Origin of the sequence: Brachybacterium nesterenkovii, from assembly GCF_900163655.1 — a bacterium.
GTDB lineage: Bacteria > Actinomycetota > Actinomycetes > Actinomycetales > Dermabacteraceae > Brachybacterium > Brachybacterium nesterenkovii.
In genome coordinates this window covers 1-55,602 of the sequence record NZ_FWFG01000093.1, presented here as the reverse complement: position 1 = coordinate 55,602, position 55,602 = coordinate 1, and the positions used below count along the sequence as shown (strand labels likewise).

56 protein-coding genes and 2 pseudogenes (1 of these 58 only partly in view) are annotated in these 55,602 nt (G+C 72.2%); 13 read left to right on the top strand and 45 right to left on the bottom strand.

Going from position 1 to position 55,602, the window contains the following annotated elements; genetic code table 11:
• From clpB to FM110_RS10795, 6 genes are all read right to left on the bottom strand, one after another.
• Positions 1-1,529, bottom strand: the 5' portion of a protein-coding gene (gene clpB / locus FM110_RS10820; RefSeq protein WP_087104769.1) for an ATP-dependent chaperone ClpB. 1,099 nt of this gene lie to the left of the window's left edge; 1,529 of the gene's 2,628 nt are visible here — the first part of the coding sequence; it begins with the start codon at positions 1,527-1,529; its stop codon lies off the left edge, out of view.
• A complete protein-coding gene (locus FM110_RS10815) occupies positions 1,520-1,831 on the bottom strand; it encodes a chaperone modulator CbpM (RefSeq protein ID WP_087104768.1) in 312 nt (103 codons plus the stop codon). The genes clpB and FM110_RS10815 overlap by 10 nt, the downstream gene beginning before the upstream one ends.
• Positions 1,828-2,700: a DnaJ C-terminal domain-containing protein gene (locus tag FM110_RS10810; protein WP_087104767.1), complete on the bottom strand. Its 873-nt coding sequence runs from the start codon at positions 2,698-2,700 to the stop codon at positions 1,828-1,830. Before FM110_RS10810 ends, FM110_RS10815 begins: the two co-directional genes overlap by 4 nt.
• A gap of 3 nt (positions 2,701-2,703) precedes the next feature.
• Entirely contained in the window at positions 2,704-3,243 is a 540-nt protein-coding gene (locus FM110_RS10805) for a nucleotide exchange factor GrpE (protein ID WP_087104766.1), read from the bottom strand.
• Between the two features lie 18 nt (positions 3,244-3,261).
• Positions 3,262-5,127: a molecular chaperone DnaK gene (dnaK, locus tag FM110_RS10800; RefSeq protein WP_087104765.1), complete on the bottom strand. Its 1,866-nt coding sequence runs from the start codon at positions 5,125-5,127 to the stop codon at positions 3,262-3,264.
• Positions 5,128-5,196: 69 nt separating this feature from the next.
• The gene (locus FM110_RS10795) at positions 5,197-5,655 is read right to left on the bottom strand and encodes an Hsp20/alpha crystallin family protein (RefSeq protein WP_087104764.1); all 459 of its coding nucleotides are present in this window, start codon (positions 5,653-5,655) and stop codon (positions 5,197-5,199) included.
• A 260-nt stretch (positions 5,656-5,915) separates the two neighbouring features.
• Here FM110_RS10795 and FM110_RS14960 point away from each other — a divergent pair, with 260 nt between their 5' ends.
• From FM110_RS14960 to FM110_RS10780, 4 genes and pseudogenes are all read left to right on the top strand, one after another.
• A complete protein-coding gene (locus FM110_RS14960) occupies positions 5,916-6,158 on the top strand; it encodes a helix-turn-helix domain-containing protein (protein ID WP_087104763.1) in 243 nt (80 codons plus the stop codon).
• Between the two features lie 58 nt (positions 6,159-6,216).
• Positions 6,217-6,330 carry an IS3 family transposase gene (locus FM110_RS14955; protein ID WP_143276374.1) on the top strand — a complete coding sequence of 38 codons (114 nt, stop codon included), beginning with the start codon at positions 6,217-6,219 and terminating at the stop codon, positions 6,328-6,330.
• 83 nt (positions 6,331-6,413) lie between these two features.
• Positions 6,414-6,719: pseudogene (locus FM110_RS14950) on the top strand (transposase); the annotation flags it as partial.
• A gap of 126 nt (positions 6,720-6,845) precedes the next feature.
• Positions 6,846-7,243: pseudogene (locus FM110_RS10780) on the top strand (transposase); the annotation flags it as partial.
• A 101-nt stretch (positions 7,244-7,344) separates the two neighbouring features.
• Here FM110_RS10780 and FM110_RS13895 read toward each other — a convergent pair.
• Complete coding sequence (locus FM110_RS13895; RefSeq protein WP_143276373.1) at positions 7,345-7,518, bottom strand: helix-turn-helix domain-containing protein; 174 nt, start codon at positions 7,516-7,518, stop codon at positions 7,345-7,347.
• 333 nt (positions 7,519-7,851) lie between these two features.
• Between FM110_RS13895 and FM110_RS10775 the strand changes: the two genes are divergently transcribed.
• Positions 7,852-8,232 (top strand): DUF6320 domain-containing protein, encoded by a 381-nt coding sequence (locus FM110_RS10775; protein WP_268802200.1) that lies wholly within the window; start codon positions 7,852-7,854, stop codon positions 8,230-8,232.
• A gap of 1 nt (position 8,233) precedes the next feature.
• Here FM110_RS10775 and FM110_RS10770 read toward each other — a convergent pair whose 3' ends face one another.
• The gene (locus FM110_RS10770) at positions 8,234-9,118 is read right to left on the bottom strand and encodes a LysR family transcriptional regulator (RefSeq protein WP_159458056.1); all 885 of its coding nucleotides are present in this window, start codon (positions 9,116-9,118) and stop codon (positions 8,234-8,236) included.
• Between the two features lie 73 nt (positions 9,119-9,191).
• Between FM110_RS10770 and FM110_RS10765 the strand changes: the two genes are divergently transcribed.
• The gene (locus FM110_RS10765) at positions 9,192-10,301 is read left to right on the top strand and encodes a YeiH family protein (protein WP_234992292.1); all 1,110 of its coding nucleotides are present in this window, start codon (positions 9,192-9,194) and stop codon (positions 10,299-10,301) included.
• An 88-nt stretch (positions 10,302-10,389) separates the two neighbouring features.
• Here the strand turns inward: FM110_RS10765 and FM110_RS10760 are convergent, their stop codons facing one another.
• Positions 10,390-10,749 (bottom strand): hypothetical protein, encoded by a 360-nt coding sequence (locus FM110_RS10760; protein WP_087104758.1) that lies wholly within the window; start codon positions 10,747-10,749, stop codon positions 10,390-10,392.
• Between the two features lie 307 nt (positions 10,750-11,056).
• Between FM110_RS10760 and FM110_RS10755 the strand changes: the two genes are divergently transcribed.
• Both FM110_RS10755 and FM110_RS10750 read left to right on the top strand, forming a co-directional pair.
• Positions 11,057-12,241 (top strand): helix-turn-helix domain-containing protein, encoded by a 1,185-nt coding sequence (locus FM110_RS10755; RefSeq protein ID WP_143276371.1) that lies wholly within the window; start codon positions 11,057-11,059, stop codon positions 12,239-12,241.
• Entirely contained in the window at positions 12,238-12,819 is a 582-nt protein-coding gene (locus FM110_RS10750) for a hypothetical protein (RefSeq protein WP_087104756.1), read from the top strand. Before FM110_RS10755 ends, FM110_RS10750 begins: the two co-directional genes overlap by 4 nt.
• Positions 12,820-12,969: 150 nt before the next feature.
• Here the strand turns inward: FM110_RS10750 and FM110_RS14145 are convergent, their stop codons facing one another.
• The 14 genes from FM110_RS14145 to FM110_RS10685 all read right to left on the bottom strand — a co-directional run bounded on the left by FM110_RS14145 (position 12,970) and on the right by FM110_RS10685 (position 24,131).
• A complete protein-coding gene (locus tag FM110_RS14145) occupies positions 12,970-13,110 on the bottom strand; it encodes a hypothetical protein (RefSeq protein ID WP_159458055.1) in 141 nt (46 codons plus the stop codon).
• Positions 13,111-13,224: 114 nt separating this feature from the next.
• Positions 13,225-14,391 (bottom strand): hypothetical protein, encoded by a 1,167-nt coding sequence (locus FM110_RS10745; protein WP_087104755.1) that lies wholly within the window; start codon positions 14,389-14,391, stop codon positions 13,225-13,227.
• Entirely contained in the window at positions 14,388-15,494 is a 1,107-nt protein-coding gene (gene mnmA / locus FM110_RS10740) for a tRNA 2-thiouridine(34) synthase MnmA (RefSeq protein ID WP_087104754.1), read from the bottom strand. Before mnmA ends, FM110_RS10745 begins: the two co-directional genes overlap by 4 nt.
• 113 nt (positions 15,495-15,607) lie before the next feature.
• Positions 15,608-15,820, bottom strand: coding sequence for a response regulator transcription factor (locus FM110_RS10735; RefSeq protein WP_159458054.1), 213 nt, complete (start codon positions 15,818-15,820; stop codon positions 15,608-15,610).
• Complete coding sequence (locus FM110_RS10730; RefSeq protein ID WP_087104752.1) at positions 15,817-16,233, bottom strand: response regulator; 417 nt, start codon at positions 16,231-16,233, stop codon at positions 15,817-15,819. Before FM110_RS10730 ends, FM110_RS10735 begins: the two co-directional genes overlap by 4 nt.
• A 136-nt stretch (positions 16,234-16,369) precedes the next feature.
• Entirely contained in the window at positions 16,370-16,789 is a 420-nt protein-coding gene (locus tag FM110_RS10725) for an ABC transporter permease (protein WP_234992290.1), read from the bottom strand.
• Positions 16,783-17,253 carry an ATP-binding cassette domain-containing protein gene (locus tag FM110_RS10720; RefSeq protein ID WP_087104750.1) on the bottom strand — a complete coding sequence of 157 codons (471 nt, stop codon included), beginning with the start codon at positions 17,251-17,253 and terminating at the stop codon, positions 16,783-16,785. Before FM110_RS10720 ends, FM110_RS10725 begins: the two co-directional genes overlap by 7 nt.
• A gap of 78 nt (positions 17,254-17,331) precedes the next feature.
• Positions 17,332-18,525 (bottom strand): cysteine desulfurase family protein, encoded by a 1,194-nt coding sequence (locus FM110_RS10715; RefSeq protein WP_087104749.1) that lies wholly within the window; start codon positions 18,523-18,525, stop codon positions 17,332-17,334.
• 57 nt (positions 18,526-18,582) lie between these two features.
• Entirely contained in the window at positions 18,583-19,524 is a 942-nt protein-coding gene (locus FM110_RS10710) for a hypothetical protein (RefSeq protein ID WP_159458052.1), read from the bottom strand.
• Positions 19,521-20,546, bottom strand: coding sequence for a vWA domain-containing protein (locus tag FM110_RS10705; RefSeq protein WP_087104748.1), 1,026 nt, complete (start codon positions 20,544-20,546; stop codon positions 19,521-19,523). Before FM110_RS10705 ends, FM110_RS10710 begins: the two co-directional genes overlap by 4 nt.
• Positions 20,546-21,568 (bottom strand): vWA domain-containing protein, encoded by a 1,023-nt coding sequence (locus FM110_RS10700; RefSeq protein WP_087104747.1) that lies wholly within the window; start codon positions 21,566-21,568, stop codon positions 20,546-20,548. Before FM110_RS10700 ends, FM110_RS10705 begins: the two co-directional genes overlap by 1 nt.
• Positions 21,559-22,032 (bottom strand): hypothetical protein, encoded by a 474-nt coding sequence (locus FM110_RS10695; RefSeq protein WP_087104746.1) that lies wholly within the window; start codon positions 22,030-22,032, stop codon positions 21,559-21,561. Before FM110_RS10695 ends, FM110_RS10700 begins: the two co-directional genes overlap by 10 nt.
• The gene (locus FM110_RS10690; RefSeq protein ID WP_087104745.1) at positions 22,019-22,915 is read right to left on the bottom strand and encodes a DUF58 domain-containing protein; all 897 of its coding nucleotides are present in this window, start codon (positions 22,913-22,915) and stop codon (positions 22,019-22,021) included. The genes FM110_RS10695 and FM110_RS10690 overlap by 14 nt, the downstream gene beginning before the upstream one ends.
• 7 nt (positions 22,916-22,922) lie before the next feature.
• Positions 22,923-24,131, bottom strand: a complete 1,209-nt coding sequence (locus FM110_RS10685) for an AAA family ATPase (RefSeq protein ID WP_234992288.1) — start codon at positions 24,129-24,131, stop codon at positions 22,923-22,925.
• Between the two features lie 43 nt (positions 24,132-24,174).
• Here FM110_RS10685 and glgX point away from each other — a divergent pair, with 43 nt between their 5' ends.
• From glgX to glgB, 3 genes are read left to right on the top strand one after another with little or no spacing between them, the layout of a single operon-like run.
• Entirely contained in the window at positions 24,175-26,436 is a 2,262-nt protein-coding gene (glgX, locus tag FM110_RS10680) for a glycogen debranching protein GlgX (protein ID WP_087104744.1), read from the top strand.
• 57 nt (positions 26,437-26,493) lie between these two features.
• Positions 26,494-28,635 (top strand): alpha-1,4-glucan--maltose-1-phosphate maltosyltransferase, encoded by a 2,142-nt coding sequence (locus FM110_RS10675; protein ID WP_087104743.1) that lies wholly within the window; start codon positions 26,494-26,496, stop codon positions 28,633-28,635.
• Positions 28,628-30,973 (top strand): 1,4-alpha-glucan branching protein GlgB, encoded by a 2,346-nt coding sequence (glgB, locus tag FM110_RS10670; RefSeq protein WP_234992285.1) that lies wholly within the window; start codon positions 28,628-28,630, stop codon positions 30,971-30,973. Before FM110_RS10675 ends, glgB begins: the two co-directional genes overlap by 8 nt.
• A 373-nt stretch (positions 30,974-31,346) precedes the next feature.
• On the opposite strand, the gene FM110_RS10665 is transcribed toward glgB, so the two are convergent.
• From FM110_RS10665 to FM110_RS10655, 3 genes are all read right to left on the bottom strand, one after another.
• Entirely contained in the window at positions 31,347-32,246 is a 900-nt protein-coding gene (locus FM110_RS10665; RefSeq protein WP_087104742.1) for a tetratricopeptide repeat protein, read from the bottom strand.
• 79 nt (positions 32,247-32,325) lie between these two features.
• Positions 32,326-33,432, bottom strand: coding sequence for a hypothetical protein (locus FM110_RS10660; protein WP_087104741.1), 1,107 nt, complete (start codon positions 33,430-33,432; stop codon positions 32,326-32,328).
• Positions 33,432-34,091 (bottom strand): hypothetical protein, encoded by a 660-nt coding sequence (locus FM110_RS10655; RefSeq protein ID WP_087104740.1) that lies wholly within the window; start codon positions 34,089-34,091, stop codon positions 33,432-33,434. The genes FM110_RS10660 and FM110_RS10655 overlap by 1 nt, the downstream gene beginning before the upstream one ends.
• Before the next feature lie 235 nt (positions 34,092-34,326).
• Between FM110_RS10655 and nucS the strand changes: the two genes are divergently transcribed.
• Positions 34,327-35,148 (top strand): endonuclease NucS, encoded by an 822-nt coding sequence (gene nucS, locus FM110_RS10650; RefSeq protein WP_087104739.1) that lies wholly within the window; start codon positions 34,327-34,329, stop codon positions 35,146-35,148.
• 69 nt (positions 35,149-35,217) lie between these two features.
• Positions 35,218-36,459, top strand: coding sequence for an N-acetylglucosamine-6-phosphate deacetylase (locus FM110_RS10645; protein WP_087104738.1), 1,242 nt, complete (start codon positions 35,218-35,220; stop codon positions 36,457-36,459).
• A gap of 84 nt (positions 36,460-36,543) precedes the next feature.
• Here FM110_RS10645 and FM110_RS10640 read toward each other — a convergent pair whose 3' ends face one another.
• From FM110_RS10640 to FM110_RS10550, 19 genes are all read right to left on the bottom strand, one after another.
• On the bottom strand, positions 36,544-36,984 hold the full coding sequence (locus FM110_RS10640) for a DUF2550 family protein (RefSeq protein ID WP_087104737.1): 441 nt from the start codon (positions 36,982-36,984) through the stop codon (positions 36,544-36,546).
• Between the two features lie 14 nt (positions 36,985-36,998).
• Complete coding sequence (locus FM110_RS10635; protein ID WP_087104736.1) at positions 36,999-37,277, bottom strand: F0F1 ATP synthase subunit epsilon; 279 nt, start codon at positions 37,275-37,277, stop codon at positions 36,999-37,001.
• Entirely contained in the window at positions 37,274-38,743 is a 1,470-nt protein-coding gene (gene atpD / locus FM110_RS10630) for a F0F1 ATP synthase subunit beta (protein ID WP_087104735.1), read from the bottom strand. Before atpD ends, FM110_RS10635 begins: the two co-directional genes overlap by 4 nt.
• 69 nt (positions 38,744-38,812) lie before the next feature.
• Positions 38,813-39,721 carry a F0F1 ATP synthase subunit gamma gene (locus FM110_RS10625; RefSeq protein ID WP_087104734.1) on the bottom strand — a complete coding sequence of 303 codons (909 nt, stop codon included), beginning with the start codon at positions 39,719-39,721 and terminating at the stop codon, positions 38,813-38,815.
• Between the two features lie 65 nt (positions 39,722-39,786).
• On the bottom strand, positions 39,787-41,412 hold the full coding sequence (gene atpA / locus FM110_RS10620) for a F0F1 ATP synthase subunit alpha (protein ID WP_087104733.1): 1,626 nt from the start codon (positions 41,410-41,412) through the stop codon (positions 39,787-39,789).
• Positions 41,413-41,483: 71 nt separating this feature from the next.
• Positions 41,484-42,299, bottom strand: coding sequence for a F0F1 ATP synthase subunit delta (locus FM110_RS10615; protein ID WP_087104732.1), 816 nt, complete (start codon positions 42,297-42,299; stop codon positions 41,484-41,486).
• A 27-nt stretch (positions 42,300-42,326) separates the two neighbouring features.
• Complete coding sequence (locus FM110_RS10610) at positions 42,327-42,866, bottom strand: F0F1 ATP synthase subunit B (protein WP_087104731.1); 540 nt, start codon at positions 42,864-42,866, stop codon at positions 42,327-42,329.
• Positions 42,866-43,105 carry an ATP synthase F0 subunit C gene (gene atpE, locus FM110_RS10605; protein WP_087104730.1) on the bottom strand — a complete coding sequence of 80 codons (240 nt, stop codon included), beginning with the start codon at positions 43,103-43,105 and terminating at the stop codon, positions 42,866-42,868. The genes FM110_RS10610 and atpE overlap by 1 nt, the downstream gene beginning before the upstream one ends.
• Positions 43,106-43,177: 72 nt before the next feature.
• Positions 43,178-44,140, bottom strand: a complete 963-nt coding sequence (gene atpB, locus FM110_RS10600) for a F0F1 ATP synthase subunit A (protein ID WP_327230755.1) — start codon at positions 44,138-44,140, stop codon at positions 43,178-43,180.
• Positions 44,141-44,295: 155 nt separating this feature from the next.
• On the bottom strand, positions 44,296-44,826 hold the full coding sequence (locus tag FM110_RS10595) for a hypothetical protein (protein ID WP_087104729.1): 531 nt from the start codon (positions 44,824-44,826) through the stop codon (positions 44,296-44,298).
• Positions 44,813-45,940: an MraY family glycosyltransferase gene (locus tag FM110_RS10590; protein WP_087104728.1), complete on the bottom strand. Its 1,128-nt coding sequence runs from the start codon at positions 45,938-45,940 to the stop codon at positions 44,813-44,815. The genes FM110_RS10595 and FM110_RS10590 overlap by 14 nt, the downstream gene beginning before the upstream one ends.
• Entirely contained in the window at positions 45,937-46,962 is a 1,026-nt protein-coding gene (locus tag FM110_RS10585; RefSeq protein ID WP_087104727.1) for an L-threonylcarbamoyladenylate synthase, read from the bottom strand. Before FM110_RS10585 ends, FM110_RS10590 begins: the two co-directional genes overlap by 4 nt.
• Positions 46,959-47,963 carry a peptide chain release factor N(5)-glutamine methyltransferase gene (gene prmC, locus FM110_RS10580; protein WP_087104726.1) on the bottom strand — a complete coding sequence of 335 codons (1,005 nt, stop codon included), beginning with the start codon at positions 47,961-47,963 and terminating at the stop codon, positions 46,959-46,961. Before prmC ends, FM110_RS10585 begins: the two co-directional genes overlap by 4 nt.
• Positions 47,960-49,048, bottom strand: a complete 1,089-nt coding sequence (gene prfA / locus FM110_RS10575; RefSeq protein WP_087104725.1) for a peptide chain release factor 1 — start codon at positions 49,046-49,048, stop codon at positions 47,960-47,962. The genes prmC and prfA overlap by 4 nt, the downstream gene beginning before the upstream one ends.
• Positions 49,049-49,275: 227 nt before the next feature.
• The gene (rpmE, locus tag FM110_RS10570; RefSeq protein ID WP_087104724.1) at positions 49,276-49,491 is read right to left on the bottom strand and encodes a 50S ribosomal protein L31; all 216 of its coding nucleotides are present in this window, start codon (positions 49,489-49,491) and stop codon (positions 49,276-49,278) included.
• Between the two features lie 194 nt (positions 49,492-49,685).
• Positions 49,686-51,758 (bottom strand): transcription termination factor Rho, encoded by a 2,073-nt coding sequence (rho, locus tag FM110_RS10565; protein WP_087104723.1) that lies wholly within the window; start codon positions 51,756-51,758, stop codon positions 49,686-49,688.
• A 481-nt stretch (positions 51,759-52,239) separates the two neighbouring features.
• Positions 52,240-53,157 carry a homoserine kinase gene (gene thrB / locus FM110_RS10560; RefSeq protein WP_087104722.1) on the bottom strand — a complete coding sequence of 306 codons (918 nt, stop codon included), beginning with the start codon at positions 53,155-53,157 and terminating at the stop codon, positions 52,240-52,242.
• Position 53,158: 1 nt separating this feature from the next.
• Complete coding sequence (thrC, locus tag FM110_RS10555) at positions 53,159-54,226, bottom strand: threonine synthase (protein WP_087104721.1); 1,068 nt, start codon at positions 54,224-54,226, stop codon at positions 53,159-53,161.
• 5 nt (positions 54,227-54,231) lie between these two features.
• A complete protein-coding gene (locus tag FM110_RS10550; protein ID WP_087104772.1) occupies positions 54,232-55,566 on the bottom strand; it encodes a homoserine dehydrogenase in 1,335 nt (444 codons plus the stop codon).
• Positions 55,567-55,602: the final 36 nt, after the last annotated feature.

The following is a 55,602-nucleotide window of genomic DNA, read 5'->3' as shown; positions in this document are numbered from 1 at the left end:
GCCCCGTACCTCAGTTCAGCGGCACGATTGAGGTCGTAGGAGCGCTCCGCTTCCTCCGCCTCCCGCCGCAGCCGCTCCAGCTCACCGCGCAGCTCCTGGACCTTGCGGATCGCTTGACGCTCCGCTTCCCACTGGGCGCGCTTGGAGTCCGCCTCCGCCTTCAGGTCGGCCAGTTCCCGGCGCAGCTCCTCCAGCCGTTTTTTGCTGGCAGGGTCCGTTTCCTTCGACAGCGCCGCTTCCTCGATCTCCAGGCGGGTCACCCGCCGGGTCAGCTCGTCGAGCTCAGCGGGCATTGAGTCGATCTCGGTTCGCAGACGCGCGCAGGCTTCGTCGATGAGGTCGATGGCCTTGTCGGGCAGGAACCGGTCGGTGATGTATCGGTGGGACAGCACGGCGGCAGCGACCAGTGCGCTGTCCTGGATGCGGACACCGTGGAAAACCTCCAGCCGTTCGCGCAGGCCGCGGAGGATGGAAATCGCGTCCTCCACGTCTGGTTCCTCGACCATCACCGTCTGGAACCGGCGTTCCAGGGCAGCGTCCTTCTCGATGTGCTTGCGGTACTCATCGAGGGTGGTGGCACCGATGAGGTGCAGCTCCCCGCGGGCGAGCATCGGCTTGAGCATGTTGCCGGCGTCCATCGCCCCTTCGGTGGCTCCCGCCCCCACCAGGGTGTGCAGCTCGTCGATGAACAGCAGGATGCGTCCCTCCGCTGCCTTCACTTCCGCCAGGACTGCCTTCATTCGCTCCTCGAACTCGCCCCGGTACTTCGCGCCGGCGACCAGGGCAGACAGATCCAGCGAGAACACGGTCTTGTCGCGAAGGCCCTCGGGCACGTCCTCACTCAAGATCCGCTGGGCAAGGCCCTCCACGATGGCGGTCTTTCCGACACCGGGCTCGCCGATGAGGACGGGGTTGTTCTTGGTCTTGCGGGAGAGGATCTGGATGACCCGGCGGATCTCCGCATCACGCCCGATGACCGGGTCAAGCTTGCCCAACCGGGCGTCAGCGACCAGGTCACGGCCGTACTTCGCCAACGCCTCGTACGTCTGCTCGGGGGTGGCGGAGTTGACGTGCTGGTTGCCGCGGATCTTGGTGAGTGCGCTGAGGAAGCTCTCCCGGGTGACACCGTGCCCGCGCAGCACGCGGGACGCGGGACGGTTGGAGGAGTCGTCGACGAGGGCCAGAACGAGATGCTCCACGGAGATGTAGGAGTCTTTCAACCGCTTTGCCTCCCGCTCCGCCCGTTCCAGGGTGGAGGTGAGGCTGCGGCTCACGTACACCTGACCGGTCTGCGGGGAGGACCCGGAGACGCTGGGCTTGCGGGCGATCTCCGCTTCGACGTCGGCGCGTACCGCTTCCACGTCAGCACCTGCTGTCTGCAGCAGTCGGGGAACCAGCCCCTCCTCCTGCTGCAGCAGTGCGAGCAGGAGATGCTCCTCGTCCGTTTCGATCTGACCGGCCTGGACCGCGATGCTCTGGGCCGAGGTGAGCGCTTCCTGCGACTTCTGAGTGAGTGAGTTCATGTCCATGGGGTGTCTCCTTCAAGTCGGATGGTCCGGTGCTGCTCGAGCTGCTCGATGCGGGCGAGCAGGTCGAGCACGAGTGCAATGCCGGCGTAGTTCACGGCAAGATCGGAGTGCAGACGCACGATGGTGTGCACGCGGGCGGGGACGGTACGGGCGAACCACAGCCGGCCGCTGGTGTCGACGTGGGCGGTGACCAGCCCCAGCTCGACGAACTTCCGCAGCGTATCCGGGTGGATACCTGCGGCCACCGCGGTCGCCGTCAGGTCGGCCCGGGCGACACGGACGGGCAGGTGATGTGAGGTCATGATCCTCTCCTGGCATCAAACGACGATTCGTCGCGGAGCTGTTCGAACAGCTTCCTCTCCTTCTTGCTGAGAGTGCGGGGAACGACGACCTTCACCCGCGCATACAGGTCTCCCGGCTGTCCCCTGCGCGGCATCCCCTGCCCGCGCAGGCGGAGCCGCCTGTCAGTGGACGAGCCGGGCGGAACGTGCACGGTGACCGGGCCTCCGGGGGTGGGCATGCTGACATCCGCGCCCAGCGCCGCCTCCCACGGTGAGATGGGAAGGTCCGTTTCGATGTCCGCGCCGCTGAGCCGGTACCGCTTGCTGTCCTTCACGCGCAGCGTGACCAGCAGGTCCCCGTCCTGTCCGTCGGCGCCCGCGATTCGCAACCGCTGCCCGTCGACAGCGCCCGCTGGGATGTCGATGGTGTACTCCTGCGCGCCGCCGTACGGGGACGCGACCTGCACCGTGCGCCGCCCGCCCCGGTAGGCCTCCTCGACCGTGATCTCCAGCTCCGCGGTGCGGTCGGCGCCGCGACCGAAACCACCGAAGCCGCCCCCGAAGAGGTCCTCCCAGTTCACGCTCTGCGCGCCGCCCCCGCTCCACGTGTATCGGGTCCCGCCGCTGCGGCGCGGCTGCTCGGAGGAGCGAGCCGCGTCCGCGGCGGCGTACTGCCGGAAGTTCTCACCGAACCGGTCGTACTGTGAGCGCGTTTCCGGGTCCGACAGCACATCGTGGGCTTCACTGATCCGTTTGAAGGTCTCCTCCGCCCCCGGGGTCTTGTTGACGTCCGGGTGGAACTTGCGGGCCTTCTCCCGGTAGGCGCGGCGGATCTCCTTCTGATCCGCCGACCGGGAGACCCCTAGCACGCTGTAGAGATCCTCCGCCATCTCCTACTCCTCCTCCGGCTTGCGGGTGACCACGACCGCAGCCGGTCTCAGCATCCGCTCAGGCGTTCCGAACCCGGAGCGAGTGACGGCGAGGATGCTGCGCGGCGGGACGCTGGCATCCTCGACGACCGAGACCGCCTCGTGCAGCTGCGGGTCGAACTCAGCACCGTCGGTGACAATCTCGGGGTACCCGAGTGCGCGCAACGCATCAGCGGCCTGCGCCCGGACGGACTGCATGCCACCCAGAACGCCCTCGTCAAGGTCCATCCCGAAGCTGAGCGCCCGGTCCAGCCCGTCGACGACGGGCAAGAAGGCTTTGGCGGTGTGCCGCCGCTCCTGCTCGCGGACGGTCTGGATCTCGCGCGCCGTCCGTTTGCGGAGGTTGTCGTAGTCCGCCGCCGCCCGGCGCCACCGGTCCTCGGCCGTCTCCAACTGGGAGGCGACCGCTGCTTGCGCGGCGCGGAGCTCCTCCGGGGACACGTCGGTGAGGTCGTCGTTCAGCAGGTCCACGGCCCGCGTGTCCTCGTTCTGCTCCTCGACCATCGCGATCCTCCCTCCGTGCTACTTGTCGAATTCGGCGTCGACGACGTCGTCTTCGTCGTCCTGAGCGGGCTGCTCAGCGTGGCTGGCGTTCGCGCGGGCCGCAGCAAGGGACTGCGCAACCTGCAGTAGCTCGCCGGTGCGCTCTTTCGCTTCCTGCTCGCCGACGTTGTTCTGCACTGCCTCGCGGGCCTGCGTGATGAGCAGCTCCGCGCGGGCACGCTCGTGTTCCGGTGCAGCGTCGCCGAGCTCACGCAGTACCCGCTCGACCTGGTAGGCGGCGGAGTCCAGCTCGTTGCGGGCGTCCACGGCCTGGCGCAGCGCCTGGTCGTCAGCCCGGTGCTGCTCGGCTTCCTTGATCATCCGGTCGATCTCGCCCTGGTCCAGATTCGAGGTGTCACTGATGGTGATGCCCTGCTCGGTGCCGGTGTCCTTGTCCTTCGCCGTCACGTTCAGGATGCCGTTCGCGTCGATGTCGAAGGTGACCTCGACCTGCGCTTCACCGCGAGGAGCGGGGCGGATGCCGGTGAGCTCGAACCGGCCCAGCACCCGGTTGTCCGCAGCGATCTCCCGCTCGCCCTGCAGGACGACGATCTCCACCGACGGCTGGTTGTCTTCGGCCGTGGAGAACACCTCGCTGCGTCGGGCGGGGATGGTGGTGTTGCGCTCGATGATCTTCGTCATCACGCCACCGCGGGTCTCCACACCCAGCGACAGCGGGGTGACATCCAGCAGCAGCACGTCGTCGACGTCGCCCTTGAGGACGCCCGCCTGGATGGCGGCGCCCACAGCGACCACCTCATCGGGGTTCACCGTCATGTTCGGCTCCTTGCCGCCGGTGAGCCGCTTGACGAGCGCTTGGACAGCGGGGATGCGGGTGGAACCGCCCACGAGGATGACCTCGTCGATGTCGTCCTCACTCACCTTCGCGTCGGCCATCGCCTGACGCACCGGACCGAGGCACCGCTCAACGAGGTCAGCGGTGAGGTCTTCGAACTTGGACCGCTTCACGGTCATGGTCAGGTGCTTGGGCCCACTGGCGTCGGCGGTGATGAAGGGCAGGCTGACCTGGGTCTGGGACACCGAGCTGAGCTCGATCTTCGCCTTCTCGGCCGCCTCGAACAGTCGCTGCAGCGCCTGCGGGTCGTTGCGCAGGTCGATGCCGTTCTCGTTCTTGAACTCGTCGGCAAAGTAGTCCACCAGCCGGCGGTCGAAGTCGTCGCCGCCCAGGTGGGTGTCACCGGCGGTGGATCGCACTTCGACGACCCCGTCGCCCACGTCGAGGAGGCTGACATCGAACGTGCCGCCACCGAGGTCGAACACCAGGATGGTCTCGTGGTTCTTCTTGTCCATTCCGTACGCCAGTGCGGCGGCGGTGGGCTCGTTGATGATGCGCAGCACCTCGAGCCCGGCGATGCGTCCGGCGTCCTTGGTCGCGGTGCGTTGGGCGTCGTTGAAGTAGGCGGGAACGGTGATGACGGCCTCGGTCACCTTCTCACCGAGGAACTTGCTGGCGTCGTCGACGAGCTTGCGCAGCACCTGGGCGCTGATCTCCTCCGGCGCGTACTGCTTGCCGCGGATGTTGAACCGTGCTTCGCCGTTGGGGCCTTCCACGACGTCGAAGCCGACGGCGTTGGCTTCCTCCTTGATCTCGTCGAAGGACCGGCCGATGAACCGCTTGGCAGACGAGATGGTGCCCTTCGGGTTGAGGATGCTCTGCCGGCGGGCAAGCTGCCCCACCAGCCGTTCACCGTCCTCGGTGAAAGCGACCACCGACGGGGTAGTGCGGGCTCCCTCCGCGTTCGGGATGACCTTCCCCTCGCCGCCCTCCCAGACGGCGATAACGGAGTTCGTGGTCCCCAGATCGATTCCTACTGCCTTGGCCATGATGGTCGTTCCTTTCCTGTCACGTGAGGCACGTTACGTAAGACACGTTACAGAGGTCGTCGGATCTTGTCATCTTGTCATGCGATAAACGTTACAGGGGTCGTCAAAGAGCGCGCCAGGATCGGCGCAGGCGCAGGGCTGAGTGCCCAAAGTCAGGAAGCAGGCTGCTTCTCGGGGATCTTTCCGGACGGCGGGCTGCTCGATGGGCATCACCACCCGCAGGGTGCCCAGGTCGCAGCTGGCGGTGACGCTGTCGCTGTCGATGCCCGGCGCCGGGCCCAGCAACCGCATGAATTGCCCCTGGGGGCCGTTCGGCGGTGAACCACTTAGCGCCGGCGGTCGCGGACTGGGCCGCTCACCGCGCGGACGGTGATCGGCTGGCCGCCCACCCAGCTCGATGGACTCCGAGTCGATGCCTAGCAGGTTCGCCTCAGGAACGTACTCGTCGCCCTCTCGGGACGGATCGACCGACATCGAGCGCGTTTCCATCTGCTGAGCGATGCGCAGGTCCGCACGTGAGATCACCATCTCACCACTTCCACATTTACGCTGAGTCGCTACAACTCCACTGCCGATGTTTATTCGACGGTCGGAGGGGTAGACCCCACCGAGCTGCGTGTCCGAATTGCCGTGCGGCGCATCGGCTCGCTCGGCCCGGCCGGGCACCGGTCGAGTCCACGAGACGAGAATCGCTCTGGTACCAGGATGGACCCCACGTAGGCATTTCGCAAGGCATTTGCCTGACGAACGGAGCCTGACCCGCTTTTCCGGACACCGACTTTGAGGCGATGATCGTCTCGGAAGGAGTCCGTGACGTGCCTGTTGCCCACCCGCCGGAGTTCCGGCGTCGAGCCCTCGGTCTTGTTGCTCAGGGCAATCCCGATGCGCAGACCGCGCGTGACCTCGGGATCAGCGAATCCTGCCTTCGGAACTGGATGAACCGTGACGCTGTCGACTCCGGCCGCGACAAGGCCGGGTCACCACCGACGAGCACAAGGAGCTCGTCGAGTTGCGGGGCCGAAACCGGGTGAACGGGCGAGCCGGCCGCCGTCACGGCGCGTGATCGGGGATGCGGAACCGACGACCACGATGCGCCGGATCCACTCTGACTCGCGGGAAACCTACGGTGCTCCGCGGGTGCTCGCCGAGCTCCGGCTCGGGCTCGGCGTTCACGTCAGCCGCAAGCACGCCACGCGCGGCTGATACGGCTGGGCGGGCTGGCCGGAGTCTCGCACCGCCGGAAGCGGCGCGGCTGGACGCCCGACACCGCCACGCACGAGGACCCCGTGAAGCGGCAGTTCCGCGCTGACGCGCCCGACCGGCTCTGGTTCTGCGACATCACACAGCATCGCTCGAGAGACGGATGGGTCTACTGCGCCGCCGTCATCGACGCGTTCAGCCGCCGCATCGTCGGCTGGTCGATCAGCGACCGGGTCACTGCCGAGATCGTCGTCGACGCGCTTGAGATGGCCCGCCGGCGGCGGCGCCCCGAACCGGGAACCGTGGTTCACGTGGACCGAGGAGTGCAATACACCAGCTGGCTCTTCGGGCACCGGCTTCGCCAGGCCGGCCTCCTCGCTTCGATGGGCAGGATCGCCTCGCCCGTCGGCACACCTCGCTCGGCAATCTCAGCCTCGGCGACTACGAAGCCCTTCACACCACCGCCGAGATCGCGGCATGGTCAACACACAAGAACCGTCCGGGAAACCGGGTCAGGCTCCACGCGCCTCACAGGGGCTGCAACGAGTTACAAGAATCTGCGGGAGAGCCGCCTGATCACGGCATCGGCCGCTCCAGAGGGGGCCTGTCGACGAAGATCCACCAGCTCGTCGACGGCAACGGACTCCCTTTGGTCGCGCTGATCACGCCCGGGCAGGCCGGGGACTCGCCGATGTTCCTGCCGCTGATGGCGCACCTGCGCGTCGGCCGCGACACCGGCAGACCGCGCACCCGACCCGAGGCGGTCCGCGCCGACAAGGCGTACTCGTCCCGCGCGATCCGCGGCCATCTGCGCTCCCGTGGAATCAAGGCCGCGATCCCCGAACCCGACGACCAGAAGGGTCATCGCAAGCGTCGCGGGTCACGACGCGGCCGCCCGGGCGGACTCGACGCCGCCGACAAGCCCGACTGGGCCGATTGATCCCCATCGAATACGAGACCATCACGAACCCGACCGTCAGCCTGGCGGCATAACCCCAGCTGACACTTGATCGCGCATCAGCCCAGATCATGTCGCAGCACCCTGAGCCGCGAGCCGATCTTGACTGCGGGCAAGGTGCCCTGCTTGATGCGCCTGCGCAGCGTTGTGTCCGAGCCATAGCCGAGACGGGTGGCTTCCCGCAGGGTGAGGTAGGGGGTCTGGTCATTGGGGGTGACGGTAGTCGTCGCCATAAGAGGTCTCCGAAGAGTCACCCAAACGCTCCATGGGTGATGCTGGGACCAATCGGCGTCCCAGCCCGGCGACTCTCGCCTCAGGCCTCGTTATGGCGGTTCCGCTCCGTCGCGCGGACCAGTGACGAGATGCACTCGCCGGTCGGCCGATGCTGCGCCGACCCTCGCAGGCTCCGATGGCGAAGGAGAACACCGGCATGTGTTCCAGCTTTGCGGGCTCGCCATCAAATCGAATCGAGCCTACCTTGCTAGTCAAGCGCGGTCAGACGCGGTCAGTGGTCGTCACCCCAACCATCTGGCGCAGATGCCCACTGAGTACGTCCTGATTCGCATATTGCGGCCGCGAGCGCGATCATCGCCCTGGTGATCATCGTCCGCGCGATGCGCCTCGAACCGGGCGAGCATGTGCTCTCGAGCGCCCTCGTGGTGCTGCTGGGCCAGGTCCCCCTCGTGCTCCTCATGCTCGGGCAGGTGCCGGTCCGCCTGCCCTCGGGGATCTGCGGGGCGATCACGGTGGCCTCGCTCGTGCGCCTGGCCTGGGTCCGCGGCGCCGACCTGCGCCACGAGCTCGCGCGGCGCCTGCACCTGTCGTCGAGCGGGCGCTGCGCCCTGCGCTGGCCGTTCGCTGCGGACGGATGCCTCCGCGGCAGGGCTCGGCGACTCGCTCCGACGCGGCGACTCGCTCCGACGCGGTGGCTCGGCCAGCCGCGGTGACTCAGTCCGGCGCCCCGCCCCGCAAGGCGTCGAGCGGCTCGCGCAAACGCTCGGGCAGGTCCCCGCGCCACACCGCGCGCAGGGAGCGCCTCAGGTCCGCGCCGTCGACGTCGAGGGCGACCATGCGCCCGGCCCCGACGGCGTCGGCCACCGTGAGCTCGCTCAGCAGCGCGCAGCCGGCGCCGCTCGCGACGGCCGTGCGCACGGCGGCGTTGGAGTGCAGCACCAGGAGCGGCTCGGCCAGCTGCCGCGGGGCGAGGGCTCGGGCGAGCACGTCGCGGGTACCGGATCCCTCCTCGCGGACGATGAGCCGGGTCGCGGCGACCTCGTCGGCCTCCACGCTCCCGCGTCCGCTCCATGGATGCCCCGGGGCGACGACGGCCACCAGGTGATCGTGCCCGACCTCGGTGCCCGAGAGGTCCTCGGGGACCTCCGCCCCCTCGATGAAGCCGAGCTCGGCGCGGTCGCGTCGCACGGCGGCGAGCACGTCGGCGGTGTTGTGCACCTCGACGGCGACGGTCGCGTCCGGGAGGGCGGCGGCGAGCGAGGCGAGGAAGCCGGGCACCACTTGCTCGGCGGTGGTCTGGGAGGCGACGACGCGGATGCGGCCGCGGCCTGCGGCGGTGCGGACCTGCTCGATGAGGAGGTCCGCGTCGTCCAGCACGCGCCGGGCGTGCTCGACGGCGACCCGGCCCGGCGCCGTCGGGCGGCTCCCGGTGGCGCCGCGCTCGATCAGGCGCACGCCGAGCCGGCGCTCGAGGGCGTTCAGGCGGCGGGAGACGTTGGGCTGGGCCATGCCGAGCGCGGCTCCGGCGCCGGAGAGGCTGCCGGTGTCCGCGATCGCGACGAGCAGCTCGAGGGAGGGGATGTCGACGCGCGAGGGCATATCGCTGACGATATACCCCCATGCCGGATCGGGGGCTACCGCACCAGGCCGCCGCGGGCGGATCCTGGAGCACGTGCCCACTCCGAACACCACCGACCCCGCACCTGCGCCCCCAGAGACACCGTCCGCTGCGGCACCGCCCGGCGCGACGCGACGCGGCCGCATCGCCCGCCTGCTGCCGGGCCTCGCCCTGAGCCTGCTGGCCGCCGTCGTCGCGATCATGTTCTCGCGCGCCGTCCCGCAGGCCTCCCCCGCCCTCGTCGCGATCCTGCTGGGGGCCGCCCTCACGAATCTGGCTCCTCTGCCCCCGGCCCTGCGTCCGGGGCTGGCTCTGGCCTCCCGCACAGTGCTGCGTCTGGGCATCGTCCTGCTGGGCCTGCAGCTGGCCGTCGGTGACATCCTGGCCCTGGGCCCGAGGGCGATCGTGCTGGTCGTCGCCGTGGTCTCCCTCGGCGTCGCCGCCGGGGCCCTGGCCGGTCGCATGATGCGTCTGGGCTCGGCACAGTCGCTGCTCGTCGCGTGCGGCATGTCGATCTGCGGGGCCGCCGCGGTCGCCGCCGTCCGCGACTCCCTCGCACCGACGCCGCGCCCCGGAGAGGACGCGCAGGCCGCCCGGGAGCGTCTGGATGCCGAGACCGGTACCGCGGTCGCGCTCGTCGTCGCGCTCGGGACGCTCATGATCCCGCTCCTGCCGCTCGCGGCCGCCGCCCTCTCCCTGCCCGAAGGCGTCGCCGGGATCTGGACCGGAGCGTCCGTACCGGAGGTCGCCCAGGTCGTCGCCGTCGGCTCCGTGCTGGGACCGCAGGCGCTGAAGATCGCCGTCGTGGTGAAGCTGGGGCGCGTGGTGCTGCTGGCTCCGCTGATCGCCCTGGTCACGGCCCGCACGCGCCGCGAGGCCCGGGAGGCCGGGAGTACGACGGCCGCTCCCCCGCTCGTCCCGCTGTTCGTGCTGGGATTCCTCGCGGCGGTCGCCGTGCGATCGTTCGGGTTCATCCCGGAGGCCGCCGTCGCGGTGAGCTCCCAGGTGGCCTCGCTGCTGCTGGCCGCGGCGATGTTCGCGCTCGGCACGGGACTGCGCCGCGACGTGCTCCGCACCGCCGCCGGACGCCCCTTGCTGCTGGCGCTCGCCGTCCTGGGTCTCGTGACGGCCCTCAGTCTCGTCGGGGCGTTCGCGATCGCCTGAGAACAGTCATGCCCGACGCCGAGCGCCCTGCCCCGCAGATCACGGGACAGGGCGCTCGGCCGCTGCGGAGGGGCTCCGGTGCGTCTGCTCAGGCGCTGATCGACAGCTCCACGAAGTGGGCGAGGAAGCGCGTGAGCTCGGGCTCGGAGAGGTCGTCGACGACGATCACACCGGCGCCGAGCGCCTTCGAGGAGCGGACGGCGGCCTTGATCTCGGCGACGCTGTGGCGGCCGACGGCGACCACCTGCATGCCGGAGACCGGCTTGCGGGAGAGGTCGACGGCGCCGTTCTCGTGGCGCTGGACGGCGGCGTCGGCGAGGCGGGAGACGCCGGCGATGACGGCGTCGCGCAGGGCGGGGCTCTGCACGGAGAGCTCGATCGCGACCACCGGGTGGCGGTCGGCGGCGAGGCGGTCGGCGAAGTACTGGTCGAGGTTGTGGGTGTCCATGGGGTTCTCCTTCGATGGGTGCTCGGGTTCCGTGGAAGCTGGAAGCGCGACAGCGTCATCGATGGCCGCATCGTCGGGAGCACCTGCGTTCCCGACAGGACGACAGTAGGACGTTGGTCCCGCTGCGTCGCGGATGTGCACACGTCCTTCACGATGGTGTGCGACACAGAGGCGCTGACCTGCGGGGATACAGAAATGTGACGCGTCGCTGAGTGACGGGCGCTACCCAAACGCCGAGGCGGCACCCCAGCGTCCGCTGCACCACAGAATCTGTTGCGATTTTCGCAAGAGAGTCTAGGCTGGTGCCATGAACGCCATGAACGCTGGCCCGGCTGAGCGCGTTCGAGACCTCCTGGACCGTCACCAGATGCGCAACCACGATCTCGCTGCACGCCTGGGCATCTCCGACGACAAGCTGTCGAAGTCCCTGCGCGGGAACCGCGAGTTCGCCACGGGCGAGCTCGCGGACATCGCGGATGTCTTCGACGTGGATATCTACTGGCTGATCTCCGGCGAGGCGCACCGCCGTTCGCCGCTGCTCTCGCACCGCCACACCTATGACCATGAGACGGGTGCGCATGTCGCACCGACGGGGCCGATGGCGACCGAGATCGACAGCCTCGCCCGCGCGTACACGCAGGCGGAGCTCGACACGTCCGAGTCCGACGGTCTGTTCGACGCATTCGTGCAGCGCGTCGGCGCCTCCGGCGTCGACCGGACCGCCGCGAACCCATGGACGGGCATGCGAGCAGTCGCCGACGTCGTGCGCGCGGAGTGGCTCCGATACTGCGATGGCCGGGACCCGGTGCTCACCATGGGTGACTTCCTGGCGGAGCGCATCGGCATCGATCTCGTGGTCCTCGACGGCGGAGCCGGTTCCGGAGCCGTCGAGGCTCACAGCCTGAAGGCCGGCGGATGCCGCTCGATCGCGATCGGTCAGACCGCCGCCTGGTACTCGGCAGTGTTCGGGATCCTCCACGAGCTCGGGCATCACCTGTTCGACGACCTCGCTCCGAAGGGCGACGAGGGCCTCACTGACCGCCCTGTGTCCGCCGAGGCGCTCGTCAACGGGTTCGCGGCCAACGTCGTGCTGCCGAAGCCGGTCCTGGAGTCCGTCCCCGTCGAGTCCTCGCTCGAGCATCTGGCGGAGACGCTGTGGGACACCTGCGCCGGCGTGAGCTCGTTCCGGCACCGCTGCTCCACGATCGGTCTCGACCGTGCTGTCCCGTGGAACCAGGCGGATGTCACGAAGTCATGGGAGGAGACCCATCCCGATGGACAGCGTTCCCGAGCCGAGCTGTGGCGGGCGCCGAGCTTCCCGGAGCGGCTGATCACCCGGCACGAACAGCTCGTCGAGTCGGCAGAGGTCCCCCCGGACTCGCTCGCCTGGATGCTCCAAGTGCCTGTCGAGGATGTCGAGCCGATGCCGTCGGTGCACCACGACTCCGCCGATGGTTGTGAGGTGCTGGAGCTTCTGGGCATCGACGCATGATCCTGCTGCCGGACACGTCGCTGGCGTGGAACTTCCACGCGGTGGGCCGCATGGATCTGGTCGAGAGCCTGATCCGTGCGATGCCGGACCCCGAACCGAGCTGGGCGCGGGAGGTGGCGCGGGAGTGCGACCGTCACATCACCGAGGCGATGCCGACGCTGACCGCTCTGTTCGGCTCCCCCGTCTTCCCGACTCGCACGGAGCAGATGGAGGCCCACATGGTCCGGGACGACCTGTTCCGCCATGACGGCGACCATGCGGGTCGGCATCTCGGCGAGTCGGAGACGATCGCCATCTGGGCGAGGCGGGCCCCTGCCATCGGCGCGGTCCTGATCCTCACCGAGGACCGCGACTTCGTCCGCTTCTGCTGGAACTCTCAGCGCATCGGCACGCGAGCCTCCTGGCATGCAGGAGGCCGCACATTCAGCGCGGTGACCTCGGCTGACGTCCTGGCGGCGAACGTCCAGCTCGGAAAGCTCGACCCGACGGAAGCCGACCAGATCCATGCCGACATACTCGACGCAGGTCGACCATTCATCGGACCGGCGAAGGCGAGCCGGCCGATCACCGGCGCCTGAGCCGGCGTCGGTCATGCTCCTGCGAGGCCGACCGGCCGCTCCTGCTGTCGGACCCTGGTGCGCGGTGCGGCACGAGGTATGGGACGGCACCGCCGCGGACGGATGGACGGCCGTCCATCGCCTGCCAGGAGCGGCAGCGGGCGGTGCGGATCACCGGTTGTAGGGATCGTCCGCGCGAGGCTCCCACCTGAAGCCGCGTTCGAAGAGGATCCGTCCCTCCTGATCCGATGCGACCGTCAGGTCCTCCCCGGAGGCGACCAGGTGCAGGGTGCCGTCCTCATTCTCGGTCACCGCGAGCTCGAGCACTTGCGGTTCGCTTTCCCGCACGGCGGATGGTCCGTCCGCCCGTGGCATCCGAAAGTCGGAGGCGATCCGAACGTCGGAGGCGACGGGCTGGCGCGCGGGTCAGCCCTGCACGCGCTCCACCCACGCCGGCGCCGCCCGCAGCACGCGCTCGAGGGCCTCCTCGGTCAGCAGGGAGTCGCGGGTCGGCTCGGCCGCCGGGTCCGCCGACCTGCTCGCTGCCTCCGCCGATCTGCCCCCGGCGCGCGATCGCGGGTGGGCCAGCAGCGTGAGGCCCGTGAGGTCGCGCGCACCGTAGCCCAGGCGCGTCCAGGTCTCGGCGAGCGCGTCGAGCTCGCGCTCGATGCGGACCGGGTCGACGAGCAGCTCCAGGGCGATGCCCGTCTCGCGGGCCTCGGCGAGCGCCTCCCACAACTCACGGCCTGCCGGGCTGTCGAGGCCCTTCGCCCCGGCGAGCGGGATCGCCAGGCGCCGCCATCCGGCGCTGCGGGCGGCGGTGAGCAGATCGGCACGGGCGGGCAGCGCGAGCGTCGCCTGCCCGGGCGTGATGCCCGAGGCCTCGCCCAGGGCGCCGAGCAGGTTCTGCCAGCGCGCTCCGAGCTCGGGCGCGGCGATCGGCTCGTGGCGCCCGTAGCCGGAGGCGGTGGAGACGCGCCCGCCCGCGACGAGGGCGGCGGCATCCTCCCGGACCAGCACGTGCGGCGCGGCGCCGGGGACGCGCTGGGCCAGTGCCGCGAGCTGGGAGGCGATCCCCTCGGCCGCCAGGTGCGGCAGGTCGCGCAGGGCGCCGCGGTCGGCGAGGCTGCGCTCCCCCGAGGGCAGGAACGTCGCCGCGCCGAGCGTCACCGGGCCCAGCGCCGTCGTCTGCAGCGGGCCCTCGTATCCGAGCAGGGCGATCTGCGCGTCCTCGATCGTGCGCTCGCGCAGCTCGCGGGCGCGGTGCCAGGCTCGTCCGGTCCCGGCGCCCAGGCGCCAGCCGAAGCTCGCGAGGTCGCCGGAGGTGCTGGCGAGCAGGGACAGCGAGGCGGGCAGCAGGTGGTCGGCGGCCTCGGTGCCCAGCGCCGCCGGCAGCTGCAGGCGCGTGGCGATCTGCTCCTCGACGTCATCGCCCAGCAGGGCCCGCAGACGGGTGAGCGCGTGCAGGCGCGCCTGCTCGGCCTCGACGGGGCGGCCGTCCGGGCCCGGGCCGAGCGCGAAGGTGCCGTCGCCGCCGATCGTCACGAGCGCCTCGCGGACCGGGGCCGTCTCCCCCGTCGCCTGCCCGGTCATGCCCGGCGCTCCAGCGTCGCCGACGCCAGCACCCGGTCGCCGTCGTACAGCACGAGGGTCTGGCCCGGCGCGACACCGCGGACCGGCGCGTCCAGGCGCACGCGCAGAAGCTCGCTCTCGGCCCTCCCCGCTGGCCCATCGCCCGGAACGGATTCGACCACGCCCGGGAGGGCCTCGCCGTGGGCGCGGATCTGCGCGAGCACGCGGCGCCCCGGCGAGATCGGCTCGAAGGCCACGAGGTCGCGCGCGGTCAGCTCGGCCCGGGAGAGCAGCTCGGAGGGGCCCACGACCACCTGGCGGGTGTCAGGCCGCACGTCGAGCACGTAGCGGGGCGCGCCGTCGGGGGCGGGGCGCTGCAGTCCCAGTCCCTTGCGCTGGCCGATGGTGAAGCCGTGCGTCCCGGCGTGCTCGCCCAGCACGGTGCCGTCGGCGTCGACGATCTCGCCCGGGGCCGCACCGAGGTTCCGCTCGAGGAAGCCGCGGGTGTCGCCGTCGGCGACGAAGCAGATGTCGTAGCTGTCGGGCTTGGTCGAGACCCCCAGGCCCCGGGCGCGGGCCTCATCCCGCACCGCCTGCTTGTCCTCGTCCTCGCCCAGGGGGAAGACGGCGCGGGCCGTCGCCTCCGGCCCCATCACCGCGAGCACGTAGGACTGGTCCTTGGGCAGGTTGCGGGCGCGGTGCAGCGACGGCGATCCGTCCGGGCCCGCGTTGCCGATGCGCGCGTAGTGGCCAGTGCACACGGCGTCGAAGCCAAGCAGGCGGGCGCGCTCCAGGAGCGAGGCGAACTTGATGCGCTCGTTGCAGCGCACGCACGGGTTGGGGGTGCGGCCGGCCGCGTACTCGGACAGGAAGTCCGCGATCACGAGGTCGTGGAAGTCCTCGGAGAGGTCCCACACGTAGTACGGGATGCCGATGCGCTCGGCGGCGCGGCGCGCATCGGAGGCGTCCTCGACCGTGCAGCAGCCCCGCGAGCCCGAGCGGGTCTGGGCGCGGCTGCGCGAGAGCGCCATGTGCACGCCGACGACGTCGTGCCCGGCCTCGGCGGCGCGGGCGGCGGCGACCGCGGAGTCCACGCCCCCGCTCATCGCGGCGAGCACCTTCATCGCGTCTCCCCTCCGGCCGGGCGCTCGCCCGGGCATCGGGGAAGAAGTCTACGAGCGCGCGCCCGATCGTCCCCATCCAGGTCGTGCGCGCGAGTGCCCGGACGAGGCCGCTCTCACAGCAGTCCGCGCTCGAAGGCCACGCGGACGGCGGCGGCGCGGTCCCCCACGCCGAGCTTGTCGAACACGTGCCCCAGATGCGATGTGAGGGTGGTCTCGGAGATGAACAGGCGCGCGGCGGCCTCCGCGTTGGTGCCGCCGCTGGCGATCTCGCGCAGCACATCGATCTCCCGGCCCGTCAGCGCGGGACTCTCGGTCCCGGCGATCACGCCGAGGGCCCGCGGAGCGAGGACGGGCTCGCCGCGCGCGATGCGGTGCACGCGTCCTGCAGCACGCTGCGGGGCGCGTCCTTGAGCAGGAAGCCGTCGGCGCCCGCCCGCAGGGCGGAGCGGATGTCGCGGTCGGTGTCGTAGGTGGTCAGGACCAGGAAACGCGGACGCCCTGCCGATCCCGGCGGCAGAGCCCGGAGGGTCTCGAGGCCGTCGCCGCCGGGCATGCGCAAGTCCAGCAGCACCGCGTCGGGACGTCTCGCGGCGATCACCGCGAGCGCGAGCGCCGCGAGGATCATCAGCGGCACGGTCCAGGCGGGGAGGAGCGCGGGGGCCGCCGAGCGCGCGATGAGCCCGCCGACGAGGCTCAGGACGATCGTCGCGAGGGCCAGGGGAAGGCCGGGCGGCCGCACGCCCGCGCCGCCGCACGGGGGCGAGCCCGGGAGGAGGGATGCGCGGTCATACCGCCCATCCTGCTCCCTCCCGCGCGCTCCCGGTGGCGCTCTCCGGGAGAGGGCCGCGGCCACCCGCGGCCATCGGCCCGGACGCTCATTCCCAGCGGAAGAGGGCGACGGCCAGCAGCGCGGCCCCGACCACCCAGCCCAGGCACACGAGCACCGGGCCCGGTGCGACGGTCCCGCCGACCGCGGCCTCGTTCATGAGGCGAGCGGCCGCTCCCCCGGGCGTCGCGTCCGTGATCGCGCGCAGCCAGTCGGGGAAGGCGGCGCGCGGGAACCACATGCCCGCGGCCAGCCACATGAGGACGCTGACCGCGTTGCCGACGCCGACGGCGGCCTGGGGGCCGGTGACGACGGCGGCCAGCAGGCACCCCAGGGCGAGGAAGGCCACCAGCGCCAGCCCGGCGGCGAGCACGACCAGTCCGGGCGATGCGACCCCGCCCCCGCCCAGCAGCTGCGGCACGATGCAGATCACGAGCGCGGCGATCACGCAGACTGCCGCGATCACCATGAACAGCGCGTCCAGGAGCGGGGACGCCCCACCAGCGCGAGGGCGACGGAGAGGCGCTGCTGCTGGCCGCCGGAGGTCTTCTCGACGGGGCACTGGGCGCACTCGTCGAGGTCGAAGGCGGCGAGCAGCTCGGCCGTCGGGACCGGCTCCTCGTAGAAGGAGCCGAAGAGGTCGACGGCCTCGGCGACCCGCAGGCGCGCCGGCAGACGGCACTGCTGCAGCTGCATCCCGACGCGCGAGCGCCAGGCGGGCGGGGCAGTCCGCGGGTCGGTACCCTCGATCTCGACCGTGCCGCCGTCGCGGGGGCGCAGGCCGCCGAGGATCTCGACGAGGGTGGTCTTGCCCGATCCGTTGGGGCCGAGGATCCCGAGGATCGTGCCCTGGGCGACGTCGAAGTCGACGCCGTGCAGGATCTCGCGCCCGCCGTAGCTCCTGCGCACATCCCGTGCGCGGATGATCTCCATGCCTCGAGCCTCCCGCGGGACGCAGGGCGGCACATGGCCCGAGCGGTCGGCGCCGTCTCCTCCGATCGGAGGAGGCCCTCAGCGCAGCCGGCCCCCGGAGGCGAGCGCCCCGACCGCGCGGGCTCGCTCGAGGGCCTCGGGCAAGGCCGCGAGCGCCACGTCGATGTCCTGCTCGGTCGAGGTCCAGCCGAGCGAGAAGCGGACGGAGCCGCGGGCCTCGTCCTCGGGCATGCCCATGGCCTCCAGCACGTGGCTGATGCTCGTCACCCCCGCGCTGCAGGCCGATCCCGCGGAGACCTCGGCCCCGCGCTCGTCCAGCAGGAACAGCAGCGACTGCCCGTCGGCGCCGGGGAAGGCGACGTGGACGATGTGCCCGCCCTGGGGCGCGTCATCCGCCAGGGTGAAGCGGGCGCTCGGGTCGATCGCGGCGATGCCCGCGCGCAGGCGCGCCGCCAGGGACCGCAGGCGCGCCGATTCCGTCTCGGCCTCGGCGAGGGTCCGGTGCAGGGCCGCGGCCAGCGCCGCAGCGTGCGGGGCGTCGAGCGTCCCGGAGCGGACCCCGCGCTGCTGGCCCCCGCCGGTGGTGCCGGGGGCGAGCGACACGTCGGGGTCGGCCACGAGGGCGCCGACGCCGACGGGAGCGCCGATCTTGTGGCCGGTGATGGTCATGAGGTCGACCTCGCCGCGCGCGGGCAGCGGAGTGTGCCCGACGGCCTGGACGGCGTCGGTGTGCACGAGGGTCCCGTGCGCGCGGGCACGGGCGGAGAACGCGGAGACGTCCTGCACGGCCCCGGTCTCGTTGTTCAGCAGCGCCGCGGTCGCCAGGCCCACGGCGCCGTCGGCCAGGAGCTCGGCGAGCGCATCGGGCAGCAGGCGCCCGGCGCGGTCCACGGGGGCGATGCGGGCCTCGAAGCCGTCGGCCTGCAGGGCCCGTGCCGTCGCGAGCGTGGCCGGGTGATCGGTCGCGCAGGCGAGCACCGCGCGCCGGGAGGGGTCGGCCGTCCGCGCCGCGAGCGCCGCACCCCGCACCGCGAGGTTGTCGGCCTCGGTGCCACCGGAGGTGAGGATCAGCCACGAGCGCGGGACGCCGAGGTCGGAGGCGATGGACTCGATCGCGTCATCGAGCACGGCGCGGGCGCGGCGCCCCGCCGCGTGCACCGACGTGGGGTTGCCGAGCACCGAGGCGGCCTCGAGGTACGCCTCGCGGGCCTCGGGCCGCAAGGCGGTGGTGGCGGCGTGGTCGAGATAGGCGCGCGGGGTCGAAGCTGTCATGCCCCCATCATGCCGCCGCGTCCCGCCGCGCACCGCCGGTGCTCGCCGCGCGGCCGATCACCAGGGCTTGGCCGGGGCCTGGGAGGCGCCGCCCTCGGACTCCTCGCCGGAGCCGCCGTTGGCGCTCTCGTTGCGCTCCTTGAGCTCATCCTGCTTGGCGTCGTCCGTCGAGTCGCCCTGCGTGGGCGCCTCCTCCGGCGGCTCGCTGCCGCTGGGGTCCTCGTGCTTGGGATCGTTGCTGGGATCCTCGCTCGGGTCCACCGGCGGATCCTCGCTGGGCTGATCGCCCTCGCGGGGCTCCTTGCCGGCCTGCTCGTCGGCCTCCTTGCGCTTGTCCTCGATGCGCTCGCCGTTGCCGCCGGTGGTGCCCTCGTCCTCGTTGCCGGCGCCCTGGCCCTCGCCGTCTCCCCCGCCGTCTCCCCCGCCGCCTCCGCCGGCGCACGGCGCCAGCAGCTGCTCGGACTCGTAGAGGCGGTCGCCGCGCTCGCCCGGGTCGGCGATCTGATCGGCCTGGCGCTCGATCGAGATCGCGAGGTTGTTGAGGATCTTGCACTCGGCGTGCGCAGGCCGGTTCAGGTCGCGGCCCTCCTGCCAGGTCTCGAGCGCCACGCGCAGCTCCTTCTCGGCGGCGGCGTCCTGCCCCTGCTGCAGCAGGTCGGTGCCGCGGGTGAGGTGGGGCAGGTAGGGCTCGAACCAGTTGATGGTGTCGACCGGGCCCAGGCGGTCGGCAGCGGTCGCGTAGTCCTTCTCGTCGTAGGCGCCGTCGTGCCAGGCCTGCGTGAGCGGCATCGAGACGAAGCGGACGATCAGCAGCGAGAGGATCAGGATCGGCAGCGCCAGGATCGCGAACACGATCCGGCGCAGGCGACGCAGCCGGGCCACGTCGATCCCGAAGTCCCGCGGGCGCTTGGGCTCGTCCTGGACCAGCGGATCCGGCGCCTCGGGCATCACCGGGCGCACGGCGCCCTCGGGTGCGGGTGCAGGTGGTGCAGTGCTCATCGGTTCTCCCCCGGACTCGTGCCCGCCGCCACGGCGGAGCGGCGGATCTCCTCGCGCTCGACGCGCCGCGGCAGGCGGTAGGTCATCGCGCCGAGCTCCCACAGCATGAGGCCGGCCAGCGGGATCGCGGCGATCCAGTACCAGTCCTCGAAGGTGGGCACTCGCGTGGTGCTCGTGATCGGCAGGGGACGCAGCGTGATGCCCTCCATCGACGCGGACATGTCCTCGTCCGGCTCCGTGCGGTGCAGGTAGGGCACGCCCATGCCGTCGGCGATCGTCTGCAGCTGCTTCTCATCGATCACGGAGACGCCCTCGGCGCCCGAGGGGTCCTTGATGTACTGCCCGTCGTCCGGGCCGCCGTGCGCCTTCATGCGCCCGCCGTCGGTCGTGCCGTAGCCCAGCACGGCACCGCCGTCGATGAACTGGGCGGAGGCCGAGAACGTCCCGGAGTCCTCGCCATCGGTGTTCTCGCCGTCGGAGAGGAAGTACACCAGCACGCTGGACTCCGGGTCGTCCTTCTTCGCCTGCGAGATCCCCGTCAGCAGCGCGTCGAGCGGGCGATCGACGTTCGAGCCCTTCGAGTAGGCCGTGGACTCGGTCTCGACCGTGTCGATCCACGCCTCGACGGCGCCCTGGTCGGTCGTCAGCGGCAGCTGCCGCGTCGCGGTCGAGTCGAAGCCGATGATCGAGTAGCGCGCACCCTTCGTCATCCCCATCACCTGGCGCATGTCGGCCTTCACGCCGTCCAGCCGCGGCTGGCCGTCGGCGTAGTCCTCGGCGTTCATCGAGCCCGTCTGGTCGACGACGAAGAACACGTTGGCGTTCATGCGGTGGGTCTGCTCGCCCTCGAGCGGAGTCACGGGCCGCACGACGACGACCGCGAGCAGCAGGACCATGAGCAGGCGGCGCAGCCAGGCCCAGCGCTGGCGCGGACGGCGCACGAGCAGCACGGCGCAGGCGATCAGCAGGGGGAGCAGCAGGATGATCCCGAGCCCCACGGGCAGGAGCCATTGCGCGCGCATCAGCGGCTCCTCCAACCGGCCAGGACCAGGCCGAGGACGGCCAGGTAGGTCAGGAGCCAGCCCGCGAGCGGGTGGTCGGTGCGCAGCACCGAGGGGGTCGCGCCCATCTCGACGGCCTGCGTCCTCTGGATCTGGGCGAGGATCGAGGGGATCGCCTGCGGGTCCGAGGAGGCGTAGAAGTGGCCGTCGTGGGCCTCGGTGACCTGCTTGAGCTCGTCGGCGCAGGTCTGCGAGCACTCCGAGGCGCCCGGGTAGAACGTGTACAGCGAGATGTCCCGGTCCTGGAGGGTCTTGGCGGCCTCGTCGAGGGTGTAGATCGTGTCGCCGTTGACCTCGTTGTCGGTCGCCAGGATGATCGAGCGGCTGCGGTCCGTATCGGCCTGGTCGAACTCCTGCGCGCAGGCGGCGAGGCCGTCGGGCACCAGGGACGCCTGGTCGTCGATGCCGCGCGTGCCCTCGATGAAGTCCGCGAACATGCGCAGCTTCTCCTCGGGGTACTGGCGGGTGCCCATCCGGTAGCCCTGCTCGTCGAAGTCGATGGCCTCAGCGTCGTGGTCGAGCTGGGTGCGGATCAGCTCGTAGTCGTTGGTCAGCGGGAAGTCGGTGCGCGAGGTCGAGTTGAACACCGACAGCCCCACCCGCTCCCCGTCGAAGCTGTCGACCATGCCGGCGAACGTCGAGAGGATCTCGGTGTCGTACTGGTACATCGAGCCGGAGATGTCCAGGCACAGCACGATGTCGCGCTGGGCGAACTTGGGGGTCTGCACGTGCTCGGTGGCGATGCGGCCCGACAGCACCGCGGAGCCGACGACGCCGAGGACGGCGAGAACGACGAGCGCGGCCCGCAGGGCGCGGGCGGTGCGCTGGGCGCGGGCGAAGCTCGGGATGCGCTCGAGGAACGCGGAGTTGGCGACGATGACGGGCGAGCGCCGCACCGAGCGCCGGTTCCAGAAGCAGATCGCCCACACGGCGAGCGCGAGCACGAGGATCAGCAGCGCGAGCCACCACAGGCTCATGACCATGCGCGGATCACCCCCCGGGCCCGCCGCAGCGACTCCTCGATATCCCGGGAGCTCGCGAGCGCGAACTCGGGCTCCTGGAGGTCCGCCACGAGCTCCCCGACCTCGCGGGTGCGGGCATCGGCGCGCAGCGCGGCGACGTCCTGGCTCGTGACGTCCAGCCCCGTGGTGCGCCGCACGAAGGCGCGCATGACGGCCGTGAGCTCGCGGTGGGCCTCGCGCGAGTCGACCTCCCCCTCGTCGACGCGGTCGCCGACGGCGTTGACCGCGCGCAGGAACTCGGCCTTGAGGGTCTCCACGTCGCTGGGGCGCCGCGCGTAGGCGGAGCGCTCGACGACGGCGCGCGTGATGCGCAGCGTGCCGAGCACGAGCGCGGCGATCACGAGCGCGCACAGGGCCGCGAGGATCAGCCACGCCACCGAGTACTGGGGCGGGTCGATGATCTGGGGACCGTCAGCGATCGGCATGGCTGTACTCCCGGCGTCGCAGCATCGAGATCATGTCGTCGACCACGGTGGTGGCCCCCTGCGCGAGCAGATGGCTGACGTGCAGGTGGTCGAGCATCCCCGAGACCGCCTCGCGCCGCGCGTCCCGGTACGCCTGCACGTCGCGCAGGACCTTCTCGGAGGCGCGGGAGAGCTCGGAGATCTCCCGCGGCGCGTCGATGTCGATGACGTCGCGGTCGAGGTCGTCGGCCAGCAGCGGGTCCGCGTCGGCGATGCGGATCACCAGGAGGTCGTGGCGCGTGGTCAGGCGCCGCAGCATCGAGAAGTCGTCCGGGGACGGGCGCGCCTCGTCGGTGATGATCGTCATCAGCGTCGAGCGGGTGGTCACGCGGAACGCGCGCTCGAGCAGCCAGGCCGAGTCCGGGGCGGGAGAGGCCGTCGTGGTGCCCTGCTGGATCGAGCGCAGCAGCAGCTCGAGGTGCCCGTCGGAGGAGCGCGAGGGCAGCTGCACCGGGCGCTCGGGGCTCCCGGCGACGAGGGAGACGAGGTCGCCGTTGGTCTGGGCGAGGAAGCACACGAGCCCGGCCGCGAGCACCATCGCGTCGCGCTTGGAGGAGCCGTCGGCGGCGGTCGCGGCCATCGCGTCGGAGGTGTCGGCGACGATCGAGAGGTGGCGCACGCGCTCCTCGTTGAACTGGCGGATCAGCGGCTCGCCGGAGCGGGCCGTCGCCTTCCAGTCGATGTCGGAGATCTTGTCGCCCGGCTGGTAGAACTTCAGGTCGTCGAAGTCCTCCCCGCTGCCCTTGAACAGGGAGCGCCCGCGCCCCTGGATCAGGCCCCGCGCGCGGCGCGAGGTGTGCAGGTCGACCTGGGCCTTGACCCGTGTCAGCAGCGAGGTGGCCATGGGCGCCTCAGGGCATCGGGACGGCGCGGAAGACCGCGTCGATGATGGTCTCGGGCGAGACCCCGCCGGCGAGCGCGTCGAAGGTCAGCACGAGGCGGTGGCGCAGCACGCCGTAGCGCATCGCGCGCACGTCGTCGGGAGTCACGTAGTCGCGGCCCTGGATGAGCGCGTGCGCCTGGCCGATCCGCATGAGCGCGATCGAGCCGCGGGGGCTGGCGCCCACCCGCACCGACTGCGTGAGGTGGGGGACGGGGCGCGGGCCGGAGCCGCGCGTGGTGAACACGAGGTCGACGATGTAGCGCTTGACGGCCTTGTCGACGTGCACCTGGTCGACGGCCTGCTGCAGGAAGCGGATGTCGTCGAGCGTCACCGCGGCCGTCGGCGCCTGCTTGGGCGCGTTGAGCCGTCCCGCGGTCGAGCGGTCGAGGATCTCGTGCTCCTCGCCGGGTCGCGGATAGGTGAGGACCTCCTTGATGAGGAAGCGGTCCATCTGCGCCTCGGGGAGCACGTACGTGCCCTCCTCCTCGATGGGGTTCTGCGTCGCGAGGACCATGAACGGGTCGGGCAGGCGGTGGATCTCGCCGCCGATCGAGGTCTGGCGCTCCTGCATGGCCTCGAGCATCGCGGACTGCGTCTTGGCGCTCGAGCGGTTGATCTCGTCCAGCAGCACGATGTTGGCGTGCACGGGGCCCAGCTGGGTGGTGAACGTGCCGGAGCCGTAGTTGAAGATCTGGGTGCCGATGATGTCGTTGGGCATCAGGTCCGGCGTGCACTGGATGCGGTGGAAGCTGCCGCCGATCGCCGAGGCGAGCGCGGAGGCGGCCGTGGTCTTGGCCAGGCCCGGCACGGACTCGAGCAGCACGTGGCCGCCGGCGGCGAGCGACGCCAGCAGCGTCAGGCGCAGGTTCTCCTGGCCGACCACGCGGGTGCCGAACACGTCCGAGATCTTCCGGACGATGTCGCGGGCCCGTTCGAGGTCGCCGGGCGCGATCGCCGGCTGCGCCGGGGTGAAGCTGCGCCCCGAGGAGCCGGACCCGCCGCGGGAGGGATCGGGGCGCTGGGCGCCCGGCTGCTGCGACCGCGGGCGCTGCGACTCAGCGCGCTGGGTTTCCGGGCGCTGAGGTTCCGGGCGCCGGGCACCCGGCTCCTGAGCCTGTCGGCCCGAGCTGCGATCGGGCGCGGGGCCCTGCGGGCCCGCCGTGCTGGGATGGCTCATCGGTGACTTCGCTCCCCGTCGTTCGTCCGTCGGTGATGCGCGGGTGCCCGACCGGGCGCAGTCCTGCACGCCCCGCATCGCGCCCACCCTCGCGACTCCGGGATCTTATCGTCATGCGACGTCGCCGCGGGAACCCGGGCGATCGCGCACGGGACTCGGCGCGCCGAGAGCGCAGGCGGTCGATCTGTGCGTGCGCCGGGGCTCCTCCGAGCAGCGGATCCGCCTGACCCGCTACGACGGCGGCATGTGGTGGGACGAGGTCGAGGGCATGACCCCCGGCACCCGGTACGGGCTGCGGGTGCACGGCCCCTGGGATCCGCAGCGCGCCCGCTTCCACAATTCCGCCCGCCTGCTGCTGGATCCGCGCGGCACGGGCATCTCCCACGCCTCCCCGCTGCTGTCGAGCATGTTCGCCCATGAGGTCGACGCGCTTCTGCGGCCCGCCGACGGGATGCAGCGCCCCGCCGAGGACGACAACGCCGACGACGCGGTCTGGTCCGTGGTCGTGCCGCCCCTCGAGGAGACGCTGCGCGAGGAGCCCCTGCGCACCCCGTGGACCGCGACCGTCGTCTACGAGGCCCATGTGCGCGGCCTGACGATGCTGCACCCGGACCTCCCGCCCGAGCTGCGGGGCACCTATGCCGGTCTCGGGCACCGCGTGATGACCGACTACCTGCGCGATCTCGGGGTCACGGCGATCGAGCTGCTGCCGATCCACGCGATCATGGACGAGCCCCACCTGACCCGCCTGGCCCTGACCAACTATTGGGGCTACTCGACGCTGTCGTACTTCGCGCCCCACCCCGGCTATGCGACGCGGCGCGCGCAGGAGGCGGGCGCCGCGGCCGTGCGCGACGAGGTGCGCTCTATGGTCCGCTCCCTGCACGCGGCGGGCATCGAGGTCATCTGCGACGTCGTCTACAACCACACCGCCGAGGGCGGCGCCGACGGCCCCTCGCTGTCGCTGCGCGGCCTGGACGCCCAGGACCACTACTGGACGGACCACGGCGCGTTCGTCGACTTCACCGGCACCGGCAACAGCCTGAACATGCGCTCCGGGCACGTGGTCGACCTCATCGTCTCCTCGCTGCGCCACTGGGTGCGCGAGTACGGGATCGACGGCTTCCGCTTCGACCTGGCGGCGACGCTGGGCCGCGACGACCGCGGCTTCCGCTCCGACCACCCGCTGCTGCGCGCCATCACCACCGACGAGGTCCTGCGGGGCGTCAAGCTCATCGCGGAGCCGTGGGACGTGGGCGGCTACGGCTGGCAGACGGGCTCGTTCCCGCCCCCGTTTGCCGAGTGGAACGACGCGTTCCGCAACGACGTGCGCTCCTTCTGGCTCGAGGACCCGGCGCGGCGCGTCCGCACGGGCACCACGCAGATCGGCGGCGTCCGCGACATCGCGACCCGTCTGGCCGGCAGCGCCGACGTCTTCACCCGCCACGACCCCCAGGGGCTCCCGCCCGGGCAGCACCTGCGGGCGCCGTGGGCCTCGCTGAACTACGTGACCGCCCACGACGGCTTCACCCTCGCGGACCTCACCACCTACGAGGGCAAGCGCAACGAGGCCAACGGCGAGGACGGCCGCGACGGCACGGACGACAACCGCTCCTGGAACCACGGCATCGAGGGCCCCCTCGGGCCCGCGGAGATCGCCGCCTCGGAGCAGGCCGCGGAGGTGGCGCGGCATCGGCGCCGGACCGCTCGCTCCCTTATGGCCACCCTGCTTTTGTCGGCCGGGACGCCGATGATCACCGCGGGCGATGAGGCGCTGCGCACCCAGCAGGGCAACAACAACGCCTACTGCCAGGACAACCGCATCTCCTGGGTGGACTGGGAGCGCGATGAGCACCAGCGCGCGATGTACGCGGCCACCCGCGACCTCCTGGCCCTGCGCCGCCGCTTCTCCCGTCTGCGCCCGGCGACCTTCCTGGGCGATGCCGACCCCGAGCGCCCCGAGCGCGACCAGATCGCCTGGTTCGGGGCCGACGGCGAGCCGATGCGCCACGGCGACTGGCTCGACCCCGACCGCCACACCCTGCAGATGCTGCGTCCCGGTCCGGCCGCCGTGGGGCATGTCGTGCTCGTGGTCAACGGCTCGGTCGGCACCGAGCTCGTGCGGGGTCCGGCCGCCCCGTGGTCGGGCCGCGGCGCCGAGCTGCTCTTCGCCTCCTGCGAGGAGGAGCTGGAGCTCGGCGAGGACCCGGACGAGCCCGGCCGGCCGCTCCTGCATCTGCCGGGCGGGACGCTCGCGGTGCTCCTGGTCCATGGCACGGCGGGCGTCGAGGATCGCCTAGGCTGACACCGCGGGCCGCGGATGTGAGCCCGATCTCGCCGAGACCGACTTCGAGGAGACGCGATGCCCGTCCCGCACGTCCCATCCGACAGCGCCCGCACGACCCGGGAGCCCCAGGGGGGTCAGGAGGTCGCGCAGACCCCGATCCGCCCGGACAGCGGGATCCGTCCGGACAGCACTGCGCGGGGCATCGACGCGGGCATCGGCCGCATCCCGATCATGGACGTGCAGCCGGTCGTCGACGGCGGCCGCTTCCCCGCTCGCGCAGTGGTGGGCGAGACGGTGCCGGTGCGGGTCAACGCCTTCCGCGAGGGGCATGACGAGATGGGCGTGCAGGTGGTGCTGTGCGATCCCGCCGGCCGCGAGCGCTCGCGCACAGCTCTGCGCTCGACGAATCCGGGGCTCGACCTGTGGGCCGGGTCGATGCGGCCGGACGCGGAGGGCGCCTGGAGCTTCCGCATCGAGGCCTTCTCCGCGCCGTACGAGACCTGGGTGCACAACGCCTCGATCAAGGTGCCCGCCGGCATCGACGCCGACCTCATGCTCGCCGAGGGCGTCGTGGTCCTGCGCCGCGTGCTCGACGAGGTCGAGCGGGGCGAGCGCCCCGCCTCCGACGGCGCCGTGGTCCGCGCCGCGATCGACTCCCTGCGCAGCTCCTCCCTGACGCCGCAGGCGCGCCTGGCCCCGGCGATCGGACCGGACCTGCGCGCGATCCTGCACGAGCGCCCGCTGCGCGACGGCGTGACCGTCTCGGGCCCGCATCCCCTCATCGTCCAGCGTCAGCGCGCGCTGTACGGCTCCTGGTACGAGTTCTTCCCCCGCTCGGAGGGCGCGCGCTTCGACCCCGAGCACGGCGGCTGGATCTCCGGCACGCTGCGGACCGCCGCCGGCGCCCTGGACCGGGTGGCGGCGATGGGCTTCGACGTCGCCTACCTGACCCCGATCCATCCGATCGGCACGACCTTCCGCAAGGGCCGCAACAACACCCTCGAGGTCCGCCCGGGCGACCCCGGCTCCCCGTACGCGATCGGCTCGCCCGACGGCGGCCATGATGCGATCCACCCGGATCTGGGCACGATGGAGGACTTCGACGCCTTCGTCGCGCGGGCGCAGGAGCTGGGGCTCGAGGTGGCGCTCGACATCGCGCTGCAGTGCTCCCCCGACCACCCGTGGGTGGCCGAGCACCCGGAGTGGTTCGTGGTGCGGGCCGACGGCTCGATCGCCTACGCGGAGAACCCGCCCAAGAAGTACCAGGACATCTACCCGCTGAGCTTCGACACCGACTACGAGGGCCTGTACGCCGCGATCCGCGACGTCCTCGAGCACTGGGTCGCCCATGGCGTCACGCTCCTCCGCGTGGACAACCCGCACACCAAGCCCGTGCGCTTCTGGGAGGAGCTGCTGGCCGAGTTCGCCGACAAGCACCCCGAGGTGGTCTTCCTGGCGGAGGCGTTCACGCGCCCGACGATGATGCACACGCTCGGCAAGGTCGGCTTCCACCAGTCCTACACGTACTTCACGTGGCGCCACACCCCCGAGGAGCTGCGCGAGTACCTGGGCGAGCTGTGCGAGGCCTCGGCGTACATGCGCCCGAGCTTCTGGCCCACGACGCACGACATCCTCACGCCGTTCATGAGCTCCGGCGGGCACCGCGCCTTCCGCCTGCGCGCGATCCTCGCGGCGACCCTCGTGCCGACTTGGGGCATCTACTCCGGCTACGAGCTGGTCGAGGACATCCCGCGGCCCGGCGCCGAGGAGCAGATCGACAACGAGAAGTACGAGTACAAGCCGCGCGACTTCGAGGGGGCGCTCGCCTCCGGTCGCTCCCTGCAGCCCCTGCTGACGCGGCTGAACCGGATCCGCCGCGAGCACCCCGCGCTCCAGCAGCTGAACGACATCGCCTTCCACAGCGCCGACGACGACCAGGTGCTCGTGTTCTCCAAGCATCTCGATGCCGACGCGAGCCCCACCGGCGCCCCCGACACGGTCATCGTCGCCTGCCTGACCGCCCACGACCGCAGCGCCGGGACGGGCGTGCACCTGGACCTCGCCGCCCTCGGCGTCGACGGCCCCTTCGAGGTCGAGGACCTCCTGACCGGGGAGCGCTTCACCTGGGGCGAGCACGCCTTCGTCGGCCTGGACCCCGAGACCCGCCCCGCCCATATCCTGCGCATCATCCACTCCGAGGAGAGCCCCCATGCGTGACCGCGACGAGACCCCCGTCCCTCACGAGCCCGCCGCGACGCCGGGGACCGCAGCCCCCGGTGCGGTCTCCTCCCCCGCCGCGGCCCCCTCCGCTCCGCAGACCGCGCCGTCCTCCGCCGCGGCGCCCGGCCGGCCCGTGACCGGCGGCGAGCCCGCCGGTCCTGCGGTGCTGGAGAAGTCGGTGCACGAGCTGGGCTCGGCGGCCACCGGCAGCTTCCACGACCCGCATACGGTGCTGGGCGCCCACCCGTACCGCGGCGCCGTCACGGTGCGCACCCTCAAGCCGCTGGCCCACCGCGTCGAGATCGTCCTGCCCGACGGCTCCGCGGTCCCGGCCGAGCACGAGTACGACGGGATCTGGCGAGCCGTCGTCGAGGTCGAGTCCCTGCCCCGCTACACCGTGCGCGTCACCTGGGCCGAGGGCGAGGCGCCCGTCGAGATCGACGATCCGTACCGCTTCCTGCCCACCCTCGGCGAGCTCGATCTGCATCTGATCCGGGAGGGCCGCCACGAGGAGCTGTGGCGCGCGCTCGGCTCCCACGTGCGCGAGGTCGACGGCGCGGCGGGCACGAGCTTCGCGGTGTGGGCGCCCCGGGCCCGGGCCGTCCAGGTCGTCGGCGACCTCAACGGCTGGGACGGCCGCGCGCATGCGCTGCGCAGCCTGGGCGAGTCCGGGGTGTGGGAGATCTTCATCCCCGGCGTCGCCGAGGGCGCCGTCTACAAGTACCGAATCCTGGGCGCCGACGGCGTCTGGCACGACAAGGCCGATCCGATGGCGCGCCGGGCCGAGGTCCCGCCCGCGACCGGGTCCATCGTGACCGGGTCCGCCTACGAGTGGAGCGATGACGCCTGGCTCGCCGAGCGCGCCGAGCGCGACGTGCTGGCCTCCCCCATGAGCGTGTACGAGGTGCACCTGGGCAGCTGGCGCCCGGGCCTGGGCTACCGCGAGCTGGCCGAGGAGCTCACCGCGTACGTCACGGAGCTCGGCTTCACGCACGTCGAGTTCATGCCGCTCGCCGAGCACCCCTTCGGCGGCTCCTGGGGCTACCAGGTCACCGGCTACTACGCCCCGACCTCGCGCCTGGGCTCCCCCGACGAGCTGCGCCACCTCATCGACACCCTCCACCGCGCCGGCATCGGCGTGATCATGGACTGGGTGCCCGCGCACTTCCCCAAGGACGAGTTCGCCCTGGGCCGCTTCGACGGCGCTCCCCTGTACGAGCACCCGGACCCGCGGCGCGGCGAGCACCCCGACTGGGGCACCTACATCTTCGACCTCGGGCGGCGCGAGGTGCGCAACTTCCTCGTCGCCAACGCCTGCTACTGGCTCGAGGAGTTCCACGTCGACGGGCTGCGCGTGGACGCCGTCGCCTCGATGCTCTACCTCGACTACTCGCGCGAGGACGGCCAGTGGGTCCCCAACGAGTTCGGCGGCCGGGAGAACCTCGAGTCGATCGACATGCTGCAGGAGGTCAACGCGACCGCCTACAAGCGCGCGCCCGGGATCGTCATGATCGCCGAGGAGTCGACGTCCTTCCCGGGCGTCACCCGCCCCACCGATCAGGGCGGCCTCGGCTTCGGCCTGAAGTGGAACATGGGCTGGATGCACGACACCCTGCAGTACATCGGCGAGGACCCGATCCACCGCCAGTACCACCACGGCGAGCTCACGTTCTCGATGGTCTACCAGTACTCGGAGAACTTCGTCCTGCCCATCAGCCATGACGAGGTCGTCCACGGCAAGGGCTCGCTTCTGCGCAAGGCGCCCGGCGACGACTGGCAGCAGTTCGCGACGCTGCGCGCCTACCTGTCCTTCCAGTGGACCCATCCGGGCAAGCAGCTCATCTTCATGGGCACCGAGTTCGGCCAGGGCACCGAATGGAGCGAGGAGACCGGGCTGCCGTGGTGGCTGCTCGAGTACGCGCCCCACCGCGGCGTCCAGCAGCTGGTGCGGGACCTCAACGCGCTCGCGCGGCGGTTCCCGGCGCTCTCGGAGCTCGACCAGGACCCGGCCGGCTTCGAGTGGCTCATCGGGGACGACGCGGGCCACAACGTGATCGCCTTCGCCCGCCGCGATCGTGCGGGCGACCCGCTGGTCGTGGTCGTGAACTTCTCGACGATGCCGTGGGAGGGCTACCGGGTGCCGATGCCCGAGGGCGGTTCCTGGGACGAGGTGCTCAACTCCGACGCGCCGGTGTACGGCGGCGGCGGCGTGGGCAACCTGGGCCGCGTGGACGTCGAGGCGGTGCCGATGCACGGCCGCGACCATTCCGTGCGCCTGCAGGTCCCGCCGCTGGGCGCCGTCGTGCTGGCGCCGAGCCGCCTCGCCCAGGACTGAGCCGCCGTCGCGCGCCCCGCTCCGGCGCGGGGCGTGCGGCCAGCGGGCCCGCCGCAGACACGAGGCCCTCCCCGATCTGTCGGGGAGGGCCTCGTCGCATCCCGCCGCGCCTCGCTCACGACGGTCCGCGCCTCCCTCGCGCCGAGGCGCACCTCGCTCACGCCGAGCAAGCCTCCCTGACGCCGAGCGTCACGCTGCGACCCGTTTCGGGGGCGATTTGGCACTCAGCGTGGATTTGGCAGGGGCGCGGCGCGTCGTCCGGGAGGGGCTGCGGCGCGACATACGACAGGGCGACAGGGCGGGGGCGACGGCGCGAGATGCGGCGGGGCAACGGACTGATCCGCCCCGCCTGCGCCTCGCGCCCGCCTGCGCCTCAGAACAGCAGGCTGGCCATCCGACGGCGGGCCGGGCCGACGCGCGGGTCCTCGGCACCGACGACGTCGAAGTGCTCGAGCAGGCGGGTGCGCACGCGGTCCTTGGTCTCGGAGTCCGCGCCGCGCAGGAGGTCCAGCAGACGGCCGAAGGCGTCCTCCACGTGACCGCCGAGCAGGTCGAGATCGGCGACCAGGAGCTGCGCGTCGACGTCCTCCGGGGCGTCCGCGGCGGCGCTGCGGGCGGCCTGCAGATCCGCGCCCTGGGTGCGCTCCATCAGGCGCACGGCGGCGAGCCCGGCGCGGGCCTCGGCATCGGCCGGGTTCTCCCGCAGCGCGGTCTCGTAGGCCTCGATCGCCCCGGCGAGGTCGCCCGCCTCGATGGCGTCGTACGCGGCCTGCTGCAGCGGGGACATCTCCTCGGCCTGCGCCGCGTCCTCGTCGCCCGCGGCCCCCTCGGACGCGGCGTCCCCGTCGAGGCCCTGGGAGGCGGCGAGCTGCACGACCTGGTCGATCACGCCGGCGAGCTCCTGCTCGGTGACGATGCCCTCGAACAGCGGCTGCAGCTGCCCGCGCACCAGCAGCAGCACGGTGGGCAGGTTCTGCACGCGGAGGGCACCGGCGACGCGCGGCTGGTCGTCGGCGTCGACCGTCGCCAGCAGCACGGCGCCCTCGCGGGCGTCGACCAGGCGGCGCAGCGTCGCCAGGAACTCGGGGCCGGAGGGGACGCGGGAGCTCGTGACCACCAGCAGCGTGGCGACGCGGTTCGATCCCGCGATGACGGACTCGAGCTCCTGCTCGGTCACGGTCACCTCGTAGCGTCCGGTCTCCCCCGCGGCGCCCTCAGGCGCCTTCGGGTTCTTCAGCGTCGACAGGTCGATGATCCCGTAGGGGTCGGTCATGGTCGGTCCTTCCGTCGGGCCGACGCCGCCGGGCGGCGGGTCGTCGGCGTGGTCATCGGCATGGTCATCGGCGTGATCGTCACTGCCCGCTGGCTCCGAGCAGCGACTTCACGGCCGCGAGGGCCCTGATCCGCCCGCTCTTCCCGCTCGGCGGGACGTACAGCACCACCGTCGCGCCGTACTCTCGCACGGCCTCCTGTGTGAAGGCTCCCGACGTGCCGGCGAGGGCGAGCTCCGGGTCCGGGGATGACATCGTGGCCCCGCCGACGAGCGTGATCACCCGGCTCGAGCGCAGGGAGCCCGCCACGAAGGCGCCGCCGTCCGCCGTCCGCAGCGCCGCGAGCTCTCCGGGGTGGACGGTGTACTCCTCGTGGATCGTCGCGAGGGAGTCCGCGGGCACGTCCGGGTTCAGCATGGTGCGCTCGGCCTGGATGCTCGCGTGCATCTCCTCGGTGAAGGTGTCGGGCTCGAGCAGGTCCGAGGGATCCGCCGCGTCCCCGTTCGACAGCACCGCGGCGAAGAGCGCGAGCGCGTCCTGCGGCGCGAGCACGAGGTCCTCGTCGTCCGCCGCGTCCACCGCGGCGGCGCCGAGCCTCGGCGCGACGCCTGCCGGCATCGTGACGCCGCCGAGCTGGCGGGCCCAGCCCCAGGTCGTGTACACGGAGCGGGCATCGGCCAGCTGAAGCGGCAGGAAATGGTGGACGGCGGCATCCGCCGAGTCCGTGACGACGGCGATGACGGTGTGCGGGAACCCCTCCCCTGATGGCACGAGAGCGGTCTGCAGGTCGCTCGAGGGCGTCGGCAGCGTCGCGGGCAGGCCGGGCACCTTCCCGAGATTCTCGTAGGCGCGGGTGCGCATCTCGAGGGCCGTCCCGACCACGCGCGGGGCGAGCAGGGAGGGATCCCGTGCCCCGTCGGCGGCCACGACGCGCGCGCTGACGTCGGCGACGATCTGGGCGACCTGCTCCGTCGAGGCCTGGGGCGATGGCGAGGCGGCGGCGGGGCCCATCGGCACCGCCGCGGGCGTCTCGTCCTCTCCGCAGCCGCTCAGCAGCGCCGCGACGACCGGTGCCGCACCGGCCAGGACGGCGCGGCGGCGCGGCCGCGGTGCGCAGGGCGCCGCCGCGTCCCCGTGGCGACCATCGCGGACGTCCGCGGAGCCGCAGCGGTGCGGAACCGAGCTCATCACGCCTCCTCCTCGCTGCGTCGGCGCAGGGCGCGCGCGGTGTGGTCGGCCGCGAACAGCACCAGGCCGAGGACCGCGGTGAGCGCTCCCGCGGCGTAGGCGTAGGGGACCCAGGGCGTCGCGCTGTCGACCGGCCACGTGATGACGATGCGGGATGCCGCCGGGCTCGTGCCGTCCCCGACGATGAGCAGGGCGCGGTAGGGGTGCGCCGGTGTCGCCCCGCCGTCCTCCCGCCACAGGGCGGAGATCTCGATCGACGCCTCGCTCGACGGCGTCCCTGCTGCCGGGGGCCAGGCCTCCGACCCTGCCGGGTCCGGGAGGGTCGTCTCGCCCGCGGGGGCGACCTCGCGGGTCTCCAGCGTCGTCCAGCTGGGGACGCCTGTGATCCGGGTGTGCCGGGCATCACCCAGGTACGCCTCCGCGACCTCGGGGCTCACGGGGATGATGCGGACGTCCCCGGGAGCGCTCACCTGGACGGTCCCGGTGTGGCCTCCGACGTAGGCGACGCCGGGGTCCACGAGCACCGCCGGCCCCGGGTCCTCGAGGACGACGGCGGCGCTGCGCTCGGTCGGCGGAGCCCAGAGGGTCTCCCCCAGGCGCCCCAGCAGGATCCCGGCCGCACCGAGCACGATGAGCACGACGGCGATCAGCCTGCGCACCGGCGCCTCCCCTCGGGTCATGTCCCCGCGCGGGACCCTCGGATTCTACCGGGGCCCGCCGTCGCTCCGGACGGGGTCCCGGAGGGCGCGGAGCCTCGCCGGGCCGCGGTCGCGCGACCGGGCGGGCTCCGCACTCGGCATCGCTCTCACCGCCGCCCTCCACCCGCTCTGGACCCGCCGCGGAGCCGCGGCGCGACCGCGCGGACCCCCGCTCCCCATGACGTAGCCTGTCGGGGTGCGTCTCGTCGTTGCCCGCTGCGCCGTCGACTACACCGGTCGGCTCACCGCTCACCTGCCCCTCGCTCCCCGCCTCCTGATCGTCAAGGCGGACGGGAGCGTGCTCGTGCACTCCGACGGCGGCAGCTACAAGCCCCTGAACTGGATGAGCCCGCCGTGCACCCTGCGCACGATCACGCGATCCGATGCCGATGCCGATGCCGATACCGATGCCGATACCGATGCCGATGCCGATACCGCAGGCTCCGTCGAGGACCATGGAGCCGCGCCGGACGAGGAATCCGTGGCAGCCGCCTCCGTCGAGGACCCGGAGGCTCCCGAGGACGATCCCTGGATCGAGCAGTGGGACGTCACCCATGCCAAGACCGGCGACCGGCTGCGCGTGCGGATCCATGAGGTCATCTCGGACCTGAGCGCAGACCTGGGCGTGGACCCGGGCCTGCAGAAGGACGGCGTGGAGGCCCACCTGCAGGCGCTGCTCGCGGAGAACATCGAGACGCTCGGCGAGGGCTGGTCGCTCGTGCGGCGCGAGTACGCGACCGCGATCGGTCCCGTGGACATCCTCGCCAAGGATCCCGAGGGCGGGACGGTCGCGATCGAGATCAAGCGGCGCGGCGAGATCGATGGCGTCGAGCAGCTGACCCGCTACCTGGAGCTGCTCAACCGCGATCCGCTCCTGTCCCCCGTCCGCGGGATCTTCGCGGCCCAGCTCATCAAGCCCCAGGCCAAGGTGCTCGCGGGCGACCGCGGCATCGACTGCGTGACCCTCGACTACGACGCCCTGCGCGGCATCGACGACGCGGAATCGCGACTGTTCTGACCCGACCGAATCATCAGCGGTCCTGAGGAACGGGCCGCGCCCGAGCCACCCGAGCCCAGGAGGCACCCGATGACCGCGCCCACCGACGTGCCCGACGGGCCCGCCCGCACCGACGCCCCGTCCGACCTCGCCATCACCGGCACCGCCGTGCTGCCCGAGGGCGTCGTCGAGGACGCCCTGATCCTGCTCCGCGGCGACCGCATCGCCTACGCGGGCCCCGCCGCCGACGCGCCCGCGCACACCGCCGCAGAGACGCTCCGCTGCACCGGCACGATCCTCCCCGGTCTCGTGGACATCCACGACCACGGCGGCGGCGGCGCGTCCTTCCCCGACTGCGCCGACGCGCAGGAGGCGCTCGTCGCCGTCCGCGAGCACCGCGCGCACGGCACCACCGCGCTCGTCGCCTCTCTCGTGACCGCCTCCGCCAAGGAGCTGCGCCGCCGCGTGGCGATGCTCGCCCCGCTGGTCGAGGCCGGCGAGCTCGCCGCGCTGCACCTCGAGGGGCCGTTCATCTCCCCCGCCCGCAAGGGCGCCCAGAACCCGGCGCACATCGTCGGCGGCGATGCCGCGCTCGTCGCGGAGCTGTGCGCGATGGCGCCGGGCGCCATCGCGACCATGACCGTGGCCCCGGAGGCCGAGGACGCCGATGCCGTGATCGCCGAGCTCGCGGCAGGAGGCGCGATCCCCTCCCTCGGGCACACCGACTGCAGCGGCACGCAGATGGAGGAGGGCATCGCCGCCTCCCGCGCCGCCCTCGCATCCCCCGGCGCGCGCTCGAGCCTGCCGACCGCGACCCACCTGTTCAACGGCATGCGGCCGATCCACCACCGCGATGCCGGACCGGCCTTCGCCTGCCTCGATGCGGCCGCGCGCGGCGAGATGATCGTCGAGCTCATCGCCGACGGCGCGCACGTGTCCGCCGAGACCGTCCGCTACGTCTTCGACATCGCCGAGCCCGAGCACGTGGTGCTCGTGACCGATGCGATGGCGGCGACGGGCATGGCCGACGGACGCTACCGCCTGGGCGCCCTCGACGTGGTCGTGGACGGCGGCGTGGCCACCCTCGCCGAGGACGGCGCCATCGCCGGCGGCACGGCGCACCTCCTCGACGTCCTGCGCTTCACGGTGCAGGAGGCGGGAGTGGACCTCGCCGTCGCGGTCGCGGCCGCCACCGCGGTGCCGGCCCGGGTGCTCGGCCACGAGGCCGAGATCGGCGCGCTGCGGGCCGGTATGCGCGCGGACGTGCTGCTCGTGGACGAAGGTCTGCGGGTCGAGGCCGTGATCCGCGGCGGGGAGCTGCTGGACGTCTGAGCCGCCCCGCTCACCGGGCCGCCCCTCTCACCCAGCCTTCCGAGGGGCCCTCTCACCGGCACCTCAGCCCGCCGTCCGGGAGCGTCAGTCGGTCCCGCGGCGCATGAAGCCCGCGGGGGCGGCCTCGAGCCACGCCAGCAGCCCCGCGGCGGCGGAGCGGGCCACCAGCAGGCGATGGGTGCGCCCGGTGGACATGCGCATCTCGATGAGGACGTGCGGCTCCATGCCCTCGACGACCGCATCGACCTCGGTCCGCTCGAGATCCAGGATCTCGCGGCGGTCGATCGTCAGCTCCGGCCGCACCCGCAGCGAGAACGCGCGGTACCAGCGCAGGCGCTCGATGCCGAAGCGCATCAGGCCGTTCTGCCAGCCCTCGCGCCGCGTCACGTGGCCGCGCCGCAGGACCGCGCACTCGAAGGACCCGAGGCTGCGCGACACCAGCAGCTGGCGCAGGACGTACAGCACCGCGAGCAGGACGCAGAACGTCCCGATCACCACCAGGGTGATCGGGACGTCCACGTGCATGGCGCCGCTCGCCGTCAGCGGGAGCCCGCGCCGGTGGCGGGGTGGAGGGAGTCGACGCCGATCGTCACGATGTCGTCGTCCATCGACATGAAGCCGCCGTCGACGCCGAAGACCTCCGCGCGGCCCGACTCGTCGATGACCCGCACGTCGCCGGAGCCGAGGATCGCCAGGGTCGGCTGCATGCGGGGCAGGATGCCCATCGAGCCGTCGAGAGCGGGCACGACGACCTGGGCGGCACGGCCGGTCCAGACCGTGGAGCCCGCCGTCACGAAGGTGACCTCGAGGCTGCTCACGCTCCGAGCTCCTTCTGGATGCGGTGCCAGTTCTCGAGCACCATGTCGATGCCGCCGACGTTGAAGAACGCCTGCTCGGCGATGTGGTCGAACTCGCCGTCGCAGATGCCCTTGAAGCCCTCGATGGTGTCGCGCAGCGCAACGTCCGAGCCGTCGACACCGGTGAACTGCTTGGCCATATGGGTGTTCTGCGAGAGGAACTGCTGGATGCGGCGGGCGCGCGAGACGATTACCTTGTCCTCCTCCGAGAGCTCGTCGACACCGAGCATGGCGATGATGTCCTGGAGCTCCTTGTTGCGCTGGAGCACCTGCTTGACGCGGACGGCGACCTCGTAGTGCTCGCGGCCCACGTAGCGGGGGTCGAGGATGCGCGAGGACGAGGCGAGCGGATCGATCGCGGGGTACAGGCCGCGCGAGGCGATCTCTCGCGAGAGTTCCGTGGTCGCGTCGAGGTGGGCGAAGGTGGTCGCCGGCGCCGGGTCCGTGTAGTCGTCGGCCGGGACGTAGATCGCCTGCATCGAGGTGATCGAGTGGCCGCGCGTGGAGGTGATGCGCTCCTGGAGCACGCCCATCTCGTCGGCCAGGTTGGGCTGGTAGCCCACGGCCGAGGGCATGCGGCCCAGCAGGGTCGAGACCTCGGAGCCGGCCTGCGTGAAGCGGAAGATGTTGTCGATGAACAGCAGCACGTCCTGGCTCTTCACATCGCGGAAGTACTCCGCCATGGTCAGGGCCGACAGCGCCACGCGCAGACGCGTGCCCGGCGGCTCGTCCATCTGGCCGAAGACCAGGGCGGTCTTCTCGATGACGCCGGACTCGGTCATCTCCTCGATGAGGTCCCAGCCCTCACGGGTGCGCTCGCCCACGCCGGCGAACACGGAGACGCCGTCGTGGTTGTTGGCCACGCGGTAGATCATCTCCTGGATGAGGACCGTCTTGCCGACGCCGGCGCCGCCGAACAGGCCGATCTTGCCGCCCTGCACGTACGGGGTCAGCAGGTCGATGGACTTGATGCCGGTCTCGAACATCTGGGTCTTCGACTCGAGCTGGTCGAAGTTGGGGGCCTTGCGGTGGATGGGCCAGCGCTCGGAGATCTCGAGGGTCTCCCCCTCCTCGAGGTTGAGCACGTTGCCGACGGTGTCGAACACGTGGCCGAGAGTCACGTCGCCGACGGGCACGGAGATCGCCTCGCCGGTGTCGGTGACGATCTGACCGCGGACGAGGCCGTCGGTGGGCTTCAGCGCGATCGCGCGGACCATGCCGTCGCCGAGGTGCTGGGCGACCTCGAGGTTCAGCGTGAACGGCTCGGCGCCCTCGCCGAGCGAGATCTGGGTGTGCAGCGCGTTGTTGAGCGCGGGGATCTTCCCGGGCGGGAACTCGATGTCGACGACGGCGCCGGTGACGCGCGCGACGCGGCCGGTCGCGGTGGCCGCCGAGGTCTCCTCGGGCGCGGGGGCGATGGTGCTCATGGGTGCTCTCTCTTCACGGGGTCGTTCGGTTCGCGTCGGTCGGCGCGGCGCAGGCCGATGCGGGATGTCTCAGCGGTCCTTGCGGCCCGATCCGGCCAGGGCGTCGGCGCCGCCGACGATCTCGGTGATCTCCTGGGTGATCTCGGCCTGGCGCGCGGCGTTCGCGAGCCGGGTGAACTTGGTGATCTGGGAATCGGCGTTGTCGGTCGCGGTCTTCATGGCCCGCTGGCGCGAGGCGTGCTCGGAGGCCATCGACTGCAGCAGGATGCTGACGATCCGCGAGGTCACGTAGCGGGGCACGAGGTCGTCGAGCACCGTCGCGGCGTCGGGGATGAAGTCGTACAGCGGGAACGTGGTGTCCGCGTCCTCGTCGGCGTCCACGACCGCGAGCGGCACGAGGCGCGCGACCCGCGCCTCCTGCTGGAAGCGGCTGATGAAGCGGGTCCCGACGACGAACAGCTCGTCGAGGCCGTTCTCGCTCTCATCGAGCAGGCGGGCATTGAGCGTGGCCGCGATCTCGTGGCCGAGCTCGACGAGCTCCGTCTCCTTGTACGGCGTCCAGGACTGCTCGACGCGACGGTTGCGGAAGCGAAAGTACGAGTCGCCCTTGCGGCCGACGATGTACCGCTCGACCGACTTGCCCTCCGCGCGCAGCGTGTTGTTCAGCCGCTCCGCCTGGCGGATCGCGCTCGACGAGTAGGAGCCCGCCATGCCGCGGTCGCTCGTGATGAGCAGGATCGCGACGCGGCCGGTCCGGCTCCGGTCCTGCGCGAGGAACGGGTGTACGGCATCACGGGTGTGCGTCGCGACCGCGCCGATGGCCTGGGTGATCGCGTCGGCGTAGGGGGTCGTCGCCTCCACGCGGGCCTGCGCCTTGGAGATGCGCGCCGCGGCGATCATCTCCTGGGCCTTGAAGATCTTCTGCATGCCCTGCGCGGAGCGGATCCTCTTCTTGTACTCCCTCTGCTGCGCTCCCATATCTCTCCCTCGTGCGTGGCGGATCGGTGATCGGCGGGCGGCCCGGCCGGGCCGCCCGGTCGCGATCAGCCGCGGACGATGTTCTCCTGCTCGATCTTGTCGGCCTCGAGGCTCTCCGAGACGTCATGGCGCTCCTCGCCCTGGCCCTTGCCGGCCAGGTAGTCGCGCTTGACGTCGGCGAGGATGCCCTCGAGCTCGGCCTCGGTCTCGTCCTCGAACTTCCCGGTCTCGCGGATCGTGGAGAGGACGGTGCCGTTGTGGCGCAGGTGCTCGAGCAGCACCTGCTCGAAGTCGCGGACGTCCTCGACCTCGACATCGTCGAGCTTGCCGGTGGTGCCGGCCCAGATCGAGACGACCTGCTCCTCGACCGGGAACGGCGAGGAGGCGGGCTGGCGCAGGAGCTCCATGAGACGGGCGCCGCGGGCCAGGGACTGGCGGCTCGCCGCGTCCAGGTCCGAGGCGAACATGGCGAAGGCCTCGAGGTCGCGGTACTGGGCCAGGGAGATCTTGAGCGTGCCCGAGACCTTCTTCATGGCCTTAATCTGGGCGGAGCCGCCGACGCGCGAGACCGAGACGCCCACGTCGACCGCGGGCCGCTGGTCGGCGTTGAACAGGTCCGACTGCAGGAAGCACTGGCCGTCGGTGATCGAGATGACGTTGGTGGGGATGTAGGCCGAGATGTCGTTGGCCTTGGTCTCGATGATCGGCAGGCCGGTCATCGACCCGCCGCCCATCGCGTCCGACAGCTTCGCGCAGCGCTCGAGGAGGCGCGAGTGCAGGTAGAAGACGTCGCCCGGGTAGGCCTCGCGGCCCGGCGGGCGGCGCAGGAGGAGCGACACGGCGCGGTAGGCCTCGGCCTGCTTGGACAGGTCGTCGAAGACGATGAGGACGTGCTTGCCCTCGTACATCCACTGCTGGCCGATGGCCGAGCCGGCGTAGGGGGCGATGTACTTGAAGCCCGCCGGGTCGGAGGCGGGGGCCGCGACGATGGTCGTGTACTCCAGGGCGCCGGCCTCCTCGAGGGTCGCGCGCACCGAGGCGATGGTCGAGCCCTTCTGACCGATGGCGACGTAGATGCAGCGGACCTGCTTGCTCGGGTCTCCGCTCTCCCAGTTCGCCTTCTGGTTGAGGATCGCGTCGAGCGCGATGGTGGTCTTGCCGGTCTGGCGGTCGCCGATGATCAGCTGGCGCTGGCCGCGGCCGATCGGGATCATCGCGTCGATCGCCTTGAGGCCCGTCTGCAGGGGCTCCTTGACGCTCTTGCGCTGCATGACCGTGGGGGCCTGCAGCTCTAGGGCGCGGCGGCCCGAGGTCTCGATCTCGCCGAGGCCGTCGATGGGCGTGCCGGTCGGGTCGACGACGCGGCCGAGGTAGCCCTCGCCCACGGGGATCGACAGGACCTCGCCGGTGCGGCGGACCTCCTGGCCCTCCTCGATGCCGGCGAACTCGCCCAGGACGACGACGCCGACCTTGCGCAGGTCGAGGTTCAGCGCCAGGCCCAGCGTGCCGTCCTCGAAGCGGACGAGCTCGTTGGCCATGACGTTGGGCAGACCCTCGATGCGGGCGATGCCGTCCGCGGCCTCGGCCACGCGGCCGACCTCTTCGCGGTCGGGCGTCTCGGCCTGGTAGGTGGACACGGCGGTGTCCAGGGCGTTCCGGATGTCCTCCGGGGAGATCGTGAGCTCGGCCATCGCGCTGCTTCGCTTCCTATCGGTGGGCCCGGACTCGGCCGGGGAGGTGTGTGGGTGCTGTGGGGGCGCGGTCAGGAGGCGAGGCGCTCGCGCGCCTGCGCCAGCCGCGAGAGGACGGTGGCGTCGTACAGGTCGTCGCCGACCTGGATCCGCAGACCGCCGACGACGTCCGAGGAGACCTCGACGTTCATCTGGACGGGGCGGCCGTAGATGCGGTCGAGGATCGCGCCCAGTCGTGCGCTCTGCTGCTCGGTGAGCGGCCGCGCGCTCGTCACGACGGCGAGGAGCCGCCCGCGGCGCTCGGAGGCGTACTCCGCGAGCTCGAGCACGCGCCGGGACGGCTTGGCCTCGCTGCGCCGGGCCACGGCCTGGGTGGCGAGGGAGAGCGTGATCGGATCGACGCGCCCGGACAGCAGGCGGCCGAGGACGCCCGCGCGCTCCGCCGGTCGCTCGCGCGCATCGTCGAACGCCTCGGACAGCTCCGGCGTCGCGTCGATGAGGCGGGAGACCTGGAACAGCTCCTCCTCGACCCGCTCGAGGCTCCCGCTGCGCGACGCCTGCTCGAGCAGGGCGACGACGCCCACGCGCTCGAGCGCGTCCAGGACGTCCTCCTGCTCGGACCAGCGGCGCCCGACCACGTCGAGCACGACCGAGAGCGCGGCCTGCCCGATGCGGGAGCCGAACAGCTCGCGAGCGGCCTGCTGCTTGACGGAGGCCGGAAGCCCGCCGTCGCTCAGCAGGCGCAGGAGCTGGTTGCTCCCGTCGATCACCTCGAGCGCGGAGAACAGCTCATCGGCCGTCTGCTCCAGGGGGGCGTCCGCGGTGCGGAACGTGTGCTCCGCAGCCTCGACGACCTCGCGCAGAGAGGCGGCTGAGGTTCCTCGCATCGGTCAGTGCTCCTTCGGTGGGACGGGTCAGCGGGAGGCGAGCTGGGACGACTCGAGATCGGCCAGGAAGCGGTCGGTCACGCGCGAGGAGCGCTCGTCGTCCCTGAGCGACTCGCCCACGATCTTCGAGGCGAGCCCGATCGCCAGCGAGCCGACCTCGCCGCGCAGCTGGGTCAAGACGGTCTGGCGCTCGGCGAGCAGCTGCTGCTGGCCCGCGGTCAGGATGCGCTCGTTCTCGGCCTCGGCACGGGCCTTGGCCTCCTCGAGGATGCGGGCGCCGTCCTGGCGCGCCTTCTCGCGGATGGCGGCGGCCTCCTGACGGGCGGCGGCGAGCTCCTGCTCGGTGTCCGCACGCAAGCGGTCCGCCTCCTCCTGGACCTCCTCGGCCTTGCGCAGGCCGCCCTCGATCTTCTGGGCCCGCTCCTCGAGCACGGCGTTGAGCCGCGGGAGGATGAACTTCATGAAGACGAGGGCGAAGATCAGGAGGAACATCGCCGTCCAGATGATCTCCGACGGCGCGGGGATCAGCAGACGGGTCCCCGAGACCTCTTCCTCGGCGAGCAGCATCAGGCCACGCCGCCGAAGATGAGGCCGGTCACGATCGCGAGGAGGGTCAGGATCTCGGTGAACGCGATACCGATGAACATGGTGGTCTGCAGCTGGCCGCGCAGCTCGGGCTGGCGGGCCATCGACTCGGCGGTCTTGCCGACGATGATGCCGATGCCGATGCCGGGGCCGATGGCGGCCAGGCCGTAGCCGATCGACGCGACGTTGCCGGAGACCTCGGCGAGAAGGGTGCTGTCCACGGGGTTTCCTTTCGTTGTGCCGCCCTCGCGGGCGACGGGTCAGGGGGCGTCAGGGGCTCGGCCCCGGACGGGTCAGTGCTCGTCGGAGGTGGCCATCTGGATGTAGACGGCCGAGAGCATGGTGAAGATGAAGGCCTGCAGCGCGGCGACGAACATCTCGAAGCCGTAGATGCCGATGGCGAGGGCGCCGCCCAGCGGGGAGGCGGCGATGAGCCAGCTGCCGGAGAACAGCATCGCCTGGGTCAGCCCGATGAACACCACGAGCATGATGTGACCGGCGACCATGTTGGCGAGCAGTCGGATCGTGAGCGAGGCCCAGCGGATCAGGACCACCTGCAGGAACTCGATCGGGACCAGCAGCAGGTAGATCGGCTTCGGCACGCCGGGGGGCATCGTCTCGTGCTTGAGGTACCCGACCAGACCGTGCTTCTTCACGCCGAAGAAGACGTAGGTGCCGAAGGTCCACAGCGCCAGCAGGAGCGGCAGGCCGATCACGGACGTGCCCGCGAGGTTGAGCCCCGGGATCACGCCGGCGAGGTTCATCGCGAAGATCAGGAAGAACATCGTGATGAGCATCGGGGCGAACTTCCGGCCCTCGCGCATGCCCAGGGTGTTCTCGATGATGCTCGAGTGCACGAACTCGATGAGGAGCTCGACGATGCTCTGCGCCTTGCCGGGCACCAGGCGGGCGCGCGCGGCGACGACGGACATCGTGATGAGCACGACGGCCAGGACGATGAGCCGCACCAGCTGGACCCGGTTGAACTCGAAGGGCGTCCCCGCGAACAGGATCGCGTCGGGGAAGAACTCGGAGAGCGAAGGGATGTGGAAATCCAGTCCCCCCTCGGCGAGGAGGAGGTTCGCGTCGTCGACGGTGTTCAGATCGATCTCCCGTGGTCGTCGGCCCGTCGCCTCGGCGACGGGGCGGCCGGTCTTCGTCTCAGCGATCCGCCGGGGCGGACGGTGCAGCGCCTGCGGACGGCATCGTCGCCACCGCCTGATCCCCGAGGACCGGGGCCGAGGAGATCTCGGCACGGCGCTGCGGGGCTCCCGCGAAGCGGTGGGAGGCCCCGTCGGTGGGGGTCAGGGGTACGCCACGGGCCAGGACTGCGAGGTGCGAGCGCCTGCGTGCTGCGTGCCCGACGAGCATAGCAGAGGAACGCCCCTGTCCAGACGCCGTCCGCAGGGTGTCAGCGCACCTCGAGGCGCGGTCGGGAGCGCAGCAGGAGGACGGCCTCGACGACGGCCGGAGCGACCGCTCCGACGAGCAGGGCGTACCCGGTCCACGGCAGGGCGATGGAGCCCAGCGTGCGCACCCAGAGGAGCACGCCGATGAGCACGACCATCTTGGCCAGCCAGGTGCCCAGCACCACGCCGGCCATGGCCGCGGGTCCCTGCCGCATGCCCACGCGGGCGCTGATGAGGGTGGGGAGCGTGACGACGAGCGCCAGGCCCGTCCCGACGAGCGCGCCGAGGACCGCCCCGGGGCCGCCCAGGAGGAGGGCCGCGACCACCGCGAGGGCGTCGAGCGCGAGACCGGCGCCGATGGCGATGAGCACCGCGCGGGTCATCGTCGCGTCGTTGCGCGCGGCCGCCCGCTCGCTGCGATCGCGGATCGCCGTGAGCTCCGCGGCGGTGGGCTCGGCACCGGAGGAGCCGGCGGTCCGATCCCCGCGAGCGTCAGGAGCGGGCGGGGGCGCGGCGGGGTCAGGTGCGGGCACGTGTCTCCTCGGGACGGCGGGCGACCCTCCCGCGGATGCGGGGGGCGAAGGTGATGAGCAGGGCCAGGACGATACCGACCACCCAGAACGCGATGCACATGCGCAGGGACACCCACACGGGCAGCAGCATCCCGACGCACACCACGACGGACCACAGGTACATGATCCACACGGCGTGGGCCTTGGAGTGCCCGAGCGCGAGGAGGCGGTGGTGCAGGTGCAGCGCATCGGCGTGGAACGGGGAGCGGCCCGAGCCGACGCGGCGGATGACCGCGAGCGCGAAGTCCAGGAACGGGATGAACATGACGCCGAACGGCAGCATGATCGGCAGCAGCTGGGCGAGCAGGTCGGCGCCTGAGAGGCGCGCCGGGTCGATCCGTCCGGTGACGGTGATCGACGAGGCCGCGAGCAGCAGGCCCAGCAGCATCGAGCCGCTGTCGCCCATGAACACGCGAGCGCGGGTGAGGTTGTGCGGGAGGAAGCCGACGCAGATGCCGACCAGGATGATCGTGATCATCGCCGCGAGCGAGGAGTAGTCCGTCGTCGAGCCGGCGGTGCGGGTGAGCACGTAGGCGTAGACGAAGAAGGCGGTGCCGCCGATCGCCATGACCCCGGCCGCGAGGCCGTCGAGGCCGTCGATGAAGTTCACGGCGTTCATCGACACGAGCACCACGAGCACGGTCAGCAGCAGGAGCATCGTGGGCGACAGCAGCACCTGGCCCGCGATCGGCAGCGTCGTCAGCTGCACACCCTGCCAGGCCAGGAGGAAGGCGGCGAGGGTCTGCCCCGCGAGCTTGGTGACCCAGTCGAGATCCCACTTGTCGTCCGCGGCGCCGACCAGGCACACCAGGGTCCCCGCCGCGAGGATCGCCCAGGCCTGGCGGCTCTCCTGGAACAGCCCCTCGAGGAACGGGACCCGGCTGGCCACCGCCATCGTCGCCATGAGGCCCGCGAGCATCGCCACGCCCCCCAGACGCGGGGTGACCGCGTCGTGGACGTCGCGCGAGCGCACCGCCGTCATGGCGCCGAGCCGTCGCGCCAGCAGCCGCGCCGCCGGGGTCACGAGGTAGGTGACGGCCGCGGCGACGAGCAGCAGGAAGAGATAGATCCTCACGCCGTGGCGGGCCCGGCCCCGTCAGCGGGGGCATCGGGCTCCCCCGCGGGATCCGCCGGCCCGGTTGCGGCGGCGGCATCTGCATCAGTATCGGGAACGGCCTCGGCGGCGACCTCATCGGCGTCATCGGCGGCGGGAGCGGAGGAGGCCTCGCCATCGAGCTCGGCGGGGGCGCCCGCACTCTCGCCCGCGGCCTCGGAGGGCAGGGCCAGCGGGCCCGCACCGGCGCTCGCGGTCTCGCCCGCTGTGGGGTCGGTCGCAGTGTCGTCGGTCGCAGTGGGATCGGCGGCGGTCGAACCCGCGACGGTCTCGCCGCCCTCCCCTGCGCTGTCCGCAGCGCTCTCCCCTGTGCTCTCCTCACCGGGGGTGGGCTCCAGCTCCGGCGCGGCGAAGATGTCGCCGAGCGCCGCGACGATCGTCTCGCGCTCGAGCGCTCCCTGGCGCACGATCTCCGGCGGGGAGACGGTCATGTCGATGATGGTCGAGGCGGTGCCCAGCCGCGCGGGGCCGCCGTCGAGGTACACCTCGACGTGGTCGCCCAGCTGGGTCGCGGCGTCCAGGACGGAGAGCGCGGCGTCCTTGCCGTGGCGGTTGGCGCTCGAGACGGCGAGGGGGCCGGTGCGGCGCAGCAGCTCGAGCGCGACCTCGTCGTCGGGCATGCGCAGGGCGACGGTGCCGCGGGTCTCCCCCAGGTCCCAGGTCAGCGACGGCTGGGCCGTCAGAATGAGCGTGAGCGGGCCGGGCCAGAACTCCTCGGCGAGGCGCTCGGCGTCCTCGGGGACGTCGACGGCCAGGGCCATCAGCACGGCGGGATCGCCCACCAGCACCGGCGGCGGCGCATTGCGCCCGCGGCCCTTGGCGGCCAGCAGCGCATCGACCGCCTCCGCGTCGAAGGCGTCGGCGCCGATGCCGTACACAGTGTCGGTGGGCAGCACGATCAGCTGGCCGGCACGGACCGCGTCGACGGCCGCGGTGATGGCCTTGTCGCGGGTGTTCTCGCTCTGGGTGTCGTAGACGCTCACCGGGTCAGTCTCCCACTTCCCGACATCGGATCGGACGCATCGCCAGCCTCGCGCCGCACGGCCACGAGGAAGCGATCGCGGCCCGTGAGGTCGGCCACGGTGCGGACGTCCGCGAAGGCGCCGGAGCCCTCGGCGAGCGCGCGCGTCGCCTCCCCCTGGACGTCGGCGTGCTCCATGACCAGCAGGCCGCCGGCCACGAGCATCTCAGACGCGCGGGCGATCACGGCGCGGGGCAGGTCGAGGCCGTCTGCTCCCCCGCCGTAGAGGGCGCGCTCGGGGTCATGGCGCAGCACCTCGGGATCGGTGGGGACGCAGTCGGCGGGGATGTAGGGCGGGTTGGAGATGACCGCGTCGATGCCGCGGAGCCCTGCGAGCGCCGCGGCATCCGTGATGTCCGCGCGCAGGACGCGAGCCGTGCCCGGCGCGCCGTCGCGGTGCGCGCGGCGCAGGTTCTCCTCGGCGAGGTCGACGGCGGCCGGGTCGATCTCGACGGCCGTGACGTCCGCGGCGGGCAGCTCGTCGACGACGGCGGCGGCCAGCGCCCCGCTGCCGGTGCACAGGTCCACAACGCGGCGCACCCGCGTCGAGCGCGCGTGCTCGAGCAGGACGTCGATCGCGACCTCGGTCTCGGGGCGCGGGATGAACACGCCCGGGCGGACGTCGAGCCGCAGGCGGCGGAAGGGGGCGCTGCCGAGGATCAGCTGCAGGGGCTCGCGCGCGCAGCGCCGGGCGACGAGTGCCTCGAGGTCGGCATCGAAGTCCTCGGGCAGCTCGTCGAGGAGGACGAGCGGTCCCGTCGCCGCGGCGGCGCGCTCGAGCAGGGCGCGGGCCTCGACGCTCGCCGAGACGATGCCCGCCCGCGCGAGGCGCTCGGTGGTCGCGCTCAGGGACGCGCGCAGGCGCGTGCGCGCAACGGACGCCGTGCTCTCCGCGGCGGGCACCGCTGCGTCGGCCACGGCGTGCTCCCTCTCGCGCCGGTCGCCCTCCTGGCGCTCGCTCATGCGCCGGCCGCCCGCAGCATGGCCTCGCGATCGGCGTCCTGGGCGGAGCGGATCACGGGCCCGAGGTCCCCGGCGAGGACCTGGTCGAGGTTGGAGGCCTTGAAGCCGGTGCGGTGGTCGGCGATCCGGTTCTCCGGGAAGTTGTAGGTGCGGATGCGCTCGGAGCGGTCGACGGTGCGCACCTGCGAGCGGCGGGCCGCGGCGGCCTCCGCGTCCTGGGCGGCTCGGCGGGCGTCCAGCAGGCGCGAGCGCAGGATCCGCAGGGCCTGCTCCTTGTTCTGCAGCTGGCTCTTCTCGTTCTGGCAGGAGACGACCATCCCCGTGGGCAGGTGGGTGATACGCACGGCGGAGTCGGTGGTGTTGACGCTCTGCCCGCCCGGACCCGAGGAGCGGAAGACGTCGATGCGCAGGTTCGCGGGGGCCATGTCCTCGGCGAGGACCTCGGCCTCGTCGGCCTCATCGGCCTCGGGCATCACCAGCACGCCGACGGCGGAGGTGTGGATGCGGCCGGCCGATTCGGTCACCGGCACCCGCTGGACCCGGTGCACGCCGCCCTCGTACTTCAGGTGCGCCCAGACGCCGTCGGCGGGAGCGGGAGAGCCCTTCGCGCGGATCGACACGGCCGCGTCGCGCAGCCCGCCGAGCTCGGAGTCCGCCGAGGAGAGGACCTCGAAGGCCCAGCCGCGGGCGGTCGCGTAGTGGCGGTACATCCGCAGCAGCTCCGCGGCGAACAGCGCGGACTCCTCTCCCCCGGCCCCGGCCTTGACCTCGAGGATCACATCGCGGGCATCGTCCACGTCGCGCGGGGCGAGCAGCTCCTCGAGCTCCCCGGAGATCTCGGCGCAGCGCGCGGCGAGGGCGTCGGCCTCCCGGGCGAGCTCCGGATCGTCCGCCCCCAGCTCGCGGGCGGTCGCGAGATCCTCGCGCGCTCCGGCGAGCTCATGGTGCAGGCGCACGATCGGCGTGAGCTCCGCGTAGCGGCGGCCGACGCGGCGGGCGCGGGCGGCATCGGCGTGGAGGTCGGGATCGGCCATCTCGCGCTCGAGGCGCTCGTGCTCGGCGACGAGGGCGTCCAGACCGTCCATGCTCTGCTCTCCTGATGCGGTCGCGGTGTGCGGTTCGACGGGCGTGCGGGTGCCGGTGGGCCACGGGGTCCGTCCGGGGCCGGTCGACTGACGGCTCGATCGACGGCGGGGGCCGGTGAGCCGGAAGACCTGTCCGACCACGGTCGCCGGCACGCTCCTCGACGATGGCCCCGGACATGCGACGACGCCGGCGGTCCCTCGGGGACCGCCGGCGTCGTGGCGGAAGCTTACTTGGCGGCCTTCTTGCCGTAGCGAGCCTCGAAGCGGGCGACGCGGCCGCCGGTGTCGAGGATCTTCTGCTTGCCCGTGTAGAACGGGTGGCAGGCCGAGCAGACCTCGATCGAGATCTTGCCGTCGGTCTTGGTGCTGCGGGTCGTGAAGGTGTTGCCGCAGGTGCAGGACACCGTGGTCTCCACGTACTCCGGGTGGATGCCGCTCTTCATCTCATGTCTCCTTGTGTCGCAGTCGCTGGGTCGGCGCCCGGCGGGGGCCGTGAACCAGAACCGCCGTCGATTGTGCCACGGCCGATCACCGCGGCGCACGGGGTCCGGCGCGGGCGTGATGAACGTCCCGCCGCGCCGGCTGGGGGTGCAACGCCCCGGGGTGCTCGCGCATTCCCGGGGCGTCGCGGGGTCGATCAGCTCGCGCCCGGCGTGGTCTTCTGGACCGTCATCAGGAACTCGGTGTTCGACTGGGTCTTCTTCACCCGCTCGAGGAGTAGCTCGATGGCCTGCTGCTGCTCGAGGGTGCCGAGCACCCGGCGCAGCTTCCACATCACCGCGAGCTCCTCAGGGCTCATGAGGGCCTCCTCGCGGCGGGTGGAGGACGCGTTGACGTCCACCGCCGGGAAGATGCGGCGCTCGGCCAGGTGGCGCGACAGGCGCAGCTCCATGTTGCCGGTGCCCTTGAACTCCTGGAAGATCACCTCGTCCATCGTGGAGCCGGTCTCGATGAGCGCGGTCGCCAGGATGGTCAGGGAGCCGCCGCGCTCGATGTTGCGGGCCGCGCCGAAGAACCGCTTGGGCGGGTACAGCGCCGAGGCGTCGACGCCGCCGGACAGGATGCGGCCCGAGGCCGGGGCGGCCAGGTTGTAGGCGCGCGCCAGGCGGGTGATCGAGTCCAGCAGCACCACCACGTCCTTGCCCATCTCCACCAGGCGCTTGGCGCGCTCGATCGCGAGCTCGGCGACGATCGTGTGGTCCGAGGCGGGGCGGTCGAAGGTCGAGGCGATGACCTCGCCCTTGACGGTCCGCTGCATGTCGGTGACCTCCTCGGGGCGCTCGTCGACAAGCACGACCATGAGGTGGACCTCGGGGTTGTTGGCGGTGATCGAGTTGGCGATCTGCTGCAGGATCATCGTCTTGCCCGCCTTGGGCGGCGCGACGATGAGGCCGCGCTGGCCCTTGCCGATCGGCGAGACCAGGTCGATGATGCGCGGCGTCACGCCCGTGGGCGCGGTCTCCAGGCGCAGGCGCTCGTCCGGGTACAGCGGGGTGAGCTTGGTGAAGTCGAGGCGGCCGCGGGCGCGCTCCGGCGTCATGCCGTTGACGGTGTCGACGGAGACCAGCGGAGCGAACTTCGAGGTGTTCTGCCGGTTGTTGCGGCGCTGGCGGGCCGACATGCTCGCCTGCTCGAACGCGGACTGGTCGTCGCCGCCCTTGGGGGCCTTGGCCTGTCCGGTGATCGCATCGCCCTTGCGCAGCCCGTGCTTCTTGACCTGGGCGGTGGTCACGTAGACGTCGCTGGGGGCCGGGAGGTAGCCGGTGGTGCGGATGTAGGCGTTGTTGTCGCGGATGTCGAGGATGCCGGCGACGGACACGAGGTCCTCGCCCTCGCGGACCTCGCTCTCCTCGTCGCGGCCGGAGCTCTGGCCCTGGCTGGGCCCGCGGTCCTCGCCGTTGCGGTTGCGGCGCTTGCGGTCGCGCGAGCGGTTGCGGCTGCGGCGATTGCGGCGATCGTCGCCGTCCTCGCCCTGCTCGTCGCGGTCGCCGCGCCCGTTCTGGCCGCGGTCGCTCTGCTCGCCGCGGTCGTTGCCGGACCCGCGGTCGTCCCGGTCGCGGCGGGGGCGGTCCGAGCCGTCACGCCCCTCCTGGGAGCGGTCGGGCAGCACGAGCTCGTCGACGCTGCGGGGGCGCTCGCGGCGCGTCCGGCCCTGCCGGTCGCCGCGATCGCCGTCCTGACGATCCTTCTGATCCTGGCGCTGCTCGCCGCGGTCCTGGCGGTTGCTCTGATCCTGGCGCTGCTCGCCGCGGTCCTGCCGGTCGCTCCGGTCCTGGCGCTGCTCGCGCTCGGAGCGGTCGCTGCGACCGCCCTGATCCGCACCGTCGGGGCGCTCATCGCGACGCGGCCTCTCACGGCGCTCGGTCCCGGCGGTCCGCTCGGCCTCGTCGCCGCTGCCCTCTGCGCGCGCAGGCGCCTGCTCCGCGCGCGGCGCGGGCTCGCGGGCCGGGGCCTCGGCACGCGGGGCGGTGCTGGTCGGCTGCGATGCCTCGGCGCGCGGGGCGGTGCTGGTCGGCTGCGATGCCTCGGCGCGCACGGCGGCGGCACCGGAGGGCACGGATGCGCCGCCGGAGCGGATCGCCTCGACGAGCTCGGACTTGCGGAGGCGACGAGCGCCCTTGATGCCGAGCTCGGCGGCCATGGCCTGCAGCTCGGGAAGCTTCTTGGATGCGAGCTGGCCGGAGTCGCCCGCTGCGGAGGTGTCGGTCACCCTGTGTCCTTTCAGGTCAGGCCGCTCGGCCTGCGTGGGGTGGTTCGGCGTGGCGTCCGGTCCCGCTGCCGCCGTCCAGGCGGCGGGGATCCGGTGGCACGCGGCCCGTCCGCACCCGGGGCGCGGCCCCGTGCCGCGCACAGGGATCGCCTCGGTGGATGCGAGGGGCGTGGAGCGCGGCGGCGGTGCTCCTGCGGAATTCTTCGTGGAACCACCGCGGGCGGCCGAGGGAGGATCGCCTCTGGGATCACATGCTCGACATCGCCGGGGGCGACATCGGATGGATCGGAGAATCGGGATCGTCCCGCTCGACTGCGAGCGACGCAGGAGACGCGCCGAAGCGCACGGTCAGGCTAGCACGTGCCCGCATCCCGCGCGTCCAGGACGCGCGGCGGGCCGGACGAACAGCAGACCTGACGGGCAGCAGACCTGACAGACAGCAGACCCTGACGGACAGCGGACCAGACGGACCTGCGTCGGGTCACGCCTGCGTCAGGTGCGCCCCGCGACGATCCAGGCCCACCCGCGCCGAGCGCCAGGCGCCCGGATCCGCCACGACCCGGCGCACCAGGCCGCCGAGCCGGCCGTCGGCACCCGCCATGACCAGCACCGTCGGCCCGGCGCCGGAGATCGTGGCCGGATAGCCCTCCTGGCGCAGCACCCGCACGAGATCGACGCTCTCGGGCATGCCCGGGGCGCGCTGCGCCTGGTGCAGACGCTCCTCGGTCGCCTCCATCAGCAGGCTCGGGTCCTTCGTCAGGGCATGGATGAGCAGCGCCGCCCGCCCCGCGGTGAACGCCGCATCGGCGTGGGGCACCGTCTCGGGCAGGAGCGAGCGGGCCCGCGCCGTCGACAGCTCGGTCCCGGGCGACAGCACAACGGGGTCGATCGTGCCGTCGTCGGGGACGTCGAGCACGGCGGTGCGGGCGCTGCCGTTCGTCGTCCACGAGACCGTCACCCCGCCGGTGATCGCGGGCGCCGCATTGTCGGGATGCCCTTCCATCTCGGTCGCGAGGTCCAGGACCGCCTGGTCGTCGAGCGCCTCGGGATCGGCCAGCAGCCCGCGCGCGAGCAGCAGGCCCGCGACCACGGCCGCCGCCGAGGAGCCGAGCCCGCGGCCGTGCGGGATCCGGTTCGTGCAGTGCATGCGGACGCCCGTCTGCGGAGCCCCCGCATGATCGAGGCCGAGCCGGAGCGCGCGGACGACCAGGTGGTCCTCCCCCGTCGGCACCTTTCCCGCGCCCTCGCCGTGGACGGTCACCTCGGTGCCGCCGGCGATCGCCTCCATGCGCACCGCGTCGTGGAGGCCCAGCGCCATGCCCAGGGCGTCGAAGCCGGGGCCGAGGTTGGCGCTCGTGGCGGGGACGACGACCCGGGCGCTGGTGCGGGCGATCCTCATCTCAGAGGGCCGCGAGACCGAGGACCTCGGCCGCCGCGTTGACGTCCGCCTCGATCAGCGTGGGGGTCAGGTCGCGCTGGGACAGCGCGGTGTCGATGTCCTTGAGCCCGTTGCCGGTCACCGTGATCGCGATCGTCGCGCCCGTGGGGACCTCGCCGCGTCCGGCCTTGAGCAGCAGCCCGGCGACGCCCGCGGCCGAGGCGGGCTCGACGAAGATCCCGACCTCGCCGGCGAGCATCGCCTGCGCCTGGAGGATCTGCTCGTCGGTGACGGCCTCGATCACGCCGCCGGAGTCGTCGCGCGCGGCCACCGCCAGGTCCCACGACGCCGGGGCGCCGATGCGGATCGCGGTGGCGATCGTCTCCGGGTCCGGGATCGGGCGCCCGGCCACGAAGGGCGCGGCACCGGCGGCCTGGAAGCCCCACATCGCGGGCGTCGACGCGGTGATGCCCTTGTCGCGGTACTCGCGGTAGCCCATCCAGTAGGCGGAGATGTTGCCGGCGTTGCCGACGGGCAGGATGTGGATGTCCGGGGCCGTCCCCAGGGCGTCGCACACCTCGAAGGCCGCGGTCTTCTGCCCCTGCAGGCGGTACGGGTTCACGGAGTTCACGAGCTCGACGGGGAACTGCGCGTCGAGCTTGCGGGCGATCTCGAGACAGTCGTCGAAGTTGCCGTCGACGGCGATCAGCTGCGCGCCGTGGACGATCGCCTGGGCGAGCTTGCCCGCCGCGATCTTCCCCTGGGGCAGCAGCACGGCGCAGCCGATGCCGGCGCGCGTCGCGTAGGCGGCGGCCGAAGCGCTCGTGTTGCCGGTCGACGCGCACACGACCGTCTGCGCGCCGTCGCTCACGGCGCGCGACATCGCCGAGACCATGCCGCGGTCCTTGAAGGAGCCGGTCGGGTTCATGCCCTCGACCTTGATGTGGACCTCGGCGCCCACGGCCGCCGAGAGGGTCGGCGCGTGCACGAGGGGTGTGCCGCCCTCCCCCAGCGTCAGGAGGGTGTCGGAGTCCGCGAACGGCAGGTGCTCCCTGTACTCGGCGATCACGCCGCGCCACTGATGTGCCATGGGGGTCATTCTCCTTCGACGCGCAGGACCGAGTCCACCGCGATGACGGAGGGCGCGGCCCCCAGCGCCGCCAGCGCGTCGGTCATCGCGGCCTCGAGGGCGCGATGGGTGACGATGCCGATGCGGGCCCGCGCCGGACGCGCCTGCTCCTCGGCCGCCGCGCCGCCCTCGGCGGCGCCGTCGTGGTCGTCGCCCTCGATCGGCTCCTGGTGGATCGTGGCGATCGAGATGCCGTGCGCCGAGAGCGTGCCTGCGACGCCCGCGAGGACGCCCGGCTCGTCGACGACGGTGAGGGCCACGTAGAAGCCGTTGCGCAGCTCGTCGATCGGCGCGATCGGCAGCGAGGCGTAGCGGGACTCCCGCGGCCCCTTGCCGCCGTGGACCTTCAGCCGCGCGACGGACACGAGGTCGCCCAGGACGGCGGAGGCCGTCGGCGCGCCGCCCGCGCCCTGGCCGTAGAACATGAGGGAGCCCGCGGCCTCGGCCTCGACGAACACCGCGTTGTAGGCCTCGGAGACCGAGGCCAGCGGGTGCTCGCGCGGGATCATCGTGGGATACACGCGGGCGGAGACGCGCTCGGTGCCGTCGGCGTCCTCGAGGCGCTCGACGATGCTCAGCAGCTTGACCACGCGGCCCATGCGGGAGGCCGCGGCGATGTCATCGGCGCTCACGCGGGTGATGCCCTCGGCGTGGACGTCGCCCATGCCCACGCGGGTGTGGAAGGCGAGGGAGGCGAGGATCGCGGCCTTGGCGGCGGCGTCGAGGCCCTCGACATCGGCGGTCGGATCGGCCTCCGCGTACCCGAGCTCCTGGGCCCGGGCCAGGGCGTCGGCGAAGTCCGCTCCCGTGCGGGTCATCGCGTCCATGATGTAGTTCGTCGTGCCGTTCACGATGCCGAGCACCCGACGGATCCGGTCGCCCGCGAGGGACTCGCGGATCGGGCGCACGAGCGGGATGGCCCCGGCCACGGCGGCCTCGAAGTGGAGGTCGACGCCCGCGGCATCCGCGGCCTCGTACAGCTCCGCGCCGGACTGGGCGAGCAGCGCCTTGTTGGCGGTCACGACGCTCGCGCCGTGGGCCATCGCCTCGAGGATCAGGGAGCGGGCGGGCTCGATCCCGCCCATCAGCTCGACGACGAGGTCGGCGCGGCGCACGAGATCCTCCGCATCCTCCGTCAGCAGCGCCGGATCGACGTGCGGGCCGCGGTCCTTGGAGCGATCGCGCACGCTCACGCCGATCACCTCGAGCGGGGCGCCGACGCGCTGGGCGAGATCCGCCCCCTGCTCCGCGAGCAGACGCAGCACCTCGGTGCCCACCGTCCCGGCACCGAGGACGGCGATCGTGAGGGCGGCGGGGGCGTCGGCGGACGCCTCGGG

What these genes read in the sequence shown, in the direction of transcription:
- FM110_RS10745 (WP_087104755.1), bottom strand. Translation starts at nt 14,391, where the DNA reads ATGACCGGGCAGGCGACGGGGGAGACGGCCCCGGTCCGCGAGGCGCTC.
- atpA (WP_087104733.1), bottom strand. Translation starts at nt 41,412, where the DNA reads ATGGCCGAGCTCACGATCTCCCCGGAGGACATCCGGAACGCCCTGGAC.
- FM110_RS10715 (WP_087104749.1), bottom strand. Translation starts at nt 18,525, where the DNA reads ATGACAGCTTCGACCCCGCGCGCCTATCTCGACCACGCCGCCACCACC.
- FM110_RS10815 (WP_087104768.1), bottom strand. Translation starts at nt 1,831, where the DNA reads ATGACCTCACATCACCTGCCCGTCCGTGTCGCCCGGGCCGACCTGACG.
- prmC (WP_087104726.1), bottom strand. Translation starts at nt 47,963, where the DNA reads ATGAGCGAGCGCCAGGAGGGCGACCGGCGCGAGAGGGAGCACGCCGTG.
- prfA (WP_087104725.1), bottom strand. Translation starts at nt 49,048, where the DNA reads ATGGACGGTCTGGACGCCCTCGTCGCCGAGCACGAGCGCCTCGAGCGC.
- FM110_RS10640 (WP_087104737.1), bottom strand. Translation starts at nt 36,984, where the DNA reads ATGCACGTGGACGTCCCGATCACCCTGGTGGTGATCGGGACGTTCTGC.
- FM110_RS10695 (WP_087104746.1), bottom strand. Translation starts at nt 22,032, where the DNA reads ATGCCGATCGCTGACGGTCCCCAGATCATCGACCCGCCCCAGTACTCG.
- FM110_RS10625 (WP_087104734.1), bottom strand. Translation starts at nt 39,721, where the DNA reads ATGGGAGCGCAGCAGAGGGAGTACAAGAAGAGGATCCGCTCCGCGCAG.
- FM110_RS10645 (WP_087104738.1), top strand. Translation starts at nt 35,218, where the DNA reads ATGACCGCGCCCACCGACGTGCCCGACGGGCCCGCCCGCACCGACGCC.
- glgB (WP_234992285.1), top strand. Translation starts at nt 28,628, where the DNA reads ATGCGTGACCGCGACGAGACCCCCGTCCCTCACGAGCCCGCCGCGACG.
- FM110_RS10615 (WP_087104732.1), bottom strand. Translation starts at nt 42,299, where the DNA reads ATGCGAGGAACCTCAGCCGCCTCTCTGCGCGAGGTCGTCGAGGCTGCG.
- thrB (WP_087104722.1), bottom strand. Translation starts at nt 53,157, where the DNA reads ATGAGGATCGCCCGCACCAGCGCCCGGGTCGTCGTCCCCGCCACGAGC.
- FM110_RS10675 (WP_087104743.1), top strand. Translation starts at nt 26,494, where the DNA reads ATGCCCGTCCCGCACGTCCCATCCGACAGCGCCCGCACGACCCGGGAG.
- FM110_RS10720 (WP_087104750.1), bottom strand. Translation starts at nt 17,253, where the DNA reads ATGGAGATCATCCGCGCACGGGATGTGCGCAGGAGCTACGGCGGGCGC.
- FM110_RS10750 (WP_087104756.1), top strand. Translation starts at nt 12,238, where the DNA reads ATGATCCTGCTGCCGGACACGTCGCTGGCGTGGAACTTCCACGCGGTG.
- FM110_RS10760 (WP_087104758.1), bottom strand. Translation starts at nt 10,749, where the DNA reads ATGGACACCCACAACCTCGACCAGTACTTCGCCGACCGCCTCGCCGCC.
- FM110_RS14955 (WP_143276374.1), top strand. Translation starts at nt 6,217, where the DNA reads ATGCGCCGGATCCACTCTGACTCGCGGGAAACCTACGGTGCTCCGCGG.
- dnaK (WP_087104765.1), bottom strand. Translation starts at nt 5,127, where the DNA reads ATGGCCAAGGCAGTAGGAATCGATCTGGGGACCACGAACTCCGTTATC.
- FM110_RS10700 (WP_087104747.1), bottom strand. Translation starts at nt 21,568, where the DNA reads ATGGTCATGAGCCTGTGGTGGCTCGCGCTGCTGATCCTCGTGCTCGCG.
- FM110_RS10795 (WP_087104764.1), bottom strand. Translation starts at nt 5,655, where the DNA reads ATGGTGATCTCACGTGCGGACCTGCGCATCGCTCAGCAGATGGAAACG.
- FM110_RS10710 (WP_159458052.1), bottom strand. Translation starts at nt 19,524, where the DNA reads ATGAGCACTGCACCACCTGCACCCGCACCCGAGGGCGCCGTGCGCCCG.
- FM110_RS10770 (WP_159458056.1), bottom strand. Translation starts at nt 9,118, where the DNA reads ATGCCCTCGCGCGTCGACATCCCCTCCCTCGAGCTGCTCGTCGCGATC.
- FM110_RS14960 (WP_087104763.1), top strand. Translation starts at nt 5,916, where the DNA reads ATGATCGTCTCGGAAGGAGTCCGTGACGTGCCTGTTGCCCACCCGCCG.
- atpD (WP_087104735.1), bottom strand. Translation starts at nt 38,743, where the DNA reads ATGAGCACCATCGCCCCCGCGCCCGAGGAGACCTCGGCGGCCACCGCG.
- FM110_RS10660 (WP_087104741.1), bottom strand. Translation starts at nt 33,432, where the DNA reads ATGAGCTCGGTTCCGCACCGCTGCGGCTCCGCGGACGTCCGCGATGGT.
- FM110_RS10755 (WP_143276371.1), top strand. Translation starts at nt 11,057, where the DNA reads ATGAACGCCATGAACGCTGGCCCGGCTGAGCGCGTTCGAGACCTCCTG.
- FM110_RS10705 (WP_087104748.1), bottom strand. Translation starts at nt 20,546, where the DNA reads ATGCGCGCGCAATGGCTCCTGCCCGTGGGGCTCGGGATCATCCTGCTG.
- FM110_RS10690 (WP_087104745.1), bottom strand. Translation starts at nt 22,915, where the DNA reads ATGGCCACCTCGCTGCTGACACGGGTCAAGGCCCAGGTCGACCTGCAC.
- FM110_RS13895 (WP_143276373.1), bottom strand. Translation starts at nt 7,518, where the DNA reads ATGGCGACGACTACCGTCACCCCCAATGACCAGACCCCCTACCTCACC.
- mnmA (WP_087104754.1), bottom strand. Translation starts at nt 15,494, where the DNA reads ATGAAGGTGCTCGCCGCGATGAGCGGGGGCGTGGACTCCGCGGTCGCC.
- FM110_RS10725 (WP_234992290.1), bottom strand. Translation starts at nt 16,789, where the DNA reads ATGGTGATCGCGGCAGTCTGCGTGATCGCCGCGCTCGTGATCTGCATC.
- thrC (WP_087104721.1), bottom strand. Translation starts at nt 54,226, where the DNA reads ATGGCACATCAGTGGCGCGGCGTGATCGCCGAGTACAGGGAGCACCTG.
- rpmE (WP_087104724.1), bottom strand. Translation starts at nt 49,491, where the DNA reads ATGAAGAGCGGCATCCACCCGGAGTACGTGGAGACCACGGTGTCCTGC.
- FM110_RS10805 (WP_087104766.1), bottom strand. Translation starts at nt 3,243, where the DNA reads ATGGTCGAGGAGCAGAACGAGGACACGCGGGCCGTGGACCTGCTGAAC.
- FM110_RS10685 (WP_234992288.1), bottom strand. Translation starts at nt 24,131, where the DNA reads ATGAGCCATCCCAGCACGGCGGGCCCGCAGGGCCCCGCGCCCGATCGC.
- FM110_RS10665 (WP_087104742.1), bottom strand. Translation starts at nt 32,246, where the DNA reads ATGACCGACCCCTACGGGATCATCGACCTGTCGACGCTGAAGAACCCG.
- FM110_RS10810 (WP_087104767.1), bottom strand. Translation starts at nt 2,700, where the DNA reads ATGGCGGAGGATCTCTACAGCGTGCTAGGGGTCTCCCGGTCGGCGGAT.
- FM110_RS10610 (WP_087104731.1), bottom strand. Translation starts at nt 42,866, where the DNA reads ATGCTGCTCGCCGAGGAAGAGGTCTCGGGGACCCGTCTGCTGATCCCC.